This window comes from Burkholderia sp. Ac-20353 (genome assembly GCF_017104785.1).
GTDB lineage: Bacteria > Pseudomonadota > Gammaproteobacteria > Burkholderiales > Burkholderiaceae > Burkholderia.
Genome location: NZ_JAAGPL010000004.1, coordinates 1 through 57,165 on the forward strand (window position 1 = coordinate 1; position 57,165 = coordinate 57,165).

At 60.8% G+C, this 57,165-nt stretch carries 54 protein-coding genes and 2 pseudogenes (1 of these 56 only partly in view); 27 read left to right on the forward strand and 29 right to left on the reverse strand.

The window, feature by feature from the left end; genetic code table 11:
- From G3N94_RS01285 to G3N94_RS01305, 5 genes are all read left to right on the forward strand, one after another.
- Positions 1–1,592 (forward strand): carboxyl transferase domain-containing protein (locus tag G3N94_RS01285; RefSeq protein ID WP_205790175.1); only part of this gene is annotated, 1,592 nt, incomplete at its 5' end.
- Between the two features lie 45 nt (positions 1,593–1,637).
- On the forward strand, positions 1,638–2,426 hold the full coding sequence (locus G3N94_RS01290) for an enoyl-CoA hydratase/isomerase family protein (protein WP_205790177.1): 789 nt from the start codon (positions 1,638–1,640) through the stop codon (positions 2,424–2,426).
- Between the two features lie 119 nt (positions 2,427–2,545).
- Positions 2,546–4,570: an acetyl/propionyl/methylcrotonyl-CoA carboxylase subunit alpha gene (locus G3N94_RS01295; protein ID WP_205790179.1), complete on the forward strand. Its 2,025-nt coding sequence runs from the start codon at positions 2,546–2,548 to the stop codon at positions 4,568–4,570.
- A 1-nt stretch (position 4,571) separates the two neighbouring features.
- Complete coding sequence (locus G3N94_RS01300) at positions 4,572–5,516, forward strand: hydroxymethylglutaryl-CoA lyase (protein WP_205790181.1); 945 nt, start codon at positions 4,572–4,574, stop codon at positions 5,514–5,516.
- Between the two features lie 96 nt (positions 5,517–5,612).
- Complete coding sequence (locus G3N94_RS01305) at positions 5,613–6,401, forward strand: enoyl-CoA hydratase (RefSeq protein WP_205790183.1); 789 nt, start codon at positions 5,613–5,615, stop codon at positions 6,399–6,401.
- Positions 6,402–6,724: 323 nt separating this feature from the next.
- Here the strand turns inward: G3N94_RS01305 and G3N94_RS01310 are convergent, their stop codons facing one another.
- The 12 genes and pseudogenes from G3N94_RS01310 to G3N94_RS01370 form a co-directional block, all read right to left on the reverse strand.
- Positions 6,725–7,405 carry a MarR family transcriptional regulator gene (locus G3N94_RS01310; protein ID WP_241021490.1) on the reverse strand — a complete coding sequence of 227 codons (681 nt, stop codon included), beginning with the start codon at positions 7,403–7,405 and terminating at the stop codon, positions 6,725–6,727.
- 654 nt (positions 7,406–8,059) lie between these two features.
- Positions 8,060–9,016, reverse strand: coding sequence for an alpha/beta hydrolase (locus G3N94_RS01315; RefSeq protein ID WP_241021491.1), 957 nt, complete (start codon positions 9,014–9,016; stop codon positions 8,060–8,062).
- Positions 9,013–9,837, reverse strand: a complete 825-nt coding sequence (locus tag G3N94_RS01320) for an SDR family oxidoreductase (RefSeq protein ID WP_205790185.1) — start codon at positions 9,835–9,837, stop codon at positions 9,013–9,015. The genes G3N94_RS01315 and G3N94_RS01320 overlap by 4 nt, the downstream gene beginning before the upstream one ends.
- 10 nt (positions 9,838–9,847) lie before the next feature.
- On the reverse strand, positions 9,848–11,116 hold the full coding sequence (locus tag G3N94_RS01325) for a Rieske 2Fe-2S domain-containing protein (RefSeq protein WP_205790192.1): 1,269 nt from the start codon (positions 11,114–11,116) through the stop codon (positions 9,848–9,850).
- Positions 11,117–11,153: 37 nt separating this feature from the next.
- On the reverse strand, positions 11,154–12,443 hold the full coding sequence (locus G3N94_RS01330) for a Rieske 2Fe-2S domain-containing protein (RefSeq protein WP_205790198.1): 1,290 nt from the start codon (positions 12,441–12,443) through the stop codon (positions 11,154–11,156).
- A 48-nt stretch (positions 12,444–12,491) separates the two neighbouring features.
- Positions 12,492–13,454: a PDR/VanB family oxidoreductase gene (locus tag G3N94_RS01335; RefSeq protein WP_205790200.1), complete on the reverse strand. Its 963-nt coding sequence runs from the start codon at positions 13,452–13,454 to the stop codon at positions 12,492–12,494.
- Between the two features lie 46 nt (positions 13,455–13,500).
- A complete protein-coding gene (locus G3N94_RS01340) occupies positions 13,501–13,947 on the reverse strand; it encodes a hemerythrin domain-containing protein (protein ID WP_205790206.1) in 447 nt (148 codons plus the stop codon).
- Between the two features lie 509 nt (positions 13,948–14,456).
- Positions 14,457–15,151: pseudogene (locus G3N94_RS42105) on the reverse strand (IS3 family transposase); the annotation flags it as partial.
- Between the two features lie 152 nt (positions 15,152–15,303).
- The gene (locus tag G3N94_RS01355; RefSeq protein ID WP_205790212.1) at positions 15,304–17,124 is read right to left on the reverse strand and encodes a TniQ family protein; all 1,821 of its coding nucleotides are present in this window, start codon (positions 17,122–17,124) and stop codon (positions 15,304–15,306) included.
- A 111-nt stretch (positions 17,125–17,235) separates the two neighbouring features.
- On the reverse strand, positions 17,236–18,684 hold the full coding sequence (locus G3N94_RS01360; RefSeq protein WP_205790214.1) for an ATP-binding protein: 1,449 nt from the start codon (positions 18,682–18,684) through the stop codon (positions 17,236–17,238).
- A gap of 17 nt (positions 18,685–18,701) precedes the next feature.
- Complete coding sequence (locus G3N94_RS01365) at positions 18,702–20,885, reverse strand: hypothetical protein (RefSeq protein ID WP_205790216.1); 2,184 nt, start codon at positions 20,883–20,885, stop codon at positions 18,702–18,704.
- On the reverse strand, positions 20,882–21,661 hold the full coding sequence (locus tag G3N94_RS01370; RefSeq protein ID WP_205790221.1) for a TnsA endonuclease N-terminal domain-containing protein: 780 nt from the start codon (positions 21,659–21,661) through the stop codon (positions 20,882–20,884). The genes G3N94_RS01365 and G3N94_RS01370 overlap by 4 nt, the downstream gene beginning before the upstream one ends.
- A 216-nt stretch (positions 21,662–21,877) precedes the next feature.
- Here G3N94_RS01370 and G3N94_RS01375 point away from each other — a divergent pair, with 216 nt between their 5' ends.
- The 10 genes from G3N94_RS01375 (at position 21,878) to G3N94_RS01420 (ending at position 29,278) form a co-directional block, all read left to right on the forward strand.
- Positions 21,878–22,369, forward strand: a complete 492-nt coding sequence (locus tag G3N94_RS01375) for a hypothetical protein (RefSeq protein WP_205790222.1) — start codon at positions 21,878–21,880, stop codon at positions 22,367–22,369.
- Positions 22,370–22,380: 11 nt separating this feature from the next.
- Positions 22,381–23,085 carry a hypothetical protein gene (locus G3N94_RS01380; RefSeq protein ID WP_205790223.1) on the forward strand — a complete coding sequence of 235 codons (705 nt, stop codon included), beginning with the start codon at positions 22,381–22,383 and terminating at the stop codon, positions 23,083–23,085.
- Between the two features lie 342 nt (positions 23,086–23,427).
- Positions 23,428–23,661, forward strand: coding sequence for a hypothetical protein (locus tag G3N94_RS01385; protein WP_205790224.1), 234 nt, complete (start codon positions 23,428–23,430; stop codon positions 23,659–23,661).
- Positions 23,662–23,678: 17 nt separating this feature from the next.
- On the forward strand, positions 23,679–24,152 hold the full coding sequence (locus tag G3N94_RS01390) for a hypothetical protein (protein ID WP_205790226.1): 474 nt from the start codon (positions 23,679–23,681) through the stop codon (positions 24,150–24,152).
- Positions 24,153–24,201: 49 nt separating this feature from the next.
- Complete coding sequence (locus G3N94_RS01395; RefSeq protein WP_205790228.1) at positions 24,202–24,516, forward strand: H-NS histone family protein; 315 nt, start codon at positions 24,202–24,204, stop codon at positions 24,514–24,516.
- Positions 24,517–24,564: 48 nt separating this feature from the next.
- On the forward strand, positions 24,565–24,786 hold the full coding sequence (locus tag G3N94_RS01400; protein ID WP_205790230.1) for a ClpX C4-type zinc finger protein: 222 nt from the start codon (positions 24,565–24,567) through the stop codon (positions 24,784–24,786).
- A gap of 56 nt (positions 24,787–24,842) precedes the next feature.
- A complete protein-coding gene (locus G3N94_RS01405; RefSeq protein WP_205790231.1) occupies positions 24,843–25,295 on the forward strand; it encodes a hypothetical protein in 453 nt (150 codons plus the stop codon).
- Positions 25,296–25,305: 10 nt separating this feature from the next.
- A complete protein-coding gene (locus G3N94_RS01410) occupies positions 25,306–25,743 on the forward strand; it encodes a hypothetical protein (RefSeq protein ID WP_205790233.1) in 438 nt (145 codons plus the stop codon).
- A 348-nt stretch (positions 25,744–26,091) separates the two neighbouring features.
- On the forward strand, positions 26,092–27,558 hold the full coding sequence (locus G3N94_RS01415; RefSeq protein ID WP_205790239.1) for a diguanylate cyclase: 1,467 nt from the start codon (positions 26,092–26,094) through the stop codon (positions 27,556–27,558).
- A gap of 697 nt (positions 27,559–28,255) precedes the next feature.
- The gene (locus G3N94_RS01420) at positions 28,256–29,278 is read left to right on the forward strand and encodes an HNH endonuclease signature motif containing protein (protein ID WP_205790241.1); all 1,023 of its coding nucleotides are present in this window, start codon (positions 28,256–28,258) and stop codon (positions 29,276–29,278) included.
- A 270-nt stretch (positions 29,279–29,548) separates the two neighbouring features.
- Here G3N94_RS01420 and G3N94_RS01425 read toward each other — a convergent pair.
- The 7 genes and pseudogenes from G3N94_RS01425 to G3N94_RS01455 form a co-directional block, all read right to left on the reverse strand.
- Positions 29,549–29,821: pseudogene (locus G3N94_RS01425) on the reverse strand (LysR family transcriptional regulator); the annotation flags it as partial.
- 365 nt (positions 29,822–30,186) lie between these two features.
- Positions 30,187–31,167 carry a tyrosine-type recombinase/integrase gene (locus G3N94_RS01430; protein WP_205790247.1) on the reverse strand — a complete coding sequence of 327 codons (981 nt, stop codon included), beginning with the start codon at positions 31,165–31,167 and terminating at the stop codon, positions 30,187–30,189.
- A 7-nt stretch (positions 31,168–31,174) separates the two neighbouring features.
- Positions 31,175–31,366, reverse strand: coding sequence for a hypothetical protein (locus tag G3N94_RS01435; RefSeq protein ID WP_205790254.1), 192 nt, complete (start codon positions 31,364–31,366; stop codon positions 31,175–31,177).
- Between the two features lie 292 nt (positions 31,367–31,658).
- A complete protein-coding gene (locus G3N94_RS01440; protein ID WP_205790256.1) occupies positions 31,659–31,940 on the reverse strand; it encodes a hypothetical protein in 282 nt (93 codons plus the stop codon).
- A 78-nt stretch (positions 31,941–32,018) separates the two neighbouring features.
- Positions 32,019–32,297 carry an XRE family transcriptional regulator gene (locus tag G3N94_RS01445; protein ID WP_205790258.1) on the reverse strand — a complete coding sequence of 93 codons (279 nt, stop codon included), beginning with the start codon at positions 32,295–32,297 and terminating at the stop codon, positions 32,019–32,021.
- 4 nt (positions 32,298–32,301) lie between these two features.
- Complete coding sequence (locus G3N94_RS01450; protein ID WP_205790260.1) at positions 32,302–32,535, reverse strand: hypothetical protein; 234 nt, start codon at positions 32,533–32,535, stop codon at positions 32,302–32,304.
- A gap of 651 nt (positions 32,536–33,186) precedes the next feature.
- Positions 33,187–33,600, reverse strand: coding sequence for an antirestriction protein (locus tag G3N94_RS01455; RefSeq protein WP_346778625.1), 414 nt, complete (start codon positions 33,598–33,600; stop codon positions 33,187–33,189).
- Positions 33,601–33,762: 162 nt separating this feature from the next.
- Between G3N94_RS01455 and G3N94_RS01460 the strand changes: the two genes are divergently transcribed.
- The gene (locus G3N94_RS01460) at positions 33,763–35,748 is read left to right on the forward strand and encodes a ParB/RepB/Spo0J family partition protein (protein WP_205790261.1); all 1,986 of its coding nucleotides are present in this window, start codon (positions 33,763–33,765) and stop codon (positions 35,746–35,748) included.
- Positions 35,749–35,781: 33 nt separating this feature from the next.
- Here the strand turns inward: G3N94_RS01460 and G3N94_RS01465 are convergent, their stop codons facing one another.
- From G3N94_RS01465 to G3N94_RS01510, 10 genes are all read right to left on the reverse strand, one after another.
- The gene (locus G3N94_RS01465) at positions 35,782–36,336 is read right to left on the reverse strand and encodes a hypothetical protein (RefSeq protein WP_205790262.1); all 555 of its coding nucleotides are present in this window, start codon (positions 36,334–36,336) and stop codon (positions 35,782–35,784) included.
- 784 nt (positions 36,337–37,120) lie between these two features.
- A complete protein-coding gene (locus tag G3N94_RS01470) occupies positions 37,121–38,434 on the reverse strand; it encodes an FAD-binding oxidoreductase (protein ID WP_205790263.1) in 1,314 nt (437 codons plus the stop codon).
- A 24-nt stretch (positions 38,435–38,458) separates the two neighbouring features.
- Positions 38,459–39,823, reverse strand: coding sequence for a glutamine synthetase family protein (locus G3N94_RS01475; protein ID WP_205790264.1), 1,365 nt, complete (start codon positions 39,821–39,823; stop codon positions 38,459–38,461).
- 97 nt (positions 39,824–39,920) lie between these two features.
- Positions 39,921–40,103 (reverse strand): hypothetical protein, encoded by a 183-nt coding sequence (locus tag G3N94_RS01480; RefSeq protein WP_205790265.1) that lies wholly within the window; start codon positions 40,101–40,103, stop codon positions 39,921–39,923.
- 161 nt (positions 40,104–40,264) lie between these two features.
- A complete protein-coding gene (locus G3N94_RS01485) occupies positions 40,265–40,984 on the reverse strand; it encodes an IS6 family transposase (RefSeq protein ID WP_241021494.1) in 720 nt (239 codons plus the stop codon).
- Between the two features lie 132 nt (positions 40,985–41,116).
- Positions 41,117–41,794, reverse strand: coding sequence for a carbohydrate-binding family 9-like protein (locus tag G3N94_RS01490; RefSeq protein ID WP_205790267.1), 678 nt, complete (start codon positions 41,792–41,794; stop codon positions 41,117–41,119).
- A gap of 225 nt (positions 41,795–42,019) precedes the next feature.
- The gene (locus tag G3N94_RS01495) at positions 42,020–42,382 is read right to left on the reverse strand and encodes a cupin domain-containing protein (RefSeq protein WP_205790269.1); all 363 of its coding nucleotides are present in this window, start codon (positions 42,380–42,382) and stop codon (positions 42,020–42,022) included.
- A 31-nt stretch (positions 42,383–42,413) separates the two neighbouring features.
- Positions 42,414–43,808: an FAD-dependent oxidoreductase gene (locus tag G3N94_RS01500; protein ID WP_205790275.1), complete on the reverse strand. Its 1,395-nt coding sequence runs from the start codon at positions 43,806–43,808 to the stop codon at positions 42,414–42,416.
- A 24-nt stretch (positions 43,809–43,832) separates the two neighbouring features.
- Positions 43,833–45,266: a glycosyltransferase gene (locus G3N94_RS01505; protein ID WP_205790277.1), complete on the reverse strand. Its 1,434-nt coding sequence runs from the start codon at positions 45,264–45,266 to the stop codon at positions 43,833–43,835.
- A gap of 43 nt (positions 45,267–45,309) precedes the next feature.
- Positions 45,310–46,239, reverse strand: a complete 930-nt coding sequence (locus G3N94_RS01510) for a GntR family transcriptional regulator (RefSeq protein WP_205790279.1) — start codon at positions 46,237–46,239, stop codon at positions 45,310–45,312.
- 172 nt (positions 46,240–46,411) lie between these two features.
- On the opposite strand from G3N94_RS01510, the gene G3N94_RS01515 reads away from it, so the two are divergent.
- From G3N94_RS01515 to G3N94_RS01565, 11 genes are all read left to right on the forward strand, one after another.
- Positions 46,412–46,570: a hypothetical protein gene (locus G3N94_RS01515; RefSeq protein WP_205790281.1), complete on the forward strand. Its 159-nt coding sequence runs from the start codon at positions 46,412–46,414 to the stop codon at positions 46,568–46,570.
- Between the two features lie 30 nt (positions 46,571–46,600).
- Complete coding sequence (locus G3N94_RS01520) at positions 46,601–47,887, forward strand: glycosyltransferase (protein WP_205790283.1); 1,287 nt, start codon at positions 46,601–46,603, stop codon at positions 47,885–47,887.
- Complete coding sequence (locus G3N94_RS01525; protein WP_205790285.1) at positions 47,880–48,245, forward strand: cupin domain-containing protein; 366 nt, start codon at positions 47,880–47,882, stop codon at positions 48,243–48,245. The genes G3N94_RS01520 and G3N94_RS01525 overlap by 8 nt, the downstream gene beginning before the upstream one ends.
- 58 nt (positions 48,246–48,303) lie before the next feature.
- Positions 48,304–48,648, forward strand: coding sequence for a cupin domain-containing protein (locus G3N94_RS01530; RefSeq protein WP_205790287.1), 345 nt, complete (start codon positions 48,304–48,306; stop codon positions 48,646–48,648).
- A 4-nt stretch (positions 48,649–48,652) separates the two neighbouring features.
- Positions 48,653–49,693 (forward strand): phosphotransferase, encoded by a 1,041-nt coding sequence (locus G3N94_RS01535; RefSeq protein WP_205790296.1) that lies wholly within the window; start codon positions 48,653–48,655, stop codon positions 49,691–49,693.
- A gap of 16 nt (positions 49,694–49,709) precedes the next feature.
- The gene (locus G3N94_RS01540) at positions 49,710–51,212 is read left to right on the forward strand and encodes an aldehyde dehydrogenase family protein (protein WP_205790298.1); all 1,503 of its coding nucleotides are present in this window, start codon (positions 49,710–49,712) and stop codon (positions 51,210–51,212) included.
- 9 nt (positions 51,213–51,221) lie between these two features.
- On the forward strand, positions 51,222–52,184 hold the full coding sequence (locus G3N94_RS01545; RefSeq protein ID WP_205790305.1) for an NTP transferase domain-containing protein: 963 nt from the start codon (positions 51,222–51,224) through the stop codon (positions 52,182–52,184).
- A complete protein-coding gene (locus tag G3N94_RS01550; RefSeq protein ID WP_205790307.1) occupies positions 52,184–53,665 on the forward strand; it encodes an aldehyde dehydrogenase family protein in 1,482 nt (493 codons plus the stop codon). Before G3N94_RS01545 ends, G3N94_RS01550 begins: the two co-directional genes overlap by 1 nt.
- 133 nt (positions 53,666–53,798) lie before the next feature.
- On the forward strand, positions 53,799–54,920 hold the full coding sequence (locus G3N94_RS01555) for a polyamine ABC transporter substrate-binding protein (protein WP_205790309.1): 1,122 nt from the start codon (positions 53,799–53,801) through the stop codon (positions 54,918–54,920).
- A 220-nt stretch (positions 54,921–55,140) separates the two neighbouring features.
- Positions 55,141–56,304, forward strand: a complete 1,164-nt coding sequence (gene potA, locus G3N94_RS01560; RefSeq protein ID WP_205790311.1) for a polyamine ABC transporter ATP-binding protein — start codon at positions 55,141–55,143, stop codon at positions 56,302–56,304.
- A protein-coding gene (locus tag G3N94_RS01565; RefSeq protein WP_205790317.1) for an ABC transporter permease subunit crosses the window boundary here: on the forward strand, positions 56,301–57,165 show its 5' portion. The gene runs 107 nt beyond the window's last position; only the first 865 of its 972 coding nucleotides appear in the window; the start codon lies at positions 56,301–56,303; its stop codon lies off the right edge, out of view. The genes potA and G3N94_RS01565 overlap by 4 nt, the downstream gene beginning before the upstream one ends.

A 57,165-nucleotide genomic window follows, 5' to 3' on the forward strand; every position in this document is an offset into this window, starting at 1 on the left:
GAAAAAAAAAACCTCGTTCTGAGGCGTTCAAGGCCAACGCCGATGCCATGCGCACCCTCGTCGCCGACCTTCGCGACAAGGTCGCCCGCATCGCCCAGGGCGGCGGTGGCGACGCCCGCGCCAAGCACCTCGCGCGCGGCAAGCTGCTACCGCGCGACCGCGTGCAGCAACTGCTCGACCCCGGCACACCGTTCCTGGAGTTCTCGCAACTGGCGGCGTATGGCATGTACGACGACGCGGCGCCGGGCGCCGGCATCATTACCGGCATCGGCCGCATCTCGGGGCAGGAGTGCGTGATCGTCTGCAACGACGCCACGGTCAAGGGCGGCACGTATTACCCGATGACTGTGAAGAAGCACATCCGCGCGCAGGAGATCGCCGAGCAGAACAACCTGCCCTGCGTCTACCTGGTCGACTCGGGCGGCGCCAACCTGCCGAACCAGGATGACGTGTTCCCCGACCGTGACCACTTCGGCCGCATCTTCTACAACCAGGCCAACCTGTCGTCCAAGGGCATTCCGCAGATCGCGGTGGTGATGGGTTCGTGCACGGCCGGCGGTGCATATGTGCCGGCCATGAGCGACGAGTCGATCATCGTCAAGGAGCAGGGCACGATCTTCCTGGCCGGCCCGCCGCTGGTAAAGGCTGCCACGGGTGAAGTGGTGAGCGCCGAAGACTTGGGCGGTGCCGATGTGCACACGCGCCTGTCGGGTGTGGCGGACTACTTCGCCAACAACGATTCGCACGCGTTGGCGCAGGCCCGCAACATCGTCGCGCACCTGAACCGCCGCAAGCCGGACCAGGTGCAGATCCATGCGCCGGTCGAACCGCGCTTTCCGGCGGAAGAGCTGTACGGCGTGATCCCGGCAGACACGCGCAAACCGTTCGACGTGCGCGAGGTCATCGCCCGCATCGTTGACGACTCGGGTTTCGATGAATTCAAGGCACGCTACGGCACCACGCTGGTGTGCGGCTTCGCCCGCATCTGGGGTTACCCGGTCGGCATCATCGCCAACAACGGCATCCTGTTCTCGGAAGCCGCGCTCAAGGGCGCGCACTTCATCGAGCTGTGCTGCCAGCGCAAGATCCCGCTGGTGTTCCTGCAGAACATCACGGGCTTCATGGTCGGCCGCAAATACGAGAACGAAGGCATCGCCAAAAACGGCGCGAAGATGGTGACGGCGGTGGCCACCGCGCAGGTGCCCAAGTTAACGGTCATCATCGGCGGCTCGTTTGGCGCGGGCAATTACGGCATGTGCGGGCGCGCGTATTCGCCGCGCTTCCTGTGGATGTGGCCGAACGCGCGCATCTCGGTGATGGGCGGTGAGCAGGCAGCCAGCGTGCTCGCCACCGTGCGCCGTGACGGCATCGAAGCCAAGGGCGGCCAGTGGAGCGCGGATGAGGAAGCCGCCTTCAAGGCGCCGATCCGCGAGCAGTACGAACGCCAGGGCCACCCGTACTACGCCAGCGCCCGCCTGTGGGACGACGGCGTGATCGACCCGGCTGACACGCGCAGCGTGCTGGGCCTGGGCCTGTCGGCCAGCCTGAATGCGCCGATTGGCGACATGAACTTCGGAGTGTTCCGCATGTAAGGCGGCTCGCGGTATTGGAACCCTCAGCACACAAGTAGCACTGCCATGGACTTCACTACGCTTACCGTCACCCTCGCCCAGCATATCGCTACGGTCACGCTGAATCACCCAGAGGTGCGCAATGCCTTCAACGAGACCGTGATTGCCGAGTTGACAGAGGCTTTCGGTTCGCTTGGCTCGACCGACACGGTGCGCGTGATCGTGCTCGCCGGCAATGGGCCCGCATTCTGTGCGGGTGCCGACCTGAACTGGATGAAGAAGATGGCAGGCTATTCCGATGACGAAAACCGCGCCGATGCCCTGCGCCTGGCTGAGATGCTGCGCGTCATCTATGCGTGCCCGAAGCCTGTGGTGGCACGCGTGCACGGTGATACGTATGCCGGTGGCGTTGGGCTTGTTGCTGCCTGCGATGTGGTGGTTGCAGCGGAGGCAGCTAACTTTTGCTTGTCGGAGGCCAAGCTTGGTCTGATCCCGGCGACCATTAGCCCATATGTGGTCAGAGCCCTGGGCGAGCAGGCGTCCCGTCGCTATTTCGTCACAGCCGAGCGCTTCAATGCCGCCGAAGCACACCGGCTGGGCCTCGCGCATGAGTCTGTCGCTGCTGACGCGCTGGACGCCAAGGTTGAGTCGATCGTGGCGGCACTTGTGGCAAACAGTCCAAACGCCGTGCGCGAGAGCAAGCGGCTCGTCGCAGAGGTGGTGGGGCAGCCCATCAAGGACGAACTCTTGACTGATACCGCTGAGCGGATCGCCCGAATTCGAGCGTCCGACGAAGGGCGCGAAGGCGTGCGCGCTTTCTTGGAGAAGCGCTCGCCGGGCTGGAAACCGACATAAACGGCCATACGAGGCATATAGCGAATCGCAGATCAACTGCATGCCGGTCTTGCCAGGATGACCTGCGGTGCCGGAATGCGATCGCGCCTCATCCGTTCGACACAATCCACGGAGAGACAATGTTCAACAAGATTCTGATCGCCAACCGCGGTGAAATTGCATGCCGCGTGGCGGCCACCTGCCGTCGGCTGGGTATCCACACCGTCGCTGTCTATTCGGATGCCGATGCAGGCGCGCGCCACGTTGCCCTCTGCGATGAGGCGGTACACATCGGCGGCGCTGCTGCACGTGAAAGCTACCTGCGTGCGGATCGCATCATCGAGGTAGCCAAGGCTACTGGAGCACAGGCCGTCCACCCCGGCTACGGCTTCCTTTCCGAGAACGAGGAGTTTGCCCAGGCTTGTGCTGACGCGGGGCTGGTCTTCATCGGGCCGCCGGCTTCGGCTATCCACGCCATGGGGAGCAAGAGCGCGGCAAAGCAGCTAATGGAGAAGGCATCGGTGCCGCTCGTCCCGGGCTATCACGGCGAAGACCAGGATCCGGCACTGCTGCGTCGAGAGGCCGAACGCATTGGCTATCCGGTGCTGCTCAAAGCCAGCGCAGGCGGGGGGGGCAAGGGCATGCGCGTCGTGGACTCTGGCGAAGTATTCGATGCCGCGCTGATTTCGGTCAAGCGCGAGGCGTCGGCCAGCTTTGGCGACGACAAAGTGCTGGTAGAGAAATACCTGACGCGTCCGCGCCATATCGAGATCCAGGTGTTTGCGGACACGTTTGGTAACTGCGTCTATCTGTTCGAGCGCGATTGCTCGGTGCAGCGTCGTCACCAGAAGGTGTTGGAAGAGGCACCAGCCCCCGGCATGACGGAGGAGCGTCGCCGTGCGATGGGTGAGGCAGCAGTCAATGCCGCACGCGCGGTCGGTTACGTCGGTGCGGGCACCGTGGAGTTCATTGCCAATCAGGACGGCTCGTTCTACTTCATGGAGATGAACACGCGCCTACAGGTGGAGCACCCGGTGACCGAAATGATCACGGGGCAAGACCTGGTTGAATGGCAATTGCGCGTGGCGGTCGGCGAGTCGCTGCCTCTGACGCAGGCACAGTTGCGTATCAACGGCCACGCGCTGGAGGCGCGCATCTACGCTGAGAACCCCGATAAGCAGTTCCTTCCGTCCACCGGCACGCTGCGCTACCTGCGTACGCCAGCTGCCGTGCAGTTCATGCGTGGTGGCGACGCCGATGGTCCTGCTGGGGTGCGTATCGACGGTGGCGTGCGTGAAGGCGACACCATCAGCCCGTTCTATGACCCGATGATCTCTAAGCTGATTGTCTGGGGTAAAGACCGTGACGAGGCACTGGCCCGTATGCGCCAGGCATTGGACGCGTATCACGTAGTGGGGTTGTCCACCAACGTTGCCTTCCTGCAGCGGCTGGTGGGGTCGCAGGCTTTCCGCACGGCAGACCTCGATACCGGTCTGATCGAGCGCAACGAGCGGGAGCTTTTCCCTTCGCCCGAACCTGTTGGCATCGACACCATTGCGTTGGCCGTAGCGGCGCTGCTCGAACGTGATGCGCGCCAGCGTCGCATCAGCAAGGTGGATCGACACTCACCTTGGGCACACGTTGGTGCCTGGCGGCTGAACGGCGCTGGCCGGACGGTCTATCGGCTGCGCACCCCGGATGGCGAAATCGAAGTCAGCATACGAAATGAAGCGGACCGTCAGTGGCTAGATTTCATGGGCCAGACGTTGCCGATTTGCGCATCTTTCCGCGACGAGGCGTACGCGGTGGATTTGGGTGACCATACAGTGAAGGGGGCCTGCCATATCGATGGCAACACGCTGCATATCTTTGGCAGCGAAGGACGGTGGACGCTGGAGTGGGTGGACCCGCTCTCCCATGCTGGTGACGCTGAAGCCGAGGGAGGCAAGCTGGCCGCCCCGATGCCGGGACGCATTATCGCCGTTATGGTCGACGCCGGGGCGACCATCAGCAAGGGCGACGCACTGATCGTCATGGAAGCCATGAAGATGGAACATACCCTGACGGCTCCTACTAACGGGATCGTGGAAGAGGTGTTGTACGCGGTGGGCGATCAGGTCCAGGACGGGGCGCAACTCGTGGCCCTCAAACAGGAGGGCATCTGACATGAGCCTCCATGCCGCGCAGGCTTTTCCGATTTCTGGAAAGGTAAAGATCGTAGAAGTGGGCCCACGTGACGGTCTGCAGAACGAGGTCAGTCCCGTTCCGACAGCAATCAAAGTCGCCTTGGTCGATCGACTGAGTGCCGCAGGTTTCGCCAACGTTGAGGCCGCTTCTTTCGTGTCGCCCAGGTGGGTGCCACAGATGGCGGACGGTGCCGAGGTCATGGGGGCAATCCAGCGCTGGCCTAGTACTCTCTATTCGGCGCTGACGCCTAACATGAAGGGCTTCGAAGCTGCCTTGGCGGCAGGTGCCGGTGAGGCCGTGATATTTGGTGCAGCAAGCGAGGCGTTCTCCCAGCGCAACATCAATTGCTCGGTGGCCGAGTCGATCGAGCGTTTCGTGCCGGTGGCAGCCGCAGCTAAGGCGGCAGGCATGCGACTGCGTGCGAGTATCTCGTGTGCACTCGGTTGCCCTTATGAGGGCGAGATTCCGCTCGAAAAAGTTGTCGATGTGGTCCGCCGCATGCGAGATCTCGGTTGCGACGAAATTGACATCGCGGACACCATTGGCGTGGGCACGCCCGTGCGTACGCAAGCCGTGATGGAGGCCGCGGCACAGGTTTTTCCGCATGAACGCCTGGCCGGCCATTTCCACGATACGTATGGCCAAGCGCTGGCGAACATCTTGGCCAGCCTGCAAGTGGGTGTGCGCATCTTCCATGGATCGGTTGCAGGCTTGGGCGGCTGCCCATACGCCAAAGGTGCGACGGGCAATGTGGCCACCGAGGATCTGCTGTACATGCTTCACGGTATGGGCATCGAAACCGGTATCGATCTCGCCCAAGTGGTGCAAGCCGGCGCTTTTGTCTCTGAGGCGATCGGGCGCCCATATGCATCCCGGGCTGGTAAGGCGCTGTTCCTACGTCAGGCAGCCCGAGAGAAATCCTGAGCTTGTGACGCAGGTATGGCGAGCCAAGAAAACCGGCGTCGGAAAGACTGCAATTGTCTAAGTCGCCCATGTTCGACTTACGAAAGGGAGGTATAGATGGTCGAGTTGGAATATCGTGATCACGCTGGGGAACGATCAATCGCATTAATCACACTGAAGCGGCCACCTGCGAATGCCTTTACCCCTGAGGGTCTTTCGCAATTGCAGGACATGATCGGTGCCTTGAATGCTCAAGCTACGGTGCGAGCGATAGTGATCTGTGGCGACGGACAAAAATTCTTCAGTGCTGGCGCCGACTTGAACATGTTCGCCGATGGTAATCGCGAGGTCGCCCGGATGGCTGTGGCGCGCTTCGGCGCGGCGTTCGAGGCGCTGCAGAACGCGCGCCCAGTGGTCATCGCCGCGATTAACGGATATGCGATGGGTGGCGGACTGGAATGTGCACTCTCTTGCGATATTCGCATTGCCGAGAAGCATGCTGTTTTGGCGCTGCCTGAAACGGCGGTCGGTGTATTGCCGGCAGGTTGTGGAACGCAGACCTTGCCATGGCTGGTTGGTGAGGGCTGGGCAAAGCGAATGATTCTGACTGGCGAGCGAGTCAGTGCTGAAACGGCCCTTCGGATCGGTCTGGTGGAAGAAGTCGTTGAATCGGGCACGGCAAGCGAGGCGGCTATCGAAATGGCAATTCGCGTAACGAAGCTGAGTCCGACGGCAGTTTCGTACAGCAAACAACTGATTCATCAAGCGCGCAATGGGGTCCCGAGAGCTGCAGCGTTATCGGTTGAGCGCGAGCGGTTTGTGGATCTTTTTGATGATCCCAACCAGCGCGAAGGTGTGAACGCGTTCCTTGAAAAAAGGGCGCCGCGCTGGCACACGACGGAGTGAAGGGAAGGAGGGCGATCGTCGCTTTCACCAGTTGCTCGCGTAGCGGGGGCTTGTTTCATAACCGCCTGCTACGCGGTGATGCCGTTCAGTCAAGCGTCACTTGGCTGGCTCGCCACAACGCGAACTGAGTCAACAACATGTAAAAAGGCCGCCCCTGACGTCGATCGATGCGGCCTTTTTTGCCTTAACTGAACGGTATTACCCGCTACGCGGTGCTTTTGTTGATGGTGTTCTGATGCCGTGCAAATGCAGCCTGAGCCGGAATTGCATCTATACAGCTATGACTGCTGTGCCGTGACACCACACAATTCCGCTGGAACCGTTTAGCGGCTTTGTCGCGAGCGCCGAATGGTCTTCGCCCGGGTTTTTGGCGACTCAGTTTCGGTCTCTTCCAACGAGGGAAGCACCAATTCCTCCATCAAGGCCAACGTACGAAGGCAAAATTCGGCGCCGGAGGCACGTTCGGCGTCGGAAAAGTGTGCCATTGCAGGCCCGATGGAGGACTCTTCGGCAAGCTTTACGACAGCGTGTTCGACAACCTCCAGTCCTTTCTTTGTCAGGTGGACGATAAAACCGCCCGCGTGGCCTGGGTCGACCATGCGCTCTACCATGCCATGCGTCGCAAGGCGGTCGATTTTTTTGGTAATCGCCCCCGAAGTCACGATCAAGGCACGGTATAGGTCTGTTGGGCGTTTTGCATATGGGGGGCCACCCCGACGGAGTGCGAGCAGCACGCGCATATCTGAGCCGCTGATTCCCCACATGCGTTGACACATCCGATCGAACGACTGTTCAACCATCGTACCCAGCCGCATGAAATAGATGGCGAGCAGGAAGTTGGATAGATCGAGATCGCTTCGTTCGCGCTGCCATTGCAGCGTGACAAGCTCAATGTGACTGCTTCCGAGCACGCGTGGCTTACGACTCGTGTCCAATTCAGCAGCTGCGGCAGACTTCTTGTGGATACGGGTGGGTGAGGAATCCTTCGCGGCCGAGGTGCTCATGTGTCCTGCTTCCTTGGAAGGTCAGCGCAATTGCGTTTGTTAGTTGCAGCGGTACCAGCCCGCTGACCTCCGCCATTGTACGTAAATTGTGTTCATCTACAAATAAGGCTTGTCCGACACGGGCTTGCCGTGTCAGGAAATTCCGACACCGGCCGGGCCATGCACTGACAGACGATCGCGATCGGCGTCCCGGAATCCGATAGCGCACGCGGGCCGTGCCCGCCACGCGGCCGACCTGAATCAATCGCGCCCCGTTTTGCGCGAGATAGCGTGAGCTGTATCTTCGTATCGATCGGCAGCCCGCCAGCGCACCAAAGAAGGACTCCACGCGCCACGACGGGCCAGACAGCAACCCTTTGATTTAGTGAGATAATGTTTTAGGGGCGGAATGCTATGCCTTGTCGGATCGAGATCGACCTATCCTTGTAAACCGCTGCAAAATAAAGGGGACCCCAAACAGCACTACATCCCCCAAATTGTCTTTTCTCAGGATTGAGTCACCCCCAATGCAAAGCGCTCGACAAGATCGCCCAAGGATTTTCCTGACGTCCAAAGCGGCTCCTTTTATTCACGAGACTCCCAATGATTCAGGCGGCCGGCCAGTGAAGGTTTGCTTTTGACCGGCCGCCCACGGGGGGCTGGTGATGAAGGCACCTAAACAGCGCTGATCGCTGAGCGCAGCATGCCGGCGACTTGCTGCTGAGCAACAGCTGCCGCATCGACCTGGCCGCGCATGCTATAAAAGGTATGCAACATGCCCTGATAACGCACGCATGTCGTGGGCACACCGGCGTCCGCCAGTTTCACGGCGTACGCTTCACCATCGTCGCGGACTGCGTCACACTCCGCTGTGATGACTAGTGCAGGGGGCAGGTCGGCATGGCTGTCTGCCAGAAGCGGTGAGAGCTTCCACGTGGACGGCGATACACCGTGGTTGAGCGCATATGTGTGAAACGCGTACTCGACGTCGGCTTTGCGCTGCATGAATCCTTCGGCATAGGCCGACAGGGATTCGGCCTGCAGACGGGCATCCGTGGCGGGATATACCAGGGCTTGGGCTAGAAGGCGCGGGCCCTCATGGCTTCGTGCGAGTAGGCAGACCACTGCGGCAAGGTTGCCACCGGCTGATTCGCCGAACACTGCCATGCGTGCAGCCGGCAGTCCATGTTCAGGACCGTGGGCCGCGACCCAGCAGGTTGCCGCCCATGCGTCCTCGAGCGCGGCGGGGAAGGGATGCTCGGGGGCCAGGCGATAGTCCACGTTGACGACCGCAAGTCCGGAATCGTTGGCAAGGTTTCGGCATACCGCGTCGAAGCTGTCAATGTTGCCCATCAGCCATCCGCCGCCATGGAATGCCATCACCACACCGGTCGCGTCCTTCGGGTGGTAGATGCGGACAGGGATATCGCCCGCGGGCCCAGGGACGCAGAGATCCAATACCCTGTCGACATGGGGGCCGGGCGCGCGGGCGGCAGTGCGCGCCGCAATGGCGGCTCTGGCTTCCTTGGGGCTCACTCCAGCCATGCTTGGTTTGGATGCAGCTTCCGCCGCCATGGCGCGCAGAGAGGGGTGGATTTGGTCTTCTGGGACAGGAGATTTCATCGTTTTCATGGAGTCGGAGTCGCCGAGGGAGCGAAAGTGATTTTCGGAACCGCGGCTATGACACCCAGACCTCCGTCAACATTGACAATCTCTCCGACCATATGGGCGCTCAGGTCCGAAGCGAGGAACAGCAGGTGGCTGGCGATCTCCGCCGGCGTCGCGGCGCGGCCGATCGGAATTGCCTGGCCGACGTTGTTCCAGGTCGCTTCATTGAGGCGCTGGTTCAGCCGCGGTGTGCGTACGAAGCCGGGAGATACGGCGTTGATGCGGATGTTGTAGCGTGCGTACTCGATCGCTGCGGCACGGACAAAATGGTGCAACGCTGCCTTCGATGCCGCGTAGACGACCTCGTTCGGTACCACGAGGTCACCAGCGAGCGATCCGACAAACGCAAAAACGCCACCGCCGTCAGCCTTCATGATTTCGCCACCGATCTGAACTGCCAGATAGGCGTGGCGTACGACGATGTCGAACTGCTGGTTCCAAGCAGTATCGTCAAACTCCGCTAGAGGCTTGAGGCCCGCAACCCCGATGATGTCGACCACGCCATGGATGTGGCCAAAGTGTTGGCGTGCGGTGTCAAAGACGCGCTGCATGTCGGCGCGCGATGTCGCGTCAGCAGCACACGGTACGCCGCCCACCTTTTCCGCAATGTTTCGGGCGAGCTGTTCGTCCACATCGACACACAATACGCGTGCACCCGCTTGGGCGAGCGCGTAGACCGTCTGTTCGCCGATCCCTTGACCAGCCCCAAGCACAATAAACCCTTTGCCGTCGAGTCGAAGGAGGGACAGGTAGTCGGGAGTGACGTTGTTGCAATGAGTCGTCACGGTGTTCTCCTTATGCACTCTCGGTTTGGCGATGAGAGGGCACCAGGTCTTGCCAAGCGATGCCATCTTCGACCTGCGTGTCGCAAGCGCTTACACCGGTCAGGTCTAGCCCGAGGGCGGCCGGTTGCTGGTTCTGCGAGGCGCGCTTGACCGATTCCAAAAGAACCCGGCGCACGCGCACAACTGCCTGATCGGCGGGGACCAGATGCTCGCGTGAACGGTCGTACAGAGGGCCTTGAGAAAGACCGATCGTCGCGTCCTCCACCTCGACACCGCGCAAGCCGGTCCAACTTTCCTGCATGAGTGCGCGGCTCTGGCCAAAGTTGTTGGCCCAGCTTGCCGTGAAGGTGCAGTTCTTGCGGTCGTAGTAGTCCGGGTTGTCGAGGCCCAGCAGTTCGATGATCTTGTCTTCGGTAATTGGCGAGTCGCCGTGGACAATCAGGAACGTGCTCGTGTGCGTGTCGTCCGCGGGGACTTCGAGCACGGTAAAGAGGAACGCCGGCGCGGGAATGATGCGGCCATATGGCACGATGAACGGCACCACGCGTGCGTTCCGCACCTTCGGGTCATCGGTCTTGCGCAATGCGGCGTAGTGGAAGCCGAATGCCGTTTCTTCGATCTTCAGCGCAGGCTCCAAGTCGTTTGAGGCCAGGGCGGCAGGGTTGACGACGTCGGGGTTGGGCGTGAATTCGTTTTCCTTCCAGCCTGGCCGTGCCATGTTGGTGTGCAGCACGCCAACGTGAGAACTGTCCTCGCCGCCCTCCACCAGTTGCAGGTAATTGCAGGCAACGTTGATGCGTAGGACAACGCGGTGGTCCGGCTTCGCATCCATGAACGCGTAGCGCGAGAACGCCGGTTGCAATTCCTTCGGGCCAACATAAGCCCAAACGATGCCGCCTTCCTCGTGCACAGGGAAAGCCGGTGCCTTCATGCGCGCGGTGTACTTCGGATCAGCATGGTTCGGTGTTTCCATCACGTCGCCGAACGCGCTGAACTTCCAGCCATGGTAGAGGCAGCGGATGCCACCTTCTTCAACGCGGCCGAGCGCTAGCGACGCGCCGCGGTGCATACACAGCTCCTCCAGGAAGCCTACCTGACCTTGCGAGTCGCGGAACGCGACATAGTCTTCACCGAGCAGCCGCACGCGCAGCGGTGTGCAATCAGGTTGCGACAACTGGGCAGACGTGCATACAGGGTGCCAAAAGCGCCGCATCAGGGTGCCGCCGGGCGTACCGGGGCCGACACGGCAAAGCAGGTCGTTGTCTTCGTGACTCAACATATCTGAACTCCTATCTCAAATTCGGTGGTTGAACGGGCTAGGCGCGCACGCCTGCCGATGAAACGATCTGGTGATGCGGAACCAGTTGCCGCCAGTCTTCGTTCACGTTGATCTCTCCGGATACGCCGACGGCACGGCCAACGTCCGCTTGGAGCGCCGGAATATCCTTTTGATCGCGAGTTGCACGCGCGCACGTCAGCAAGGTGCGTTGAAGTCGGCTGATGGCGAGATCAGCTGTGGACAACATCTCATGAGAGCGGTCACGGATCGTGCCGCTGGAAACGCTGCACGCCGCGTCCTCTTGCGTGATGCCGTCAAGGCCCGTGAAGTGGCCGGCGCGCTGCCGTGCACGGTCCTGGCCAAAGCCGTTCGTGAGGGACATCGCTGCAGGCGAGTCGCAGGTGTCGATCGTCATGCCGTATTTGCGCAGCGTCGCGTCATCGAGGCCGACGAACTCGAGTTGCTGCGTTCGTAGTGGCTCTTCACCAACGCGCTTTTTTGCGTCCCACCAGACATGGAAGAAGCTGCAGCGCTCATCGTTGATCGGTACGATTGCAAGCCAGACGTCCCCGTTCGCATTGGCGATAAAGCATGGTGTGATGAACGAGGTGACGCGTGCGATACGCTTGTCGCCCGCCTCTCGGATGGCAGCATAGTGGAAGCCGAAGTCCGTTTCGTCCGCTTCGATGGTGGGCGACGCGTCGAACTGCATGTGTGAAATCTTGCCCGCGTAGTCGAGGTCGGAATTGGTGGTTTGAGCAAGCGCGGAACCATGAAGAACGGTCAGGTGCGACGAGTCCACGAGCCCTTCCATGACCTGCACAAAATTGCAATTGACGATCGCACGCGCGTTGATGCGGTGAGAACTTGACTCGTCCATGAACGGCCAATGAGGGAAGGGAGGTTCTTCCGTTGCAGGCCCTAGATAGGCCCACAGGAGGCCTCCTGCCTCGCGCACTGGGTAGGTTCGGCCTTTGACGCGATCTTTGAACTTCGGGTCGGGAACATTGGGCGTTTCCAGTACTGCCCCGTTCACGGCGAACTTCCAGCCGTGATAGATGCAGCGCAGGCCGTCGCCTTCCGCGCGGGCCAACTGCATGGAGGCGCCGCGATGCAGGCAGCCTTCTGCGTAGAGCCCCGGGCGACCTTCCTGGTCGCGCCAGACCACAAAGCGTTCGCTCAGTACCTCGATGGTCTGCGGGTCGCCATTGGGCTCAGGCAAGTCTGCGGATTGCATAACGGGCAACCAAAAACGGCGCATGGCTTTGCCCATGGCCGTATCTGGGCCGGTTTGACACATCAGTTCGTTGTCTTGCTTTGTCAGCACGTTCGTCTCCTTGTTTCAGCGTTCTTCAGGCTTGAGGGAATAACAGCGTCAAAGATCAAGCACCAGCCGCCGTGTCTTGGCGCGCGAGCAGCAGGGTGTAAAGCAGTCGTTACGTGTGTGTTCGTCGTCCGTGAGGTAAAGATCGCGATGGTCCGGCTCACCGGAAAGCACCTTGGTTATGCAGCTGCCGCAGACGCCTTGCTCGCAGGAGAGTGACACGTCGTATCCCGCGTCCAACAGCGCATGCGCAGCGCTTTGTTCAGCGGCGACGGGAATGATCTTGCCGCTGCTCTTGATCTCCAGCTCGAACGGGCCATCGCTTGTGTGATCGATCGGTGCGGCCGCGAAGTATTCGCGATGCAGATGCTGTTCATCCCAGCCGAGTTCGCGGGCCGTTCCGAGGATGTAATCCATGAAACCGGCCGGGCCGCATACGTACAAGTGCTTGTCGCTAGACGGCGAACCAATCGCCGAGCATGCGTCGAGTTTCTGATCTGGGGCCTCTTCATTCGCATATACGCGGACCTGATCTCGAAAGCTCTCAGTTTTCAGACGGTCAACGAACGCCATGCGGGATAGCGTGCGACCGCAATAGTGCATTTCAAAGGGTTGACCTTCGCGCGCGAGCTGCTGCGCCATGCAAAGAATGGGCGTGATCCCAATGCCTCCAGCGAAGAGCACGGAACTGGCGCGGCCACTATGCAGAGGAAAGTGGTTGCGTGGGGCGCTGATGGCGAGCGTGTCCCCTTCCTGAATGTCATCCACGAGCTTGGTAGAGCCGCCGCGCGACTGTGGCTCGCGTAGCACGCCAATTCGATAGCGCGAGCGTTCCGTCGGCAAGTCGTACAAGGAGTATTGCCTAACCAGCCCGCCAGGAACGTGTACGTCGATGTGGGCGCCGGCCTCGAAAGTCGGTAGGGAATCATCGGAAAGGGGGGCGAGGTCATAACCAGCGATGCCTTCGCTCAACATCGTCTTGGCGATGACTTTTACTTGCAGCAAGGTGTTCATTTTCGTCTAAATATCTTCCGGGGAATATATATGTGTAAAAAAAGATTCAGACTGGGAGGGGGGTGCGTGAACGCTGGATGACCACTGGAGAGCCGCCGAGTTTGCGCTGGTTCAGCCAACGTGCGAGGCCCTGGTCCATGACGCGCACATGCTCGGGAAACCAATCCATCAAGGCATAAGCAAATGAGCGGACAACTTCCGTATGCCCTTTAGCTAACATATCGCGCACGTCATCAATCGACTTGAACACCGCGGCATGCTCATCGATATGGCACCCGGCTGAGCCATAGGAGGTTTCCTGCATGGCGGCATCCTCTTCGTCGAAATGTCGGCGAGCGTGCTCGGAAAATGCAACAAGCGCTTGGCCAAGGTCGCTGTCCGCTACTGTCAACAGCGCGTCCACACATGCGACAAACTCATGGTGCATCTCGTCCATGGTGTGGTGCCCGAGCTTGAGGTCATCATGCCAAGCGAAACGGGAGAAATGCTTCATTGCAACCTCTTGAATAAATTCGTGCGCGGCGTCTCCAGGTATTCGATCGCTGGGATGCCCTCGCCTTGCTGCAAGTTAGTGAACCCAAGCAGTCGAACTGCTTGCGGACATGTGCAGATCCACGCGGCCCACGAAGAGAGTTTTTGCCACTATTGCCTACGACTTTGCCAGCCTTCTGTCGAACGCTTTGCCGCGAATCAATGATTTGTCCCCGAGAGAGACAAGTCTCTGACCTGCGCAACTTTGTGGTTCCAATGGCAGGTCCACCTGAATTGGCTCCTCAAATTTTGTCTTCCATGGAAGATTAGTACTTGAGGAAGAGGGTGTCGAGGTAGGGATAACACCGATGCTTGTTGGCGACGGCCAAGGGGGGGGCTTGATGACGAGGGGGGAGCCTGTTTGTGATGCCTTCGGTCTCGACTAAGGCGAGCTATTGCGGTCTGATCAAGTGGATCGAGCTTGCGATTTTGCGGACCGTGAGGCGATCGATGCTAGCGGCGGCAGGTAAAGAGGTACACGAAGCCTCGCGCCATCGGGATATAGCTCGTGTCGAGTGCCCATACCTGATTGGCGCGGTTGATCGTCATTCCTCGCAGCAGGTATGGCCAGACCTTGTGCTGCTTGTCGCGACGGCTCGTGTTCGGCTTGCAGTACAGCGCCGCAATGCCCATGCGCTTCATCAGCGTGCCCACGTGCCGTCGGCCCACCTTGAAGCCTTCGCGGCGCAGCAGACGCGCCAGCATGCGCGCTCCCGCAAACGGGAACTCAAGATGCAGCTCGTCGATGCGGCGCATCAGTTTCAGTTCCGTCTCGCTGACCGGTTGAGGCTGGTAGTAGACGCTTGATCGGGCGATGCCCAAAAGTCGCGCCTGTTGCGCAATCGGCAGCGCGTGTGCACGGTCGATCATCGCTTTCCGCTCAGCAACCCCGCCTTGCCGAGCGCTCCGCTTAAAAAATCGTTCTCCAGCGTCAACTGGCCAATCTTCGCGTGGAGCACCGTGACGTCCACTGGTGGCTCACCCGTCGTCGCCTTGCCCGTCTCGATCACTTCCGACACGCGCTCCTGCAACTGCTTCTTCCAGTCCGTAATCTGGTTCGGATGAACGTCGTACTGCTGCGCCAGCTCTGCCAGCGTCTTGTCGCCCTTCAGGGCTGCCAGCGCGACCGGGGTCAATTCTGGGCGTGCGATAACATGCCTGAGCAGCCGATCCCCGGCCTTCGAGAGCACCGAGTGGTCCCGAACGGTCTCCTCGATGGCGAGGTCGACGAACAAGCGGAACAGCGGTTTGTAGAAATCTATTTAATCAGCATGCGCTCGTTGCTCTCAAAAATTTATCGAGTGCGATCGAGGCTAACTCAGGCCTGCTTTCGCGTGGCCGGTACAGGGGGTGAGGCTGAACTATCGATAGATTCAGAGCAAACGTCGTACTGCGGCGCCGAGGACGTGGCACCGATCAGCTGAAGCCCTCGTTTTACGTAGGCACGCCCGGATTTCATGAAGGTCTTGTCCGGGCACGGGCCTTCCCATTTGAGGTCGATGCCATATTCGCATAACAGAGCGACAATCTGGCCATCGCGAAGGCGGCCGACGGGTGCGAGCGCACGCTTGCGGAAGTAGGCGTCGAGTTCGATGAACTTGTAGTACCAGACACCGGCATCTTCCAAGAGGCGCGACGTGGAGACGTCCGTGGTGGAGGAATTCGCGAGCGCCCACACATATCGACGCGCATAGAAGTGCCATTGACTTTCGACGAATTCGTCGAGCACGCGAGTACTGCGCGGATAGGCCGAGTTTGCATAAGCGATGTGCGCGAGCTTCGCAGCTCGTCCAATGGTACTCTTCGAGATTTTCGTCGGCCGTTCCGTACTTGCGTAGAGCTTGAGTGCCGCTTGCCGCAGACGCTCGGCGAATTCCTCATCGCGCGGATGCGGTGAGACGACGCGTGTTGAAGCGTGCGGCAGATCGCGGGGCTTCTGCGCCAGTGCTCTGACTTGCTCGAACGCGCTGGCATCCCACTTCAGCAAGCGCGAGAGCGTGCCACGATAGCGGGCCCAGAGGTCTTCCAATGTATAGCGCGGATTCTCCTGCATGATCCGGCGCAGATCATCAATGGTGCGGGCGACCTTATCATTCGCTTTTCGCGCTGAACTGCTCGAATTCGGGCCGGCCGGGCTGATCACCTTCGATGTGCCTGGGCCACTATCCGCCGCGGCCGCGTCGAGTACTTGGACAAACTGAGTCGCGTCAGTAAAGAGAAAATGGGCAGTCAGCAACTGCCGCCCGAGCGGCACATCGCGCGCGCCGCTTTTGCTGCTCATGCGGAACCACTGCCCGCGCTTGCCTGCCGCGTACGCCGGATCTGCTTTCCGCAAGAACTCTTCGCCGTAGTAGTCTTCCAGTGCCGCGGTAGCCGCATGCCGATCGATGCCCCGTTGTCCCCGGCCGAGTCCAAGCTCGCGGAGTTTCCGTGTGCATGCGCTGACGAGTATGGAGAGGGAATAGGCGCTGGGGGCGGCGAGCAACAGGTCTTTCACGAACACGGCATAACTGTGTACGGCGTCCAAGTTCGACGACGCGGCAGAATTGGCCGGCAGATCACTGCCGAGGCGGTACCCGCACACACAGGGCTTCCACGGTACCTCCAGCAGTTCGCGCGGCTGTTCGAAGGGACAACCGCAATGTGGGCATCGCTCGAGCAACTCGGCGCGATGGTGCCAGCAGTGGGCGACGCCAGGCACCTGATGGGCGCGGTGCACATACGGCGAGCCCAGCGATTCGAAGTCGTCTCGTACACATTGCTCGCACAGGTTCGTCTTCCCGGCAAGGCCCAGCGTGCGCCGGCGAATGGACACAGCTTTTGCCCCACTGCTGAGCCAATTATCCGGCACTCGCCAAACGCCGAACAGCGTCACGAAAGGATAAAGTGTGTTTTCCCTGAGCAACTGTTCGAGATTGGCGCGACCATCACCCGGCAGACGCGAAGCCAACGCCGGCAGATCCGGCGGCACGATATCGGTGAGCGCCGCACGCGGCTTGCCGACAAGCTGTTGAAAGCTCTCGCGCGTGGTGCGATTGCGGGTGATGATGTGATAGCGGCCTGCGCGCGAGGCAAGTGTTTCGTCAGGCAATGAGGCGGGAAAGAGAAGCAGATCTGAAATGGGATTTACGAGGTGCATGATCCTGCGACGGGGTGGCGGCCCAGCGACCACTGTTAGCGTCAACGGACGCGAGAAATTCGACGTCAGATGCGGCCGGTTCAGAGCCGGTTCGACAAGCGCGCATTGTAGCTATTCCTGCTCGGCATCTTTGCCCATCGCGAACACATTGACGGGCGTGAGCCCCCGCTCGCGCAACTGTTCGTGCAGACTGCGCGTCAGTTCGAGATTGCGTAGATCGCGCGGATCATCGGAGGGACGGGATTGACCCTTTCGGATCGCCGCCTTCTTCGCAGGCTTCGCCGAGAGCTTGCTTGGTCGCTGTCGGGCCGCGAAATCCATAACCGCACGATCGAGGTTTTCGACAGCCTCGGCCCATGCTTTGTCTGTCGCAAGGTCGTCGAACTCCTGCATGCCGTCGGTGCTGCCTGAGCGCAGTACACGCAAAGCCGCTTGCAGTGGGGCGAGTTCGGCAACCGACACGCTTTCGAGCGTTTCGGTCGTCAACTGTTCGCCCGCGGCCAAACAGCGAAATTGCGCGAGGATGAACAGCGCGATGACAATCGACGTGATTCCCTGTGTATGGTAGTAGAGTGCGGCCCGGAACGTCGGGTCGTCGGGAATTGGATACTCGGTCCAGTTGTAGTGCGTGACCGTGCTGACGAAATCGTCCCACGCGTCCTCGTCGGCAGCAAAGCGTTGAAACTCGTAGTAGCCCATTGCCGCCGCGCGTCGCGCGTCCTGCAGCGTCTTGCGAAACACCTTGGTGACGCCCGGGGTGCCGATGCCAATGATCGGAACGCCGATTTGCTCGACCATACTGCTCAGAAACGTCAAAAAACCCTCATCTCCTTGTGTCTTGGCACGGCTCAAGTTCTGCAGCTCATCGATAATCAACATGCCGAGGAAGTGATTCGCCGCCACAGCTGCCATTTCCTCGAGCAGCACGGCAAGCTTCGGCGATCGTCCGCTTGGCGGGAAATTCGCGCGCGCGTATGAGGTACCTAACGCTTTGTCGACGGCCGCGAAGAACCGCAGCGCCAGGCCTGACAGGGAGCCGTTGTGCGGGCAGTCGATCTTGATCCACACCAGTTGAGGGTGAATAAACTGATGGTCGCCGTAGCGCGTATGTTGTATCACTTGAGGATAGAACTGCAGCAACCGATTGACGAACGTCGACTTGCCTGTGCCGCTGAGTCCTGAAAACAGAATCCCGGACGAGCGATGCGCGGAAGGCTCGGGCACGCCGTACGCGTGCTGCCCGCCATTGTTCACGTAGTGAAGGTGCTGCCAGGTTTCGGCGCGCATTGGATTGCGCGTCGTGTAGCCCTCTCGCAGCACGACCGAAAAGATCGAGCTGTACAACCCGTACTCCGGCAGGAGATAGATCAGTTTACGAATCGACGGCAGTGCATGGATACGGAGTTCGGCGGGCGTAGCGCGATCGCTCTCCTGTGGTGCCGGCGGTAGCCACTCGATCATTGAGGCGATCTCGGCTGTCGAGCGGATTGGCGGCAGCGCCTCAATCAAAGGATTACCGTCATATGCCGCAACACCGGTGGGCCGGTAGATGGCTTGCATGAGAGGCGGGCGTGGCATCAGCTCTTCTCCGGTTTGGAGATCGAGCGTCGCATCGCAACGATGTTGTTGCGCCGGGTTCGCATCTGGCTGCGGTGTTTCGCGGCCGCCTCACGTTCGAGCACTGCCAAACTCTCCTGTGGAGATGGCGCTTGCGCCTGGAGTGCGTTCTGCATTGCGACTTCGCGCTGACGGTTCGCCTTGGTCGAATTCAAGTATTCCCGGTTGGTTGCGGGCTTTGGCGCGGCGCGCTTAGCGGATGTCGCGCCGGACACGACGCGTTGCTGCCGCTGCTTCCTGACGGACTTCTGTGCGTTTTCGTAATCGGTCGCGTCATGAGCGGCGAACTGCAATGAGGCCCGCAACTCGAGCATATCCTCGAACCGCAAGCGGGTGTATCGGGCCGATGCGGACAGATTGAGTTGCCAGCGCGACCAGTGGCCGGATTCAGGATCGGCGACATATACGTAGTCCACGCAATTCTCGTCGTAATGGACGATGAAGGACCGACGGGCCCGTCGCGCCCGTGCGAGCAGGAGCTCGTGGTCGCCTCGCTCTGGCAGGTAGTACAAGTCGTCGACCTTCAAACCGCTCTCGGTCAGTGGACATCGTCGCGAGGGGAGCAAGCAGCGGTAGAGCGTGGCTGGGTCGGCATGCCGTGCGCGTTCGCCCGACTCGTGTTCCAAGCCCCACAGGTAGATGTCACGGCGGTACGGTTTAACACCAGCTTGAATCATGTCTTTAGTGAGAAGATCCGGGATGGCAACAGCGTTGTTGTGAAAGAGCACTTCGTCGATGAGCACCTGAGTAAATTCCCGCAGCGTCAGAGCTGCATCCCAGCGCAGATCGAGGTCTTTCCGCGCATCGTGCTCGAGCGCCCGAGCTTTCCATGCCCCAGGCACCCAGCCGACAGATTCGTTGACCGTTGCAAATTTGTTCTCGACCGTTCCCTTGGCAACCGGCAGGCCGACCGGATTGATGTTGCAATCGATCTGCAGCAGATGTTGCAGGGATCGCTCGGCGTGACGGCTCAAGAGTTCGGCATTGTCGGCGACAACCAGATTGCACAGCTCCTGCGCCGGCCAGTCTTCGGCACAAATGGTGATGCCGTATTGGGCGCAGAAGTTCACTTTGTCGCTGAACGCGCAATAGAGGGCCATGCGAGCCGCGTTCCACGACGGCCCGATCAGGCCCACGTGCAGTCCAACAATCATGGTCGATCGACGGTCGACCACAAAGTAGATCACAGGCCGTCCGATCAAATGGTTGCGATGAAATTCCGAGACCAGATAGAAATTACCGACTGTGGCGTCGATTTCGAAGATGTCGGCGGGGCCGATTGTCGTGTCGCGGGCGCGGCCTGCTCGACCGCGCAGGCGCTTGCGCCACAGAAGGTCGTTCAGCACTTCCTTCTGGAGGTTCATGTCCTCCATGAGTCTCGCGGCCCAGTAGCGGTACGCGTGCAATTGGATCAGGCGGTTCGAAGGGTAAGGGATCTTGCGCACTTCGCCGTCGACGAGTTCCGGCATCGAGTAGTGGTGCATGATCATCTCGTCGTAACTTTCCTTGAGCGTCATGCCGCGTCGCAGGTGATAGAGCTTGATCGAGAGTGCGATGAATTTCAGGTCGTCGGCGGTGACGTTCACGCCGACGGCGCTGGGATCGTGCCCGGCCGCGAGGACTTTGCGCGGGCGGCCACGTTTCCGGCCCTCGATCACTCGGCGCGTTTTGTGGGCGCCGCCGCTGTTGGGATAGCCGGGGAGCAGCGCATTAGGAATCTGCCCGTAGCGCCAGTAGCGCTGCAGCACCCGGTACAGGTAGGCGACCGTGAAGCCGACTTCGGCGGCTCGCTGCGTGAGCAGCCGCCAGCGATCGCCCTCTTCGAGGATCAGGTCGGCATTCTCCCGGGTGACAAGCGGGTGTATCGCGCTCCAGAGTGCGTCGCGCTTGGCCTTGTGAGTGGCTGGCATCTCACTTTCCGCATGTCGTATGTAGTCCGGCAACGGATCGGGACCGAGCGACACAAGATGCTCGCTGACCCATCTGTCGGCCATGTCGCGCGGGACAGCGAAAGGCTTGCCGTGCGGTGGCTCCAGTTTGAAGAGGACAAGGTGGTCGCCCCGCCGGGCGAGGATGCGGTGTGCGGACGAGAGGGGTGAATCGCCGTTCGGCACCAGCACGGCGTTGATCTTCAATCGGGTCATGCGGTGGTGGCTCGGAAGTTGGCCGCCAGCGCCGGATGGGGCTTCGTCAAGTGCAGCGGCGTGTACAGATCGACTTCGAGCAGGCGATGCCAGGCCAGATACCGGAAGACATGGATGGCCATCAGCCGCGCGACGCGTAGCTGCTCTGCTACACGATCAATGATCTTGCCCAAAGGCCGCAAAAATGATTGTTCCGCAAGTAACTCGAGGTAATACCCCTGCAGGTCTGCTGACGGTGCACCCCGGCCATCTTTGTCCCAGGCGCGCAGCCATCGCAGATTCTGGCCCAGCACTTCGGGCAGATCGTGCTCGGTAAGTAGCTCCCACGGCGTGCCACGTATAAGCCACGCCTGACGCTCGAGCTCGAGATTTTCGCGCGCCCGGGCATCAACAAGGTCTCGGGTGTACTTGAGGCTGCGAGCCAGCTGCCACCGGGTGCGGCCGTCGTCGATCGTTAGCAGCGCGTCGGTGGTAAGGGAGCGTGCATGGCCGCCGAATTCCGGGTGTGCAATGCCAAGCTCGTGTGCGAGCGCCAGGGTTTCCGTGATGGGATGGATCGGATACTGCTCACGAATGTCGATGGCGTTCCCCAGATACTCGCACAGCAGATGGTGCCGATACTCCAGGTTGGAGAGATAGTGATGTGTGCGGCCGGTTAGCTGCGATTGCACACGAAACGAATTGCCCCGATTGGGGAATTCGCCGATGCGGATCCACGGCTGATAGGCGGCACCGTGTCCCTGCCCGCGTCCCTGACGGATCAAGCGTTCGCGCACCGCTTGTGTCTCGGTTGCTCGGTATCGACCCACTGCCCGGATACCCCAAAAAAGACGCCACTATACAACTTTATTGTTGCTACTATACAACTTTATTTTGTCTCGCCACACCACGGTACATTCGTTGGCCCAGACACTTTACTTCGATTTGCAGCCGACATTGGGCTGGAGTCAGTTGCTAGCAACCGCTTCTCGCTTCTCGTCCCCTTTCAGATCATGTTGTATGCCGACGTGTTTGGAATCGATCCGCAGGATGTCATGCGTGAGATTTGCGCGCTGGAAGGTATCAGTGAAAGTCGCACTAAGCCAGGTACACCATTCAAAGTAGGCGGCTCATTGGAGGGACTGCATCACAAGCATTTCACGACTAGTTCGATCAGCATGGTGGCTTCCAACATGCTCGCAGTAAACGGGCGCCGTGCACTGCGGAAACTCGCCGAAGAGAAATTTGCCGATGGTTTTTCGGCGGAAGCAATCGCTAGTTTCTTACACGCGGTCGCAATTGAGAGTTATGAACGCCGCGTAGAATCTTCGACTCTCACCGGCGAATGGATCGTCTACGCGGAACACCAAGAGCGGAAGTATTACCTTTGTCTGGCGACACACCAAGGTGGGAACGATGAAGTCTTGGGATACGTGCGGAACGTTGCGCGCTTGGAGTTCGCGTTCTTGCAGGATCAACTTCCTCATCTGTTCGACGGCGCATAGGAAAACGGGAAATGAGCGAAACCCTGTCCGCCTTGATTGGGGATGTTTTTAGCTTGGCTGGTTGGCCTGGCGGGAACGTTGCTGGTCTTGCACTCAAGAGGCTGCTCGACGCTCGTCTTATCCGAGCGCGGGATATCTTGTTCGCTGAACTCGCTGCCGGGGAGATAAGTCCGGCAGCGGCCGCGTCCGATGAAAGCGTCGCGATCGTCTATCGCTATCTGCGCTCCGCTCAAGAGGGAGCCGCACGACTAAACCTGCGCCTTCTCGCTGGGGTGTTCGCGGGGCAGATAAAGGGTGCCGCGATAGCCGCAGACGAATTTCTCTATTACGCTGATATCCTAGCTTCGCTCAAGCGCGACGAGGTCATCTTGCTCGGCGTTATGCATCGCGTCTGGGCGCAGCGTCCGGACGACGGCAACGAACTAACCGTCCCGATTGTGAAGGATCTGCAGCAGGCGATCATCAACGAGGTAGTGCCTTCGGTATTCGCAACGGCGGAAGATGTGTCTGCGACCGCCGGCGCACTGCAGCGTACCGGACTCGTGGCGCCGATGCTTCCGGGATTCAGTTTCGGTAAGCAACCCGGCGTGAACTATCAACCGACCAATCTGCTGAGCAAATTGAACGACCTGGTAGAGATGGAGGGTGTGGTCGCAAGAAGCGAGAATCACGAAAACGATCGTGAGGCCGGGAGCGATTCTCAATCCGGACGGTAGGAAAACAGGAAAAGCGAATGCGCACTGAGGTGCGTGTGGCCGCGCCAGTAACCCGGCGCCACGCGAGCCCCTTCCGCTAACTGCTTGCATTTTGCCCTATGCCAGATACTGATACTACGTCTGCTGACGCTTTGATTGGTGCGTTGTCCACGTCCTTGTACTCGGACATCGATGCGAGCAAGCACCTCCCGCAGAGACGGCCACTGCTCGCTCATTACACGTCGGTAGACAATCTCCGCAACATCTTGACTGGCGAGGAACTGTGGCTCTCCAACCCGCTCAGCATGAACGACCATGAGGAGCTGTACTACGGGTTGCACCACGGAATGCAGGTAGATTGCTATGGAACCCATCGAAGTGGCGCGACGTTGGCGGGAAGAGCGCGGTTACGTCGGACGTGGTGGAGTCGTCGTGATATTCGACGGCGAAGTGCAGAGCTGGGTGAATGAGTTGCGGAACCCCGATCACTGGCAACCGGGCTGCATCGCGATCGCCGAAGACGGCCGGACGTGGACTGCGATCGCCGGCACTGAGCGCGACGGCGCGCTCATGTGGTTGCCCAATGAACCGGTTTAGAAAAAGCGGGCGAAACTATGGACTACTATCAGGGCGTCGTGACCGACTATTTGCGCGCCGACCGGGCGACATTCATAAACACGGAATGTTGCATTCAGTTGAATCCGGGCGCGAATCCTGATCGGACTGGTCCGCACTGGTATTGCGATGCGGTTGCAGTCAATCTGCGTGAAGAGCATGTCTTTCTATGTGAGATTTCGTACGCCACCGGGCTGTCGGACCTCGCTAACCGGTTGTTGGAGTGGAAATCCCATTGGCCCGCGCTTCGGGCAGCTTTGGTCCGGGACCTGTGTGTAAATCCACGCTGGCCGGTAACTCCGTGGGCGTTCATGCCGCAGGAACGCACGGCGATCCTTGAGCGCAAGATTGCGGCAGCATACAGCGTGACCGGGACGTACGAAGCAGATATGCCGTATCCAAAGATCACGGCGCTTGAAGATGTGGTCCCATGGAAGTACCGGTCATGGAACCGCGTGACCGAGCGAGGGTAACAACAAGGAAAACGCCGGCCGGCGCCGGCAACAAGGAAATAGCGAAAACATGAACTCCAAACCGACAGGTTACCTAGCCCTAATTGCGCAACGAAAGGCACTGGATGCGCAAATCAACGCCGCTCGCGAAGCCGAACGTGAAGCGGCGATCGGACAGATCAAGGAACTGATGAAGGAGTTCGATCTCAGCGTTCTGGATCTGCAAGAGAAAGTGCATAAGCGCAACTCAAGGCGCATGTCGACGGCTCCGAAGTACCGCGACCCGACGACAGGTAGAACCTGGTCTGGCCGTGGTCGGCAACCAGCGTGGCTCGGTAACGATCCTGCAGCGTTCCTAATCCAGCCAGACCTGCCCGCCATCTGAGTAGGGCAGCCGCTCGTCGACTATTGATAGGAAAACGCAAGGTACACGATGAAAAGCGCCAACAACGTTTTGCTTTGCGACTTTTGCGGGAAGAGCCAGCATGTTGCCGCTTTGCTCGTCCGAGGCATCGCGGATGCGGCGATTTGCGATGAATGCATCGATACCTGTACCGAGATCGTCACTGAGCGTCGCGAGGAGAAAGCGGAGCGTAAGTCGACGATCGTCGGCGTTGCCAAAGCTTGGGCGGTCAAGGCCATCGGGAAGCGGTAAGGGAATAGCCGAGACCGGTACTGCTAATCAAGGAAAACAGAAAAGGATTGGACACCATGATAGACCTCGGCGCAGTGCTACCCTCGATTCTGCCCGGAGCGATTGCTTGGGCGGAACAGCAATCGAATCTTGTTCTTCGGAACGGCGCATCTCTTCCGCCACAATGTATCTCGGACGCACAAGCGGTCGGTGTACAGTTGCCTGAACTGATCCGGGTCGCCGTTGTACCCAGCTTGCCGCTACCCGTCGATCCAATGCTCCGCAGCGTTGCATTGGACACGGGGCTGCTGGGGCCAAACATGGTGGGCCTGACATTGGGCCACGCGGTCTTTGTTGTTCACGGCCATGATACTCGGCGATTGCTCACCCATGAATTCCGGCACGTACATCAGTACGAAGTCGCGGGATCAATCGCGGCGTTCCTACATACGTATTTACAGCAGATAGCAGAATTCGGATACGAGCAGGCGCCGCTCGAGATCGACGCGCGTCAACACGAAATTCACTAGGAAAACACAAATGAAATTGGACGACATGAGCGCTCGCGTCTCGCATACGCACCCGATCGGAAACGAGCATCTGGCCGTCGCACTCATCGATGGCCTTGCTGCTGCACGGCGGGCACGCACGATTCAACACGTGCGGCCCGTAGTGACACCACGGCCGAACTGTCACGATGCCGTCGACGCATGGATTGCCACACATACGGGAGCGCAGGCCGTGCGCGGGTGGCTCGCCCTCGAGCTGGACGGCGCGCCGGTGCGCTTCATCGCGCATTCACTCGTACGCAACTCCGACGGCACCTTAATTGACCCCACGTTCGCGGAAGGTGAGCCCGCTCTCGCGTTCGTGCCGCACCCGCGAGCGACCGGTGGCTTCTTCTCGCTGTTGTGTCGGCCAGGAGCACCTCATGAGCTGGTCGTGTTCACACAGAATGATGATGTCCCGCCAAACTAGGGAAACAGGAAAGACCAGATATGACGTGTTGCTGCCGACGCCAGAATGAACCGGTTGCCGAGGAGCCGATGATCCGATCGGTCAGGTCGCAAATGCCGACCATTCCAGGATGACGCCGACATCCGGCCGGTTCAGGTAAATCACGGCATCTGGATCAAAACGGAGTCGGCGTCCACAGATATGGGTCAAGTACCTCCGCCGCAGAAGCATCCGCTTCGGGCAACTCGCGATTGCATGCGGATAGTTCCCTTTTTAGTATCCGGAATCCAGATCCATTATGATTTTCACGGCGCCTCAGGCGCCGGGAAACATGTGTATTTCGAATTAATTCAGTCAGCGAGGAGTCCCATGCAACACCGGTCGGTGGCACCTTACTACGTCGTGGTGATCGGCATCGTGATCGCCGGCGCGCTGATGGGCCTGTGCGTGTTGCAACTATTCCAGAGTAGGCAGGACGCGCTCGACCGCGCGCGCGAAACCTCGCGCAATCTCGGGCTGATGGCCGAGCGCGACATCGCGCGCAATTTCGAGCTCTACGATCTGTCGTTGCAGGCAGTGATTCAGGGTATGCAACGCCCCGACGTGATGGCCGCCCCGCCGTCCTTGCGGCGCGGTGTACTGTTCGACCATGCGATGACCGCCCAATTCCTCGGCTCGATGCTAGTGATCGACGCCGCAGGCAACATCATCCTTGATTCGGCAAATGACATGCCGCGCCAGGGCAACTTTGCGGATCGGACGTATTTCACGCTCCACCGCGACCACCGGGACTTGGGACTCTACATCAGCGATCCGTACTCGTCCCGCCTGCGCGGTGGCGCCCCCAGCATTGCACTGTCGCGCCGGCTCTCAAATCCGGACGGCTCATTTGCGGGCATCGTGGTGATCGCGATCAACCTCGAGTATTTCCACAAGCTATTCGCCGGCCTGGCGCTCGGCCCGCATGGCTCGATGTCACTGATCGGCAAGGACGGCATCATGGTCATGCGCCAGCCGTACGACGTGCGCACGATCGGCCGCGACATCAGCAAAGCGAGTACGTTCCGGCGCTTTGTGTCCGCGCCAGAAGGGAGTTTTTCGGAAACGGCGTCGATCGATGGTGTGCGCCGTCTCTACTACTTCAAGAACCTGCCGGGTCTGCCGCTGATCATCATGGTTGCGGAAGCCGAGCAGGATATTTATGCAGCGTGGCGGCGCCGCGCGGTGACGATCGGCGCACTGGTCGTGGCGTTCGGCGCAGGCTTCATTGCGCTGTCGATCGTGCTGAGTGCGCAGTTGCGGCGGCGGATGCGGGCGGAATCGGAGCTCTTGATGCTTGCGCGCACCGACGGCCTCACCGGGCTCAACAATCGCCGGACCTTCGGAGAGATCCTGGACAAGGAGTGGCGCCGGGCGCGCCGGGCACGTTCCGTGTTCTCCCTGCTGTTTGTCGATGTCGACCGCTTCAAGGCCTACAACGACACCTATGGCCACCAGGCCGGCGACGATGCGCTGGCCGCCGTCGCGCGCTGCATTGGCGAGAACATCCGTCGCCCCGGCGACTGTGCAGCTCGCTATGGTGGGGAGGAGTTCGTCGTGTTGCTGCCGAATACGCCGATGACGGGGGCCGCGACGATTGCCGAGCAAATCCGTGCCGCCATCAACGAATTGGCAATCGAGCACGCGGGCAGCGAATTCGGGCGCGTGACCGCCAGCATCGGCCTCGCGAGCTGGACGCCGGATCAGGATGGTGAGGCGGGCGCGATAATCAAGGCGGCGGACGAGGCGTTGTACAACGCGAAGGCAACCGGCCGGAACAAGATCGCCGCAATTTGACCTCTCTACTAACAGCCATCGGCCCCGTTGCGGGGGCGATCGGGCGTGTCCTAGTTCAGAGCGCCCGCTCATGACCGAGGCGCACGGCATCGCGCTCGTACTGATCGTCAACGCCGTCAACCGCAACACCCACACTCAACTGCTACCCCGATCGTACGATCGTCGCCTCGCCTAATCGATCGCTGTGGGTAATCGTGAAATTTTCGCCAAAAAATGTTTAACGCATTGATCAGGAGGAGAAATTTTGTGTCGGCGAGTGCCGGTGTCGAATACGGTGTCTCGCAAAATCGAACCCGAGGACGGTAGCGCTAAGCGCCCGCAATCGACTGAGCTGTCCGTCAGCCTAGCGCGCGGTCTGTGTCGACATGCGAGCGTATAACGGCCGCTCACCGACTCAAGCAGGAAAGGAAGCGCCCTTCGCCGACGATCGGCGGTTGACCGGGAGACGGCCATACGACCAGCAGTCCGGGGCGGGGAGAGCGTGCTCCACCGATCGGATGACGTCGTTGTCTCGATACGCTATGAACCGACGGGGACTCAACAGTTTACAGCGTCTCCGCGAAAAGCTTGAAGCGCAACGTCCAGCAACGTCGCTGCCTGCCCCAGTCATTGGCGAATCCACTGGCTTGGCTTCGTATGAGTAATTCGTTACTCTGCAAAGCATCGTAATTCCCGGTCGTCATGACCGAACCGAATCATGAACTTGCGGGAATGGGCAGCGACGAAGGAGTTCGTGGAACTGTGGAAGGGAACCTTCAAGGATTCCCCTGATCTTCTGGCCGCGTTCGGAAAGCTATCGCAAAAACCCAGGGCCTACCCGGAGACGCGTTCTCATTGGCTGGAGTTGCGGGAGCCTTGCGACGGCATTCGGCTCATCGCCATAGAATTCCCTTTCACCGTCGGTCCCGAGGCGCGACTTTACCTGCGGGCGTGGGCGTATTGTCCAGAGGGCAACGTTGCCTACGATGCGATGCTAGCCCAGCCGTTCGAGTATGCCGGCAAGGCGGGAAAGGCCGGTACCTGGTACCCCAACGAGAGCCCACGAGGCAACTGGCGTTCGCAGCTTGCGGAAAAGGACACTACGCTGCGCGGCATTCGACACGTGATCTACCTCGATGATTTGGAGGAATTGCCCCCGGCCGCTTTGGGGCCCGCGCTGTGCAAGATAGTCAAGGCGTTCTGTGACTACGTTGCCCAGACTGTTTCGCAGCCACCCGCGCCCGCACCTGTCGAGCCTGCTTCTGTTCCCCCTGAGCCGTCATCCGATCCGCCCGAGGCGCCAGCAACGCTCATCGCGGATATTGCTGCCATCCACCGGGACCCTCGATTCCAAGACTTGCCGCCTCCTGTGCTCGTGGCGCTTGGCAATGCCCGGATCGGACAGGGCGGCTATCGGAAGCGGATGCTGCGCTTGTGGGACGCTCGGTGCGCCCTGACGGGATGCGCTATCGAGGAGGTCCTAATTGCCTCGCACGCGCGCCCGTTTGCCCTGTGCGACACCGTGACCGAGTGCCTGGACGAATACAACGGGCTGCTGCTGTCGGCCAACATCGACCGCCTTTTCGACAGTGGGTTGATCGCCTTTCAGAATGACGGAACGGTGCTGTTCAAGGCCGGGGCTGGGCTCGCTGAACTTGTTCAAGCGGATCGATTGCGATCTGTACACCCCCGGAACGCACCTTACCTGGCCTGGCACCGCAAACACTTCGGGTTCGAGTAGGACTTGGCGGTTTGACCAGTGGTGGATGGCGGTTTCGGCGTTTGGAGATAAGTTTTCTGCCAAGGCGATCCGCTCAAATCCATTCGCAGCGTTCGCGTTTGGGGCCTTGCTCGGTTGGGCTGAGAAGTTGCTTCCGCAGCGATTTGCCATCGCGGAAACTGTTCATTTATTCCCGATTCGGGTGATCGAGTGCGGTGAGAATCTCGTAGCCGAGCAAGTAGACTGAGCGCCTCGGCACCTGTTGGCGTCCGACTCAACCTAGCTACGGAGCCCTTCGAGCTTGCCACGCGACAGGCTGAACTGCTGGCGCAGCGTCTGCGCCTCCCGCACCACGTTCCGGACGTACGGCCATAGACGTTCACCGGCTGCAGTCAACACGACCGGCTGCCGGTCACGCATAAGCAGCTTGACCTACGTGATGTCCTCCAGTTCGGTCAAGGCATGACTGATTGCAGACTGACTGCGACTGAGCCGGTCGGCGGCTGCCGTAAGCGAGCCGAGCTCGACCACAGCGGCAAGTGCCTGCAACTGGGCAAGCGTCATCTAAACTCCTTGTACGGATACATGCATATCGCGCATGAAATGTCGAAACATCATGAATTATATTGAATGGACGCGACGGGAAGCCGCGCCGCGTCCGGGACGATTGGCGTCGTGCATGCGCCCTGAAAGGCAGCGCGCATGGGAATTTTAGGTCCGCTATCGCGAAGGCTGACTGGCTGCTGTGGGTTGTCTACTGCCCCTCATCGCCTCGGTCCGCGGCTTGGCACCCGGATTCGGTGCAGTTCCTGGATCGGCGTGACTCGATCGCAAGCCCGATCAAGTCACTTCGGCTCGCCGCGCATCTCGACTAGCGCGACTTTACGTCGCACGCGAACGAAAAAATCCGTTGCTTGACGGCACCCCGTCTAGTACGCGACCTTGAAGGTCGGCGAGTCCTCGGGGCGGCTCCGGCGCCGGTCATAGAGGCGGGTGGTGGCGATGTTCGCGTGACCGAGCCATTCCTGCACCTTCGCGATGTCGGCCTCGTGATCGAGCGCGTTGGTGGCCGCCGTCGCGCGCAGGCCGTGCACGCCGAGTCCCTCGACCGCGATCTTCGCTTGCGTCGCATACGCGCACACGACCTTGTAGATGCCGTCGGGGGTGATCGCTGCGCCGGCGGGCTGGCCATGACGGCGCTTCGCCGGCTGGAACAACGGCGCGGCTGGCGTGCCGCCATGGCCGGCCGCTTCCAGATACGCGTGAATCCGTTCGGCGGTACCCGGATGCAGCGGCAGGTCACGGAGCTTGTTCCCTTTGCCGTGCACGCGCAGGTGCAGCACGCCGCGGCGCGCGTGCACGTCGCGCACCAACAGCCGGCAGACCTCCTCACGGCGCAGGCCGTGATAGAGCAGCACCGACAGCAGCGCGCGATCGCGCCGGCCTTTCAGCGTGGTGGCATCGGGTGCGTCGAGCAGCGCGCGGGCCTGATGGTCGCCGAGCGCCGGCGTCTTGCCCTCGTGGCTATCGAGCTTCGGGCGCTTCGCGCCCTTCACCGGATTGGTGTCGACCGCGTTCTGCTCGCACAGGTAGTTGAACAGCGACGACAGCGCGGCGAGCTTGCGGCGGATCGTGGCGCCGGTGAGCGCGCGGCCCTCGAGCGTGGCGCGCCACGCGAGCACGTGCGCGCGCGTGACGGTGCGGAATTCCGCGGGCCGCACAATGCCGGTGAAGGCCATGAACTCGTGCAGGTCGGCGCGGTATGCGCGCCGCGTGTGTGGGTTGTCGAGATTGGCGAACCACTCGGCCTCGGGCGGCACGGCCGCGAGGGCGTGGAACTGCGCGGCGGTCAGGCGGCGTTCGCCGTCGGGCGTCGCGGGCAGCGAGGGCGTCGGCGGAGTCGGCAGCATGGCGGGCTCACAGCAGCCGCAGGTGGCGGATCCGGCCAATGTCCGGCGAACGCTCGCAAATCAGGGCCGCAATGAACTCAGGCAGCAGCGCGCGCGGCACGGTGGCCGGCACGCCGGTGACGAGCTGCGAGGCGACCTGCGCGACGAACGCGTCGGGCGAGGTCCTGAAGCTATGTTCGTCGCTGACGCGATAGTCCATGGGACGCTCCGGATCACGTCCCGACGATACTCTTGATAACAGCGGGTTATCAAGAGCAACGGACCGCTCCGGCGCAGCCCGCCCACGGCCGCTGCCCGGTCGTCCGTGCTCCATCACTGGCGCAGTCGACGTCGCCTGTTCGACCAGGGCCTCGGCGAAACGGGCCTGGCAGGTCTGGCGTGCGATTAGGCGTTCGCGCAGGTCCGCGCATAGTCGGCGCAGCCCTTCAACGCGCGCGCCGATGCGGGCCTGTTCGGCAACGGGTGGTAAAGGACTCGACAAGCGTTCCACGTCACCAACGCGAAGAGGCTTCACTGTCGATTTGATAGCCGACGGCGTCACCTCGGAACTCGAGGTCGCTGAACGGCAAGGCGGTACGGAGGAATTCCGAACCGTACCGCGGGCCGTAGGCGCCGTCGTGGAAAGCGCGTGTCAGGCGGCGGCCGGCCGGGCCGCTCCGGGCAAGCTCGTCGACCAGATATTTCGCGTCGACGAGCTTGCGGATCTCGTCGCGTCGCTCGGAGGAAATGCCATCATCAACCGGATCGAGGAAGGGGGCGGTGCTTGCACTCATCTTGTTGCTCCTTTGTCGGGCGGCTCTCAGACGGCTGATCGATTAGTAGGTCGGCGCGAAGCAGACGCGACTACCTCGTCAGAGCGCGTCACTGTTGATCCGCCAAATCTGGCCGAGGCCCGCGGCGTCGCAAAGCAACGCCCACGCGGCATACGGGATCAAGCTTTCCTGGCTGATCCATTTGCGAATCTGCCGGCCATCGCTTTTGCCAGAGAGTCCTAGGTACGCCTCGGCCTTGCGGCCGCTCATGCCGGCGCGCCGTACGATCTCTTGAATTTCGGCACCTGTCGGGCGGCTCCAGTACAGCGCAGGCTGCAGGCACTCGCGTCGAATTTCGAGATGGGTGGTGGGACTCATGGTTTCACTTGTACGTCGTTAAAAAAAACATGCCGATGATGATGCCCGTGTCCAGCGTAGCGACGCTGAATCCGGAACGCAGTTGCTCGGTTTCCCGCAGCTTGCGCCGGAGTTCGCGGCCACGATCGCACGTGGCTTTATTCCGTGCCCGGCGCTCCGCTTCGGCGCGGGCGGCCTGCACTTCGTCGCAATACGGATCGAGGCCGACTGCGTAGATCCGGGCGGCGGCGCTGCGCATGCCTGCACGAGGAGGCCGAGAAGCCGCCGCACGAAAATTCCGAACAAGGAGTAGATTCCCTTCCGGAGCCACGCCTGCGTCGCCACGTAGAGATTGGCGAGCCGGGGTTCGTCTGAATCAGCGTGACGCCGAGTGCCTGTTCAATGGCTGTCGCCAGCGGCATGGCGAAATGCTGGATGACCTGGTCGACGATCGGCGCGCCGATCGTGCCCTGGCAGAAGCGAATGGCCTGATAGGCGACGGCCAGGCCGAGCCCGGTACCTGCCAGTTCGCTCGCCGCGGCGAGGTATTTCTTGCTCACATGCCCCCCTTTTACAGCCCCGGTCTTGCGACCGGGACCTGCCAATCCAGCCCCCACGGCTGACGCCGTGGGGGAAACACGCTCGCCCCGCGATCACTTCGCGATCGCGGGGCGAGCTTGACGACCCCGGGTGGGCCGCCCAGGCCTCACCGAATCGTCCCTGCGCTTCGCTTCGGGCCGGGCCTCTCCCCACGCTACGCGTGGGTCCCCGTGTCCCTCGATTCGGGCGCGACGGCGCGCGCGAACCCGCGGCGATCCGTTGCCCCCGGGCTTGCAGGAACGAGTGTCGATGGATGCGACGCCAGCGCACTGCGGACGCCCGGTCGCGAGACCGGGCGCTCTATTATCGGTTAATCGATCGCCCGGAAAATCTCCCGGTGTTCCGGATGGTGTGCCGCGAACTCGCGCAGCAAATGGTAACGCTCGATATGGACTTCCTCTCCGAAGGTTTCCGCCATATGGCACAGCGCGAACAGCGTGACGACGATCCCGAACGCTTCGATGCCCATCTCGCCCGCGTAGCTGTTCAGGTGCCAGCATACCGACACCGGTGCGGCGATCTCCGGCGCGAGATAGAAGCCGCCGTTGGACAGGCGGAAGAACTGCCAGTGTCCGCCGTTGTACGTGCGGCAGAGCCGACGCGCCCACTCGAACACGTAGCTCTCGCCATGCAGGTAGCGCATGCCGAAGTAATGCGGCAGAAAGTGCATGCGCTGTTCCTCGACGACCAGTTCCGAGTGGATTTCCACAACATTTTGTTCCACGGTATTTCTCCGGTAAGCGGCCAGGGCAGGAGGCTCGGCCTAATTAAAATAATAGGCCAAAAAGGCCTAACGTGCAAATATATATGTTGAATTAAAGGCCTATAAGGCCTAATATTGAAGCTAGGCCATGCACTTCGCAGCGGCCATTTACCGGAGAAAACCGTGATTGAAATCGCAACGAACGCAGTTCCCGCGCTCGAGGCCTTCGCGCCGATCCAGTACGTGCCGCTCGGCACGCTACGCGTGTCGCCGCGCAACGTCCGCAAGAAGCCACCCACCCGCATTCGCGAACTGGCCGAGGACATCGCAGTCAGCGGCCTGTTGCAAAACCTTGTCGTGCATGTCATCGACGGCGAACGGGAGCATCACGGCGTCTGTGCCGGCCAGCGCCGACTGGCTGCGCTGGACTTGCTCAAGAGCGAAGGCCGCGCGAAGGACGGCGACTTGATCCCGGTTCGCATCGTGTCGGAGGGCGAAGCGTTGGCGACGTCGCTGATCGAGAACGCGGAACGCGAGGATATGCACGTGGCCGATCAGTGCGACGCATTCAGGCAACTGGTCGCGGAGGGGCGCTCCATCGGGGATATCGCAGCGCGCTTCAGCGTCGCAGAGCGGGACGTGCGACGCGCGCTGAAGCTGGCGAACGTGTCACCGAAGCTGATCGACGTGTTCCGCGATGACGGCATGACCTACGAACAGGTGTGCGCGCTCGCGTTGAGCGACAACCATGAACAGCAGGGGCGCATCTGGTTCGACGCGAAGCAGTCGTGGCAGCGCACGCCGTCGCAGATTCGCGCCGTCATCACACAGGAGGAAACGAGCGCCAACGACAACCCACTCGTCGCTTTCGTCGGGCTGGATGGTTACGAGGCCGCCGGCGGCTATGTGCGTCGCGATCTGTTCAGCGACGCGAAGAACAACGGTTATATCAACGACCTCGAATTGCTGAATCGACTGGCGCTCGAAAAGCTCAGTGCGATCGCGGTCGACATCGGCGCGGAGGGCTGGTCATGGCTCGAAATCAACGTGCAACGCGATTCACTGCAACTGGCGAAATATGGCCGTTTGCGTCCCGAGCATCGGGAATTCACGCGCAAGGAAAAGGCCGAGTTCCGCAAGCTCGAAAAGGTGCGCGACGAAGCGCAGGCGGCGCTCGACGCCTACTACGACGCGGAGGACGAGCAAGAGGACGACGCGAAGCGCGAAGCGCTGGAGGCGGCCGCGCAGGACGCCGATGCGGCGGTTGACGCCTACGTAGAACGGCGCAACGCGTGGACGGACGAACAGAAGGCACGCGCGGGCGCGTATCTGTGGCTCGACTACGCGGGCGGGCTGCAGATTGAGCGCGGTCTCGTCAAGCCGCAGGAAAAAGCTGCCGCGAAAGAGGCGGGTGTCGTCGGGGCCGAAGCGTTCACGCCGGAGAAAGTTAAACCGCTGCACGGCGAGACGCTGTGCGAACGGCTGACGGCGCATCGCACGGCGGCGGTGCAGGCCGAACTGATGAAGCAGCCGACCGTCGCGCTGGCCTACCTGATGTTCGCGATGGCGCCGCGCGTGTTTCCGGAGCAGTTCGAGGCCCGCGCGACGGACGCCCTTGAGGCCCAGTTCACATCGATGCACGAGCGGCTGCTGCGCGTGGCCGACGACATGACCGACAGTCCGGCGTGGCAGTTCATCGACGGCGAGCGCGAAAAGTGGCGCGCCATGCTGCCGACGAAGGTTCGCGACCTGCTGCCGTGGCTGCTGTCGTGTTCCGAGGACGTGCTCGCGAACCTGTTCGCGTTCTGCGTGGCCACGACAGTCAACGGCTTGAGCCGATGGGACACCGAGCACCACGTGAACACGCTGGCCGACACGCTCGGGCTGGACATGACGGGGTACTGGAAGCCGACCCGCGCCAGCTACCTGAACCACGTCTCAAAGCAGCGCATCATCGACGTGGTGACGCAGGCTGTCTCGGCCGAGGCAGCCGCGCCGCTGGCGAGCCTGAAGAAGGGCGACGCGGCAGCCGCCGCCGAATTGCGGCTCGCGGACAGCGGCTGGCTGCCCGAAGTGCTGACCAATCGCGACACGCCAACGACGTGGGAGGGTGACGACGCCGAGGACGGCGACGACGAAGCGGCCGAGGCGATGCAGGACGCCGCCTGACGCCTTACTTGCGTTGCATCACGACGACCCCGCTCAGGCGGGGTTGTCCTTTTGGGGCGGCACCGGATCGAAGGGGTTGGGCCACAGGCTTTTAACCACGGCTTCTGCGCGCGCACTCCGTTGTTCAGGCGTCAACAGGCGCTTTTGTTCGCGTGTGAGTTGTGCGGTGAGCCAGTCGTCAGGGAGCTTCGCGCCGACGGGCGCAATCGAGCGGCGCTCGCGCGCGGCGGGAGGCGTGGTCGCCGCGTCTGGGGCGGTGTTGCTGGCGGGCGCTGGTGCGCGGGCCGCTGCCGGGTTCGGCGCTTCCTCCGCCTGGCTGACTGCCGGGTCAGTTTCCGGGCGCGGCGCGGCCGAGCGGCGCACGAGGCCGCGTTCTTTGCGAATGCGGGCCAAGGTTCGCACGAAGGTTTTGAAGGTCATGACGAGGCCGTTCCGGGCGAGGATTTCCAGCACGTCAACGCGCCGGACACCAGAGGCGATGGCGGCCTGCACGTCGTCGAAATGATCGCGCAGGCGAGCGGCGGCCGGGCGGCGGTCGCTGGCGGCGATGGCCCGGAGTTCGGCGGAAATGCTGGCGGGAGCGTACATGGACGGTCGTCAAATCGGTGATCGTGAGCCGATTATGACCGATGCAGCCGCCACCGTCATCCATACGTCGCTGTCCGGCCATCGGTAGATCATCACTTCGACACTGATTGACCACCCTTTGGTCAGCTATCGACACCTTGTTAGCATCGACTTGTCACCTACGCGTCATCTCCATTTGTTCGGCCCGGTGCGTCGAGGCACGACAGATATGTAAACGGAAATGCTGACGCATTCCCGTTTCCCTATCCGGTGCTCCAAGGGGATGCCCCTTGGAGAACCCGGCCGGCTCCGCCGGCGGCGCATCACCGCGCCATGCGTGGTGATGCGTGCGCGCAACGCGCGCACCGCTTCGCTCGTGGCGAAGAGATGCGGAAGCGGCGGTACGTTGGAATGGTGTCGACTCCGCGTCAGGGCGTGCGGAATACACAGCAGACTTCATGAAGCGGAACTGCACGAGCAATGCCGATAAGCTGACGCGGTCTCGCGTCTCGAAGGCTACGACCCGAGCGAATTCGAGCAGCAGCGGAAGGTCACCAACCGCGCCGATCCGGCTATGTCCGCAAATGAAGGGTCCGATAGTAAGCGCTATGTTACCCTTCATTTCGGCGCGGATCGGGGCAGGGCATGTGGATCGCTCACACAACTAATCTATGGTCCGCCCCGTTCTGTAACCCTGATGCTTGATGTCAGGTTGGTTTGCCGTCTCGATAGGAGTCGGGCTGTCGTCCCGCGTGAACTGCACAGCCCTTCCGGCGCGGTAATCTACAGTCTGCGCTACGTCGAACTAGCGCAGTTGTTCCAGCATCTGGTAGTACCACATCCCCGCCGCCAGCAGCGGATTGCCGATCAGATGCCCCATCGGTACGCGGATATGCCGGCATGCGGCAAAGGTGTCGAACCGTTCGATTGTGCCGGTGATCGCTTCGGCCATCATTTCGCCCATGATGTGGCTTGTCGCCACCCCGTGGCCCGAGTAACCCTGGCAGTACCAGACGTTATCCGACAGCTTGCCGAGCTGTGGAATCCTGTTCACGACAATCCCCATCGCGCAGGTCCACTCGAAGTCAATTTTCACGCCTGTCAGCTTCGGGAAGGTCCGTTCGATGCAAGGCCGTAATTCAGCCGCCACATCGCGCGATTCACGCCCTGAGTAATTCGCTCCGCCGCCGAACAGCAGGCGGCCGTCGGCGGTCATCCGGTAGTAGTCGAGTACGAAGCGGCAGTCGTACACGGCCAGATCCTGCGGGTTGATCTCGCGCGCCAGCTCGCCGAGCGGCTCGGTGGCGACGATGCCGCCCATCGCCGGAAAAATCTTGCCTTCGAGCTGTTTCTTTTCGAGCTTGTGATGGACGTCGCCCGCGAGCAGGATCTGCGTCGCGTGGATGCGCCCGCGCGAGGTGACGACCGCGGGCTTAGCGCCATGCACGATGTCGACGACCTCGGAATGCTCGTAAATCAGCGCCCCGAGACTTTCTGCCGCGCGTGCCTCGCCGATGCACAGGTCGAGCGGATGCGCGTGCATGTTGCGCGTGTTTTTCAGTGCGGCCAGATACAGATCGCTGTCCAGATGCGCCTGCACGCCCGCGCGATCGAGCAGTTCGACCGACGCGCCCATGCCGCGTCGCTGCGCTTCGTCGAAGCTGTCCTGCAACTCGCGCAGATGGGCCGGCTTCATCGCCGCGTGCAAATGGCCGTGCTTCAGATCGCATTCGATGCCGTACTTGCGCACCCGCGATTCGATGATCTCGTGGCCACGCCAGCGCAAATGCCAGATGAAGTCGTCGACCTCGTTGCCGAGCGTCGCGCGCATCTGCTTGCGCATGGCGGTGTCGCCCGACAGGCTGCCGGTGATCTGCCCGCCGTTGCGCCCGCTCGCACCCCAGCCGATCTTGTTGTTCTCGACGATCGCGACTTTCAGCCCGCGCTCGGCGAGTTCGACCGCACTCGCCACGCCGGTAAAGCCGCCGCCGATGATCGCGACATCGACGCTCTGTTCGCCTTCGAGCGCCGGATAGTCGGTCTCGTGCCGGATCGTCGCGGCGTAGTAGGAAGGGCTGCGCTCGGGCGCAGCCGCATTCAGGCGGAGTGCAGTATTCATGAGGGATTCCCGATTAGGTTTCGATCAAGCCTGGTTCAGATACCAGCGCCAGTCCTGTTCACCGACTTCGCCCATGAACTGCCGGTACTCGGCGCGTTTGATCGCGAGGAACACCTTGAGGAATTTCGCGCCGAATACATCCTTCGCCCAGTCCGAGCGTTCGAGCGCGTTCAGGGCGCTGAGCCAGTCGGTCGGCAGCAGCGTGATGGCTTGCGCGTAACCGTCGCCTTCGACCGGTGCGCCCGGATCGAGCCGTTCGCGAATGCCGTGATGCGAAGCCGCAAGAATCGCCGCCGCCGCGAGATAGGGATTCGCGTCGGCGCCGCAGACGCGATGCTCGACATGCCGGCTCGGCGCGGGGCCGCCCGGCACGCGCAGGCTGACCGTGCGGTTATCCACGCCCCAGGTCGGTGTGAACGGCGCGTAGCTGTTCGCCTGGAAGCGGCGATACGAGTTCGCGTTCGGGCAGAACATCAGCATCGAATCGAGCAGGCCGTGCAGCATGCCGCCAACCGCCTGACGCAGCAGCGGCGTGCCGGCTTTGTCTTCGGACGCGAACAGGTTGTCGCCTGCCGCATTGGCGAGGCTGACGTGCATGTGCATGCCGGACCCGGCAATGTCCGCGAACGGCTTCGCCATGAAGCACGCGTTCATGCCGTGCGCGTTGGCGACGCCCTTGACGATGCGCTTGTAGCGCACCGCCTGATCCATCGCTTCGAGTGCCGGGCCGTGTTCAAGCGTGATTTCGACCTGGCTGGGCGCGTATTCGGAAATCGCGGTGCGCACCGGAATCTGCTGATCGCGGCAAGCGCCGTACAGGTCCTTGAGGAACGGCTCGATCTGTTCGAGTTCGCGCAGGCCATACACCTGGGTCGTTCGCGGACGGTCGCCGTCTGTATCGAGCGCTGGTTGCGGACGGCCTTGCGCATCGCGCTTCGCATCGAGCAGATAGAACTCGAGTTCGCACGCCATCACCGGATGGAAATCGTCGGCTTGCAGATCGTCGACGATGCGCGCGAGCAGTTGCCGGGGATCGGCGACGCCCGCGGGCAGCCCTTCCACAGGATGCATCTGCACCTGGACGGCGGCGGTCGGCATCTTGCGCCACGGCAGACGCACGAGGCTGCCCGGCAGCGGATACGCCCGGCAATCGATGTCGCCGACGTCCCACACGAGACCGCTGTCTTCGGTGTCGTCGCCGTTGATGGTCAGGTTCATGATCGCGCTCGGCAGGGGCCGGCCGCTGCGGTACACTGCGAGCAGTTCCTCGCGATGCAGCAGCTTGCCGCGCGGCACACCGGCGGCGTCGACGATAAACAGTTCGATCAGATCGATGTCGGGATTGTTGGCGAGGAAAGTCAGGGCTTCCTGTTCGTGGGCGAATGGCATGTCGGTCTCTCTTTGCGCATGAGCGCGTGCGAGGTCCTCCGCGATCGGCGCGGAAGAACAAAAGTAGGGTGTGCCGCGCGAAGGCGCAGCGCGGGGTTCAGCTCGAACGAGCCGGGACAGGGCGGCGCAGCGGAGGCCGCGCGTGGCGGCAGTGCCAGATCGCCCAGAACGCGAGGATCACGTTCAGCAGCGGGTTGAGCCGCGCCGCGTCGACGCGCGTACGCGCGCACGCCTGATCGGCGTGACGGTGGCGGCGTAATGACGGATAGGCTGGCTTCATGGCGGTTGGGTTTGGCCTTCGGGCTGCGTGTGCTGTGGGCTAGCGCAGGCACCTCCGGTAGTTCATCATTTGCGCAATGCGTGAGCCGGAACAGACAATGTTGCGCAGGCTCTGGTGCAAATAGGTGAGCGGATTGATGAGTGTCCTATAGGCAGGATACCTTATCGAGCGGACAGGACCGCATTCCATACGACAGGCGCAGCGGCGTCCTTGAGACCGAACTTCGCGAGATCGAGCTGGCCCTTGCGAATGCGATGCGTCAACTCGATGCCTGAATCGTGGTCGCGGCGCTCCTGAACCGTTTGAATCCAAGCATCACCTTCGTTCTGGATTTGATGTGACGGTGGTTGCACTTCGATCAGGTTATTCAGATATTTTGAGGACCGGACCTTCGTGACTTCGGGTAGCAGACCATCGGCCTTCATTTCGCGCACCGCGCGGTGCGCGGCCGCATAGCCGACGAGCGTGATGGTCTCCGGCGACTGGCCCTGATGCCTGATGGCTTTGTTGAAAAAAGCTTTGGCCGCAGCCACGTCGCGCCGCGCCCTGAGCATGAAGTCCACCGTCTGGCCAGCCTGATCCACCGCCCGGTACAGATAGACCCATCTGCCGCGAATCTTCAGATAGGTCTCATCGACATGCCACGAGCGGCCCGCAGGTGCGGCAAAGCGGTTCCAGCGTTTGACGAACTCGGGCGTATAACGCCTCACCCAGCGCAAAATCGTCGTGTGAGCCAGCGCCAAACCCCGTTCGGCCATCATCTCCACCAGATCGCGCAGGCTGAGCTTGTAGCGCAGGTACCACCGAACACACAGAATGATGATCTCCCGATCAAAATGGCGTCCTTCGAACAACTCCTCCAGACTTTTCAGCTTGCTCATCGCGGGTCATCAGTTCGTTTTGCTCCGACAACTCTAACCGATTCGCCGACCCATTTGCACCAGAGCCGTCTTTTTCATCACGACATGTTACGCGACCCGCTCAGCAACGTGACAACGCCCTTCGCGCTCTGCTCAGGCGAAGCGAATCACGCCGAAGGCTTCCGGCATATGGAAGTTGAGTTCCGGCACCGGCTGCCATGAGGCCCAATGAGGGTGTGAGCTCTCATCGGCACATTTGAACAGATTGCAGCGCCAGGCCTGCCCGGCCGGCAAGCCCAACGGCCCGACGTACTCTTCGAGTAAGCTGAAGGGCAAAAAGAACTGCAATGACCACTCGGTAGGTTCGCTCAGTTCAGGTTCTACAACAGGGGGCAAGGTTGTACGAATAGCCACTTGCTTCCCTTGCTCTGGAGTCAGCTTAACGAACTCCTTGAAGCCGGTCGGCACCCGCTCGGCGTTGGTAATGTAGTAGCTGAGCAGGGTGCCATTACCACTTATCTCCAGACTCAAGTAGCCATTGCGTTCTCGCTGCCCGGCTTTGGGGTGAAAGTAAACTTCAACGCAACTGTCCTTGCACACCCGGTCCTGAAACTGGGTGTGTACGCAGCGTACATAGCGATCCTGGACGCGAAAGATGCCGTGAATGCCGGCAGCGCTATAGAGCAGCTTGGCCTCGGTAATAGGCCGGTGATGGGTGCTTTCCTGGCGAAACTGGTCGATAGTGATCACTTTGGCCTGTTGCCACGTCGGGGACCACCAATCCGCAGTTAAGGCGGCTGGTTCAGCCAGATAGTTCACTCGATATTCCATGTACTGATTCCTGTTGTGTTTTATCGGCCTGGCCCAATGCAAGAGCGCAACGTGGTCGGGTCGCGCGTAAACCCATAAATGTGCAGCGCTAGAAGCTTTTCACTGCCGGCAATATGGAAGCTAACGCATCGGCTTGGGCAGTCGTGAGGCTGAGAGGCTGCGTGAATAGCTGGCTTCTCCTGAGTGGCGATAAGGAGCAGGAAGGGGCTCCTTATCGTGCAAGGCTCACGCACCCAGGATCACGTATACCTTTCGTACTTCCGAAAGATTCTCCCAGGTGCCCTTGAATCCGGCCGCCACCACGAAGGTGCTTCCAGGTCCAAAGTCTCTGCTCACTCCTTCGGCATCAGTCAGTCGAACGTTGCCTTCGAGAATGTGGCAGAGTTCGTCGTAGTCGCAATCGCAAAGCTCTTTGTGGGAGCCGGCCTCCCAGACTCCGGCAGTGAAATTCTTCTGCGGGTTGGTGAAATGGCGCCAAGTTTGGCTGCGGTAAGGAGCCTCGACGATTGCTGGGTCAGTGATGTCGCGAACCACGGCTTCAACCGGACCTGCGGCAAAGTCGGTGACATGGGCTGGCATCTTGTTCATGAGTATTCCTTATTGTTGGATGTGAGTTTGATCAGGAGTCGAAGCCCACGCCAAAGGCGTCCATGGTTCGCAGTAGCAGATTGCGTTGCCCGGTCTGATCCTCCCGCTCCAGGCCGCGTTGGGCGAGGCTTACGGCGATGTAACGGATGGGCTCAGGAGGAAAGCGCACAGGTGCGCGATTCAGCATTTTCAAGGCTGTGCGTTCGGTCTTCTGGCCAGCGAGCAGATCGAGCATTGTCGCGGCAGCGAAACGGCTGGCAGACACGCCTTGGCCCGTGAATCCCAGTGCGTAGGCGATTCTCCCATCAGCATCGCTGCCAGTGAACAGGGTTGTGCGCGCGGAAGAATCGATGATGCCGCCCCAGGCGTGACTGAACTGAATGTCCTCGAGTTGCGGGAGGGTTTGAAGGAACTGCTCCGCCAGCCGAACGAAAGTTTCCGGTCGGTGAGTCAGGCCTTCATCAAGCTTGCTCGCAAAGGGGTAAATGGCGTCGTATCCGCCCCAAAGAATGCGGTTGTCCTTCGTCTTCCGCCAGTAATGGAACTGGTTGCCCGAATCGGCAATGCCGTAGCGGCCTTGCCAACCGATGAGTTTCAGTTGTTCGTCGCTCAGCGGCTGGGTGGTCAGGGCGTAGTCATAGATCGGGATAACCTTGGACTTCAGGCCCGGTAGCAGCGACGTGAAGATATTGGTCGCCAGTGCTACCTTGTCCGCCTGAACGACACCGTAGGAGGTCTCCAGCAGGAGGTCATCAGTGCGTTGAACGAGCTTCGTAACTGGAGAGTGCTCGTACAACTCGATGTCTTGTTCCCGACAGGCTCGACGTAGTTCCCGCACCATTTTCGCCGGGTTCAGCAGCGCGTAATTGGGCTCGAACAAGCCTGCCGCATAGGCGGGGGAGTCCAGGTACGCTTTTAGTGCTTTCCCTTCCAGGTACTGGCAATCAATTCCAAAGCGCTGATACTTCTTCTGCAAGGCTTGAAGGCCCTCAATCTGCCAAGAAGTTGTGGCGACGCTGAGCTTGCCCTCACGTTCAAACTCGGCGGCCAGCCCGAGTCTCTCGATGTCCTGCTGCAGCTCATTGAGGTTTTGTCGCCCCAATCGGATGAGCGTCTCGGCTTCATTCGGCCAGCGCTTGAGCGCGTTAGACACCCCGTGAGAAATGCTCGGTGCGCAGAAGCCACCATTGCGACCGCTCGCCGCGCCACCGCACACCTGCGCCTCGATCAGCACAATCCGCTTGTGCGGATAGCGCTGGCGTGCCAGCAAAGCCGTCCACAAACCAGTGAATCCACCTCCCACAATGGCAAGATTGCAGCGCACCTCACCAACCTGTCGTGTGAAGGTGTGCGGTGGACCTTCGGCATCCAGCCAATAAGGCCGGGGAATGGCATGCTTGAGGCTGGCAAGTGCGCGTTGGGTCATATCGACGTTTTCATGTTGGAGTGGCTATAGGCTCGGTAATCGGAGGATGGCGCGTGCAGCGACCTCGGTACCGTGTGAAGACTGCATGGTGGAGCTTGACTGCTGCAGGCGCCGGTGCATGGCTTTGTCCTCCAGCAGTTGCTCGATGGCGCCCGGCAGGGCGGAAAGAGGATTTTCGAAGCGCGGCAGATATCGACCGACACCAGTCTCTTCGGCGCGCCGGGCATTATCGTGACCGTCCCAGCAATACGGGATGATTATCGAGGGCAGGCCGAAATAGAGAGCCTCGCAGAAGCTGTTGTTGCCGCCGTGATGAACGAACAACTGACATTCGCGAAGGGTTGCGGGCTGTGGGAACCAGCTGTCCAGATAGACGTTGTCAGGCACTGACTCATACTGGTCACGATAGGCGCCAACGTTGATCAGGAAGCGATATGGGAGGGATGCAACCACGGAGATCAGTCGCTTCATCATACCCACGTCTGCGGCACCAAGACTGCCGAAACTGATGTAAATCAGCGGTGCATCGTTGCACTGCGGAAACGGCGGCACTACGTAGGGGGCTTCGCGGCGCACGCAGCCCTCAAGATAGACAAAGCGCGTCGGGTCGAGCGGATGTTGCCTCGTGTAACGGACAGGCGTGGGCGACAGCAGCAGGTTGAGCCAGGGCGACTCTTCAAGAAATATTCCGGGCGGGCATGGGCTATGCCCTTGGCTTTCGACAAACCGAGAGAGTCGGGCGTGAGCCGGGGCGACCGCTTTGATATAGCGCTGCCAGTAAGTGGCGCAGCCCATCGCATCGGACGCGCTGGCACCTGAGAGGTAGGGGGGCACAGCCGGATCGGGCAGTTCGGTCTCGGCGCACGAAATCACCCGCACCCAGGGACATCCGGCCTTCGCGATAGCTGGAAACATCACCACGTTGTCGAGCACGATAGCATCCGGTTTGAGTCGAGAAAGCAACTGCTGAAGCGGCCTTTCGGCTTCGACCACGGTATCGATGATCGCTTCCCAGGCCGGGGCGACGTAGCTGTCGATCTGGTCCAGTGGCGTCTGATCGAAGTAAGGGATGTTGCGCTTGATAAATCGTTCCCAGTAATGCTGGTGCTCTTCTGCCGACAGAGGGCTATCGACCAGCAGTGGGTACTCGGTAAAGCCGTACTCGGCAAACAATCCCTGGAAATGTTCGTGGCAGATGAATACAGGGCGAGCACCCTGCTCGCGCAATGCCTGAGCGATGCCAATGCAGTTCAGCGCGGCGCCGAAACTGGCTTCGGGGAATAGGGCAATGAGTCGTTCTCTGGGCATGATCGCAAATTTTCCCTGGTCGGGGAGCGTGAGGCTCCGGCCGGCCTGTCTGTTAATTGTACTTTTTTTTTCAAAAAAACATAGCGATTTGATGGGGCTCTGCTTCGCTGCCTCCGCCCAAATGCCGGACGCAATGGCGTCGGCGAGCATGGCATGCTCGTCAGAACACGGCCATCGGGGGATGTTACAAGGCTCAACGGCGTTGGTGGAAGGCCTGGGGGATGCCGCGATTGGCGGTCTGTGGGCGCTGCGCGACTGAAAGGCGCAGGTGCAGGCGCAGCAGGTCGGCGGCAATCTCAAGCTGGCCGCGTTCGATGTGCTCGATGATTCGCAGGTGCTCGCGTAGAGACTCTTGCAGCCGATGCGCGCTTACCATTGGCAGCAGGTTCGGCAGGCGTCGCAGTCGTTGATGATGCAGCAGTGCGTCACCAACGAATCGATTGCCGCAACAGGTGGCAATCATTTCGTGGAAGCTGATGTCCAGCTCGCGAAACTGCCCGATATCAAACTCCTCTATGGTGGCTCGCAGCAGCTGCTCGGCCCCGTCGCGGAGCAGCGACAGACGCTGGCGGTCTACCTCAAATCCCGGTGCAAGAAGGGCTTCGGGCTCCAGCACCATTCGGTAGCGCAGGCTTTCATCTAAGGCGGCGAGGTTGTCCAGCAGTGGCCGGAACTGCCACGACTGGCCTGGGCCTCGCTCAACGACTTGGTCCTCGCTTAGCTGGGCAAGAACCCTCTGGGCCGCGGGGCGGCCAATGCCATAGCGACGCATGATTTCGCTGATGCTGACGCTGTTGCTTAGGCGCCCGGCCATGCGATCCCGCAGCACTGAAGCAACGAGCTCCTCTTCCTCAGCCTGCGGCAGCGTCGGACTCAGTGCTAGGCCCGCCGGGTCGGCCAGGAGAGCGTAGCCGCGTCCGGCCTGGTGGTCGGCCATGCCTTGCTCGACCAGGACGTTTAAGCCAGCGCGGATCAGTGTCCGGGAAACCTGGAAGGTGCGAGCGAGCTGCTGTTCTGACAGGGCGTCGCCTGCCCCCATGCCGTTTTCCTGGATGAGCTCGATGATCCGCCTGGCTAGCTCCAGGTGGTTCGTCCGGGGCTTTTTCTCTGTGGTCTTGCTCAATGCGTGGGTTCTCAGTTGGGGCGCGAAGTACTTTATGCCACAGCATTGCGCGGCCAACAACGAGCAGAAAACAGTTGACACGCCATTTTGGGTTTTTTATCGTAAAAAAAGACATGCAGCTGATGCGATTTTTGCTGCCTTCAAAACAACAGGCAATCGTTAGGTGCGCCTCATGAACAGAAGCAGAGCCCTGCTGTACGCAGTCCTTACCCTGACCACCGCCCTGGCCACTCCTTTGGTGCAGGCCAAGGACTTGGCGATATCCATCTGGGCCAATTGCATGGCCCCGCATGCGCTGGAGAAATTCCAGAAAGCCATCCTGTCCCGTTAAGCCACAACACGAACAATTGGAGCTCAGATCATGAGTGAACAGAAAGTAATCGCGTTCTTCCCCGAGGCGGCCTACGGTCCGGCACTAAACTCCGTGGGCATCGCCCAGGCGTGCCAAGCGCTGGGGCACAAGGCCGTATTCCTGACCGATCCGGGCATGACCGGCGTGTACTCCGCATACGGCTTCGAGGAGCACTACGCGAACCTCTCCGAACCGATGCCGGCGGAGGAAATGGCACGCTATTGGAGTGATTTCGTCAACGGCCACATTCCCAACTTTCGCAAGGAACCGATCGACCAGATCGACAACTACGTGAAGGAGTGTTGGGCAGCGATCGTCGAGACCAGTAAGTGGGCGCAGAGGGAGCTTCCGGCAATTCTCGACAAGATCAAACCGGATCTGATCTGCGTCGACAACGTCATTCTCTTCCCTGCCATCAAGCAGTACGGCAAACCCTGGGTGCGGATCATTTCCTGCTCGGAGAACGAGGTGGAAGATCCGGACATTCCGCCGTACCTCTCCGGGATGAGCATCGATGACAAGGAAGGTCATGCGCGCTTCCGTGCCCGTTTCGAGGAAGTGATCAAGCCAATCCACGAAGAGTTCAATGCGTTCCTCGAGTCTTGTGGGGAGAAGCCGTATCCACTGGGCACCTTCTTCGAAGAATCACCCTATATGAACCTGCTGTTGTATCCGGATCCGGTGAAATTCGAGCGTCGGCACCCGCTGCCTACCGAGCGCTTCCACTACCTGCAGGGCTGCGTGCGCCAGGACAAACCCTACGAGATCCCGAAGTTCGGTGCCAACAACGACAAGCCACTGCTGTATGTCAGTTTCGGCAGCCTCGGCTCAGGAGACGTCGACCTGCTCAAGCGCCTGATTTCGGCCATTGGAAAGCTGCCTTATCGGGCACTGTTCAATGTTGGCGAGCACGTAGCTGAGTACACCGATCTGCCGGAGAACGTAATCGTTTCCAATTGGTATCCGCAGCCCTCGGTGATCTCGCAGGTCGATGCGGTTATTCACCACGGTGGGAATAACAGTTTCACCGAATGCCTGTACTTCGGCAAACCCGCCATCGTCATGCCCTACGTCTGGGACGGCCATGACAACGCCATGCGCGCCCAGGAAAGCGGTCACGGTTTCCGCATGCAGCGCTATGACTGGGGCGAAGCCGAACTGGCAGAAAAACTCGCGCTGTGTGTCGGGGATAAGGCCATGGCCGAACGACTGAAAAACACCAGCACCTACATGCGTTCGCGCAACGGCCAGCAGGACGCCGCGCGCATTCTCGATGGAGTTCTGAAAAATGCCTGAAGCTTGTCTCGATTCAAGTGCCCCGCATATCTACGGCGCCCGTGGCTACTCCGACTTGGTTGACTGGGGATACCAGTCCGACCCCGTCGACGGACGCTCCCATTCCAGCGGCCGGCTCCTGTTCAAGGGGCCTAACAACAGTCCGGAAACGGGCCTCTGGGTCTGCACCCCCGGTACCTGGCGTCTGTCGATCCCGCGGGATGAGATGTGTCACTTCCTGGCCGGTCGCGCGATCTATCGCAGCGACGACGGGGATGTGATCCATGTCAGTCCCAACACCCTGGTGATGTTTCCGGCCGGCTGGACCGGCGAGTGCGAGGTCCAGGAGATCTTGCGCAACGTCTACATGCTGGTCTGAACCAGCGTTTTTGTTCCGCCCACGGGGCGGGACTATTGAAGAGAGCGAGTGTTCGACTATGAAATCCCCCATCATCCACAACCCTCTGCAAGTCACCGAACTGAAGGACTGGGGCGTGATCCCGACCATGATCGAAGGCGAGTCGCGTGTTAGCGGTGTGGTCATGCACAAAGGCCCGGACGGCCAGTCCGAATGTGGTATCTGGCACTGCACCCCCGGTAGGTGGAATTGCCACGTGACGAGCGACGAGTTCTGTCATTTCCTCGAGGGGCGCTGCACCTACGTTCACGAGTCGGGTGAAGTTATTGAGATCACCCCCGATACCGCGGCCTTTTTCCCCAAGGACTGGAAAGGCGTGTGCACCGTTCATGAGACGGTGAAAAAAGTTTACATGATTCGGTGATGTCATGAGTCAAACTCTGAATTGCCCGCCGGTGCAGCAGGATGAGCGCGAAGTCGAGCGCGGGGCCTTCGTTGCTCGCCATTTGAGATTGCAGGCTTTGCCAGCCGATGCCTCGGCGCGACGTTACTTCCGTCTGGAAGGTGCTGGCATGCTGTTGATGGATTCGCCGCCGGCACGAGAACCGCTAACGCCTTATCTGCGGGTAGCCAAGTTGCTGCATCATCTCGGCCTTTCGGCGCCTACCGTGTTGGCCGCCGACGAGGCTGCGGGGTTAGCCCTGATCGAGGACTTCGGCCACAACACGTATACCCGCCTGATAGCGGCCGGCTGTGCCGAAGCGCCTCTTTATGAACTGGCCGTGGATTGTCTGGCCGAGCTGCATCGCGCACCAGCTGAGTACGGTGCGCTGCTGCCGGCCTACGATGCTGAGCACCTGTTGGAAGAATGTGCCCTGTTCATCGACTGGTATGTCCCACAGTTACTCAATGGGGCACCGTCTCCAGAATTGCGTGAGAGTTACCTTTCACTGTTCACTGGCCTGTGCAAGGACGTTGCGGGACGTCGAGAGGCCATAGTGCTGCGGGACTTCCACGTTGACAACCTCATGCTGCTTCATGGTCGGGATGGCGTGGCGGCCTGTGGCCTGCTCGACTTCCAAGACGCTTTGCATGGTGCGGCCGCGTATGACCTGATGTCGCTGCTAGAGGACGCTCGTCGCGATGTGCCGCAGGAGCTCCAGAACGCACTGATGCAACGCTACCTGGCGCAGCGCCCCGACCTGGATGAGAAGACGTTCTTGGCCGACTACGCGGTCCTCGCCGCACAGCGTCATGCCAAGGTCCTGGGCATCTTTGTTCGTCTTGCCCAGCGCGACGGCAAGCTCGGCTATCTCGACCACCTACCACGTGTGCTACGCCTTTTCAGTGAAGCGTTGGACCGACCAACCCTGCACCCACTGCGCGATTTTCTCGACGAGCGCCTGCCGGCCTGGCGACATGATATTCCCATTGTCGCTCTGAATACCCCGCATGATCGAACTCTTTGACTGCCTAGGAGATGCCATGAGCAACTTCAATTGCGACACCCCTCTGCGGTTTATCAACCCTGACTTCCAGGCCCCGGCTACCCGTCGCGTGCGAAGCATCATCGACCCCGCCTCCCTGCAGCAAGTCGGAACGATCGGGCTGTGCGAGGGCGACGACGTGCAGGTCGTCATCGAAGCCGCCAACGCCGCCTACCTTGGCTGGCGTAAAGTCGACGCCAAGAGTCGCGCCGCACTGTTGCACCGATTGGCCAACGCCATCGAGCAGGACGACGCACATAGGCGCGAAGTAGCGCAACTGATGGTTCTGGAAATGGGTAAGCCGTTTCCCGAGGCCATGGGCGAACTGGCCAACTGTGCCCCGATTTTCCGTTACTACGCCGAAATGGCCCGTGACGAGGCCGGTAAGGTCGCCGGTACCACTCAACTCGGTTCATTCCAGCATGTGCGCTATGAACCATACGGTGTCAGCGTGCACATCATGCCGTTCAATTTCCCGATCCTGTTGATGTGCTGGACGGTGGCCGCATCGCTGGCGGCTGGTAACGCCTGCATCGTCAAGCCGGCAGAAAGCACCACGCTGTGCACCCTGAAGTTCATGGAGCATTTCCGCGCACTGCCTGCCGGCCTTGTCTCCTGCGTACCGGGAGACGCCCAAACTGCCCAACTGCTGGTGCAGTCTGACCGGACGCACGCGGTCGCTTTCACCGGTAGCGTTGGTGCCGGTAAGGCGGTCGCTGTGGCTTGCGCCGAGCGGATGAAGCCGGCGGTTATCGAGGCTGGTGGGAGTGATCCGATGATCATCAGCGCTCACGCGCCGGTTGAGATCGCTGCCGCTGGCGCTGTGACCGCTGCTTTCCACTTGAGCGGTCAGATCTGCACTTCGGCCGAGCGTTTCTTCGTGGTCGAGGAAGTCCACGACGAATTCGTTGAGCGCTTTGCCGAGCGTACTCGCAAGCTGCGGATTGGCCATGGCCTGGAGCACAGCGAGATTGGCCCGCTCGTGAGCCAGGCGGCGCGTGAAAAGATTATTCGCCTTGTTGACGACGCTGTCGCCAAAGGCGCGACCGTTGTCTGTGGCGCGCGAATTCCTCCGAATTGCCCGGTGGGCTGGTTCTACGAACCGACCATTCTCGCTGGTGTCACCCCTGAGATGGCGATCTTCCACGAGGAGTGCTTCGGCCCGGTGGCGGCCATCTGCAAGGTCAAAGACTTCGATGAAGCCGTGCGCCTGGCGAATGACTCTCCGTTCGGACTCGGAGCCTCGCTGTTCTCCACTGACCTGGCGGAGGCCATGGAGGCCGCTGATCGACTGGAAGCCGGCATGGTCTGGGTCAACAACCCGCTGATCGACAACGACGCTCTGCCTTTCGGCGGCTGGAAGATGTCAGGTCTCGGCCGCGAGTTGGGGCGTCAGGGATTGGATGCCTTCCGACGCTCGAAGATGGTGATCATTGACCACCGGCCGCAGCTTCAGGACTGGTGGTACCCCTACAGCCACGATGTGTTCTATCGCGCCTGAGGAGCACAGATGAATCGGCAAACCAACTTTCCCACGCTGGCGGTGATCCTCGCCGCAGGCCAGGGCACCCGCATGTGCTCGCCCATGCCCAAAGTGATGCACCAGGTTGGCAACCGGCCTCTGCTTGGCCACGTTCTGGCGGCAGCAGAAACTGCTGGACTTGAGCAGCTTGCTGTAGTTGTTGGTCCGGATGTGCCCGATGTGGCCGAGTATGTTCGACAGCAAACGCCGCGGGCGCAGATATTCGTCCAGCGTGAGCGGCTTGGCACTGCGCACGCGGTGCTGGCTGCGAGGCCAGCGCTTCAAGCCCATGAGCAGGGTTGTGTGCTGGTGCTGTTCGGCGACTCTCCGTTGATCGGTGCAGAGACGCTTGACCGACTCCGGCAAGCACTCATTGATGGCGCTGCGCTGGCGGTGGCTGGATTCAGGACCGAGCAGCCCGGCCCATATGGGCGGCTGCTAATGGAAGACGGCCGCCTGAGGGCGATTCGCGAGGCCAAGGATGCAAGTCCAGAGGAACTGGCTATCACCTTGTGCAACGGCGGAGTGATGGGCTTTCGCGCGGACCACTGTCTATGGCTCCTCGAACGAGTCGGAAACGCAAACGCCCAGAAGGAGTACTACCTTACCGATGCGGTGGAGCAGGCCAATGCAGCAGGGTTGTCAGTGATAGCCGTGGAAGTCGCCGAGGAAGAAATCCTGGGGGTTAACGATCGGGAGCAGTTGCATGCGGCCGAGCAGATATTCCAGCGCCGCCGACGCACCCGGGCAATGCAGAGCGGGGTGACACTGGCTGCGGCTGAGACAGTGTACTTCAGTGCTGACACCGAGCTTGAAACTGATGTTCATGTCGATCCCTGCGTCGTGTTCGGCCCGGGGGTTCAGGTCGCTCGTGGTGTGCATATCAGTGCTTTCAGCCATCTAGAAAATGTTCGCATCGAACCGGCTGGGGCTGTCCTGGAGGGGACGTGATGGAAATTTATCAACACCTCTACATCGATGGGCAATGGACGCTTCCGGTCAAGGGTGGAAGTTTTCTCACCCTGGATCCGAGTGATGAGGGTGTGCTTGCGCAAGTCCCAGCGGCGACCGCTGAGGACGTGGACTTGGCCGTCCATGCCGCACGGCGCGCTTTCGATGAGGGCCCGTGGCCTCGCTTCACCGGTAAGCAGCGCGCAGAAATGCTGCGCGCTATTGCCGAAGGCATTCGCCGACGCCTGCCGCAACTGGCGGAACTGGAGGTGCGTGACAATGGCAAGCCGCTTCCAGAGGCGCAGTGGGATCTCGCAGACGCTGCCGGTTGTTTCGATTTTTATGCTGGTCTGGCAGAGAAGGCCGATCAGGAAGCACGGCAGCACATTGAGCTCGCCGACGAGCGTTTCAGCTCGTGGGTCGAGCGTGAGCCGGTCGGCGTTGTTGGGGCGATCATCCCGTGGAACTTCCCGCTTTTGATGGCCGCCTGGAAGGTGGCGCCGGCCTTGGCCGCAGGCTGCACCATTGTGCTGAAGCCCTCCGAACTTACTCCGCTGACGGCCCTGGAGCTGGCCGCCATCGTTCACGAGGTGGGGGTGCCGAACGGGGTGTTCAACCTGGTTACCGGCCTCGGCCCCGATGCCGGTGCGCCACTTGCCAAGCACCCACTGGTGGACAAGCTGGCGTTCACGGGCAGTGTGTCGACTGGGCGGAGGATCATGCAGGCCGCCTCGCAGGACATCAAAAACATCAGCTTGGAGCTGGGTGGCAAGTCGCCGTTCATTGTTTTCGCCGATGCCGATCTCGAGTCAGCCGTCGAGTGGATCATGTTCGGCATCTTCTGGAACCAGGGCCAGGTATGCTCGGCTACCTCCAGAGTGTTGGTGGAGCGTTCGCTCTATCCCGCGCTGCTTGAACGGTTGGTTGAGGAGGCGGGCAAGATACGTATAGGTCCAGGAATGCAGGACGGCGTACAACTTGGCCCGCTGGTGAGTCGAGGCCAGCTGGACAAGGTTACGTCAGCGATCGAGTCGGGTCGCAGAAGCGCTGCGCGCCTGATCTTCGGCGGCGAACGTCCCGCGCACCTCAGTGCCGGTTACTACCTCGCTCCCACGATCTTCGCCGACGTACCGACTGACTGCGACATCTGGCGTGAGGAAATCTTTGGGCCCGTCGTCTGCCTTCGCGCGTTCGACGACGAAGCGGAAGCTCTGCTTTTGGCCAATGATTCACCGTTCGGCTTGGGTGCTGCGGTGATGTCCAATGATCTCCCGCGGACCGAGCGAGTCGCCAGGCGTCTTCGGGCCGGAATCGTCTGGATCAACTGTTCGCAGCCCACTTTCACCGAGGCGCCATGGGGGGGGTACAAGCAGAGTGGCATTGGCCGTGAGCTTGGACAATGGGGCTTCGATAGCTATCGCGAGGTAAAGCAACTGACGCGTTACGACAGCCAACAGCCTTGGGGCTGGTACATCAAGTAAGTGATCCGCCGGGGCGCCGACGTCCCGGCTATGTTGTCTGAAACCACTCGAACTTTCATCTTCGCAGTCCTTATCGGCGTGAGCGCCGCGCACCACACGCTCACGCCGGACCTTATCTCTAGGGGAAAACAGCATGAGCTTCAATCATCTTCGTCACGCGGTCGCGGGGACCGCGCTTCTCGCCGTCACCGGTTTTGCGGCACTCTCAGTCACGCCGGCCCTTGCGGCCGACACGGTACTGAACGTCTATAACTGGTCGGACTACATCGCCAAGGACACGATTTCTAACTTCGAGAAGCAGACCGGCATCCACGTGAAGTATGACAACTTCGACAGCGACGACACGCTGCAGGCCAAGCTGCTCGCCGGTAGCTCGGGCTACGACATCGTAGTGCCGACCTCGAACTACATGGCCAAGCAGGCGCAGGCCGGCGTCTACCAGAAGCTCGACAAATCGAAGCTACCTAACCTGGCGAATCTCGACCCGGTGCTGATGAAGATCATCAGCGAGGCGGATCCGGGCAACCAGTATGGTGCGCCATATGCCTACGGCACCGATGGTGTCGGCTACAACGTGCAGGCGGTCGAAAAGGCACTGGGGACGAGCGCGCCGGTCGACAGCTGGGCGCTGGTTCTTGATCCGCAATACGTGTCGAAGCTCAAGAGCTGCGGCGTGTCGTTCATCGACCAGCCTGTCGATGTGTTTGCCGCCACGCTGCAATTCATGCACAAGGATCCGAATAGCACGAATCCGGCGGATTACATGGTCGCCTTTGAAGTGTTGAAGAAGGTTCGTCCGTACATCTCGCAGTTCAATTCGTCGGGTTACATCAACGACCTGGCAAACAACGACATCTGTGTGACGCTCGGCTGGTCCGGCGACGTAGGCATTGCTCACCGTCGCGCGCAGGAAGCGAAGCGCTCATACGAGATCCGGTTCGACAACCCAAAGGAAGGCGGGCTCGTGTGGTTCGACGTGATGACGATTCCGAAGGATGCGCCTCACCCGGAAGCCGCGCTCGCGTGGATCAACTACATCGAAGACCCGAAAGTCAACGCCGCGATTACCAACGAGGTGTTCTATCCGACGGCCAACGTTCCCGCGCGCCAGTTCGTGACGCCGGCAGTCCTGCACGACAAGGGCGTTTATCCGCCGGAGGACGTGCTGAAGAAGATGACGCTGTTGAAGCCGCTGCCGACCGACATCCTCCGACTCGAGAACCGCCTCTGGGCGCAACTGAAATCCGGGCACTGATCGGGTACTAACCCATCTTAACGACTTTGACCTCTCCGGTGCAGGGGGTGCTTGATCCCTGCACCGATTGAAGCACGCTGTACGGCAGTCAGCCTGCGCGCTTTCAGGATCCCACTTGCGCGCAGTCCCATGTTTTCCGATCGCAGAGCATCTTGCGAGCCGCTTCCCGCGCCTCGTACGGAGATACTTGCGCCCGCGATCCGCAAGGAACAGTTACATCATGAACTCGACGACCTCAATAAGCGCAGCCGGCGCCACCCAGATGGCCCGCCCCGCAGTGACGACAAAATCGAAATCGGACGAATTTGTCCGCATCGAAAACGTCGTAAAGAAATTCGGCGACAGCACCGCTGTCGACAACGTCAGCCTGAACATCGCCAAGAACGAACTGTTCGCGCTGCTCGGCAGCTCCGGCTGCGGCAAGTCCACGCTGCTGCGCATGCTCGCAGGGCTGGAGACAGTCACCTCCGGGCGGATTTTCGTCGACGGCGAGGACCTCGCCGCGATGCCGCCGTACAAGCGGCCTGTCAACATGATGTTCCAGTCGTATGCGCTGTTCCCGCACATGAGCGTGGAAGCGAACATCGCCTTCGGCCTGAAGCAGGAAGGCACGCCGAAGAACGAGATCAGGGAACGCGTGGCCGATGCGCTCAATCTCGTGCAGATGAGCAAATACGCGCAGCGCAAGCCGCATCAGCTCTCCGGCGGCCAGCAGCAGCGTGTGGCGCTGGCCCGCTCGCTGGTGAAGCGCCCCAAGCTGCTGCTGCTCGACGAGCCGATGTCGGCGCTCGACAAGAAGATCCGCCAGAAGACCCAGCTCGAACTGGTGAACATCATCGAGAAGGTGGATGTGACCTGCGTGATGGTCACGCACGATCAGGAAGAGGCGATGACCATGGCCGGGCGCCTCGCAGTGATGAGCGAAGGCCGCATCGTGCAGATCGGCTCGCCGAGCCAGGTCTACGAGTTTCCCAACAGCCGCTTCTCGGCCGAATTCATCGGCTCGACCAACCTGTTCGAAGGCAAGGTGGTCGAGGACGAACCGGATCACATCTTCGTCGAGAGCGAGGACCTCGAGACGCGCATGTACGTGAGCCACGGCGTGACCGGGCCGCTCGGCATGCCGGTGGGCATCTCGGTGCGCCCGGAACGGGTGAAGGTGTCGCTCGAGAAACCGTCGTCGCCGCACAACTGGGCGCGCGGCGTGGTCTCGGATGTGGCGTACATGGGCAGCTATTCGCTGTATCACGTGCGTCTGCCGAGCGGCAAGACGGTGGTGTCGAATCTGTCCAGCTCGCACCTGATGAGCGAAGGTGCGCCCGCCTATAACGACGACGTGTTCGTCTCCTGGTCGCCCGCTAGCGGCGTGGTGCTGACGCAATGAGAACGCCTGCTCCCACTCCCCTGGGCGCCGCCAGCGGCGCACCCGCGTCCTGGTTCGCGCCACTGCGCGCGCTCTTTGCACGCGTGCTGCCGTCCGGCCGCTCGACGGTGATCAGTGTGCCGTTTCTCTGGCTCACGGTGTTCTTCGCGGTGCCGTTCGTGCTGGTGCTGAAGATCAGCTTCGCTGATCTGCGTCTGGGCGTCCCGCCGTACAACGATCTCGTCAGCACTAAGGAAGGCGTTATCCACTTTGCGATGCAGCTCAGTCACTACGCGTTCCTGCTGCAGGACGACCTGTATGTCACCACGTATATCAGCTCGCTGAAGATGGCCGCCGTCTCGACCATCTGCTGCCTCTTGATCGGCTATCCGGTGGCGTACTACATCGCCCGCTCGGAGCCCGCCAGGCGCAACCTGCTGATGTTGGGTGTGATGCTGCCGTTCTGGACCTCGTTCCTGATCCGCGTTTACGCATGGATCGGCATCCTGAAGGATGACGGCCTGCTCAATCACACGCTGATGGCGATCGGCATGATCCACTCGCCGTTGCGTCTCTATCACACCGACATCGGCGTCTACATCGGCATGGTCTATTCATATCTGCCGTTCATGGTGATGCCGCTGTACGCGCACCTGGTCAAGATGGACCTGACGCTGCTCGAAGCCGCCTACGACCTCGGCTGCAAACCGTGGACCGCGTTCACGCGTATCACGTTGCCGCTGTCGAAGAACGGCATCATCGCGGGCAGCCTGCTCGTGTTCATTCCGGCGGTCGGCGAGTATGTGATTCCTGAACTGCTCGGTGGCGCCGACACGCTGATGATCGGCCGCGTGATGTGGAGTGAATTTTTCAACGACATGG

What these genes read in the sequence shown, in the direction of transcription:
- G3N94_RS01290 (WP_205790177.1), top strand. Translation starts at nt 1,638, where the DNA reads ATGGACTTCACTACGCTTACCGTCACCCTCGCCCAGCATATCGCTACG.
- G3N94_RS01295 (WP_205790179.1), top strand. Translation starts at nt 2,546, where the DNA reads ATGTTCAACAAGATTCTGATCGCCAACCGCGGTGAAATTGCATGCCGC.
- G3N94_RS01300 (WP_205790181.1), top strand. Translation starts at nt 4,572, where the DNA reads ATGAGCCTCCATGCCGCGCAGGCTTTTCCGATTTCTGGAAAGGTAAAG.
- G3N94_RS01305 (WP_205790183.1), top strand. Translation starts at nt 5,613, where the DNA reads ATGGTCGAGTTGGAATATCGTGATCACGCTGGGGAACGATCAATCGCA.
- G3N94_RS01310 (WP_241021490.1), bottom strand. Translation starts at nt 7,405, where the DNA reads ATGAGCACCTCGGCCGCGAAGGATTCCTCACCCACCCGTATCCACAAG.
- G3N94_RS01315 (WP_241021491.1), bottom strand. Translation starts at nt 9,016, where the DNA reads ATGAAAACGATGAAATCTCCTGTCCCAGAAGACCAAATCCACCCCTCT.
- G3N94_RS01325 (WP_205790192.1), bottom strand. Translation starts at nt 11,116, where the DNA reads ATGTTGAGTCACGAAGACAACGACCTGCTTTGCCGTGTCGGCCCCGGT.
- G3N94_RS01335 (WP_205790200.1), bottom strand. Translation starts at nt 13,454, where the DNA reads ATGAACACCTTGCTGCAAGTAAAAGTCATCGCCAAGACGATGTTGAGC.
- G3N94_RS01340 (WP_205790206.1), bottom strand. Translation starts at nt 13,947, where the DNA reads ATGAAGCATTTCTCCCGTTTCGCTTGGCATGATGACCTCAAGCTCGGG.
- G3N94_RS01355 (WP_205790212.1), bottom strand. Translation starts at nt 17,124, where the DNA reads ATGCACCTCGTAAATCCCATTTCAGATCTGCTTCTCTTTCCCGCCTCA.
- G3N94_RS01360 (WP_205790214.1), bottom strand. Translation starts at nt 18,684, where the DNA reads ATGCAAGCCATCTACCGGCCCACCGGTGTTGCGGCATATGACGGTAAT.
- G3N94_RS01365 (WP_205790216.1), bottom strand. Translation starts at nt 20,885, where the DNA reads ATGACCCGATTGAAGATCAACGCCGTGCTGGTGCCGAACGGCGATTCA.
- G3N94_RS01375 (WP_205790222.1), top strand. Translation starts at nt 21,878, where the DNA reads ATGTTGTATGCCGACGTGTTTGGAATCGATCCGCAGGATGTCATGCGT.
- G3N94_RS01380 (WP_205790223.1), top strand. Translation starts at nt 22,381, where the DNA reads ATGAGCGAAACCCTGTCCGCCTTGATTGGGGATGTTTTTAGCTTGGCT.
- G3N94_RS01385 (WP_205790224.1), top strand. Translation starts at nt 23,428, where the DNA reads ATGGAACCCATCGAAGTGGCGCGACGTTGGCGGGAAGAGCGCGGTTAC.
- G3N94_RS01390 (WP_205790226.1), top strand. Translation starts at nt 23,679, where the DNA reads ATGGACTACTATCAGGGCGTCGTGACCGACTATTTGCGCGCCGACCGG.
- G3N94_RS01395 (WP_205790228.1), top strand. Translation starts at nt 24,202, where the DNA reads ATGAACTCCAAACCGACAGGTTACCTAGCCCTAATTGCGCAACGAAAG.
- G3N94_RS01400 (WP_205790230.1), top strand. Translation starts at nt 24,565, where the DNA reads ATGAAAAGCGCCAACAACGTTTTGCTTTGCGACTTTTGCGGGAAGAGC.
- G3N94_RS01405 (WP_205790231.1), top strand. Translation starts at nt 24,843, where the DNA reads ATGATAGACCTCGGCGCAGTGCTACCCTCGATTCTGCCCGGAGCGATT.
- G3N94_RS01410 (WP_205790233.1), top strand. Translation starts at nt 25,306, where the DNA reads ATGAAATTGGACGACATGAGCGCTCGCGTCTCGCATACGCACCCGATC.
- G3N94_RS01415 (WP_205790239.1), top strand. Translation starts at nt 26,092, where the DNA reads ATGCAACACCGGTCGGTGGCACCTTACTACGTCGTGGTGATCGGCATC.
- G3N94_RS01420 (WP_205790241.1), top strand. Translation starts at nt 28,256, where the DNA reads ATGAACTTGCGGGAATGGGCAGCGACGAAGGAGTTCGTGGAACTGTGG.
- G3N94_RS01430 (WP_205790247.1), bottom strand. Translation starts at nt 31,167, where the DNA reads ATGCTGCCGACTCCGCCGACGCCCTCGCTGCCCGCGACGCCCGACGGC.
- G3N94_RS01435 (WP_205790254.1), bottom strand. Translation starts at nt 31,366, where the DNA reads ATGGACTATCGCGTCAGCGACGAACATAGCTTCAGGACCTCGCCCGAC.
- G3N94_RS01440 (WP_205790256.1), bottom strand. Translation starts at nt 31,940, where the DNA reads ATGAGTGCAAGCACCGCCCCCTTCCTCGATCCGGTTGATGATGGCATT.
- G3N94_RS01445 (WP_205790258.1), bottom strand. Translation starts at nt 32,297, where the DNA reads ATGAGTCCCACCACCCATCTCGAAATTCGACGCGAGTGCCTGCAGCCT.
- G3N94_RS01450 (WP_205790260.1), bottom strand. Translation starts at nt 32,535, where the DNA reads ATGCGCAGCGCCGCCGCCCGGATCTACGCAGTCGGCCTCGATCCGTAT.
- G3N94_RS01465 (WP_205790262.1), bottom strand. Translation starts at nt 36,336, where the DNA reads ATGTACGCTCCCGCCAGCATTTCCGCCGAACTCCGGGCCATCGCCGCC.
- G3N94_RS01470 (WP_205790263.1), bottom strand. Translation starts at nt 38,434, where the DNA reads ATGAATACTGCACTCCGCCTGAATGCGGCTGCGCCCGAGCGCAGCCCT.
- G3N94_RS01475 (WP_205790264.1), bottom strand. Translation starts at nt 39,823, where the DNA reads ATGCCATTCGCCCACGAACAGGAAGCCCTGACTTTCCTCGCCAACAAT.
- G3N94_RS01480 (WP_205790265.1), bottom strand. Translation starts at nt 40,103, where the DNA reads ATGAAGCCAGCCTATCCGTCATTACGCCGCCACCGTCACGCCGATCAG.
- G3N94_RS01485 (WP_241021494.1), bottom strand. Translation starts at nt 40,984, where the DNA reads ATGAGCAAGCTGAAAAGTCTGGAGGAGTTGTTCGAAGGACGCCATTTT.
- G3N94_RS01490 (WP_205790267.1), bottom strand. Translation starts at nt 41,794, where the DNA reads ATGGAATATCGAGTGAACTATCTGGCTGAACCAGCCGCCTTAACTGCG.
- G3N94_RS01495 (WP_205790269.1), bottom strand. Translation starts at nt 42,382, where the DNA reads ATGAACAAGATGCCAGCCCATGTCACCGACTTTGCCGCAGGTCCGGTT.
- G3N94_RS01500 (WP_205790275.1), bottom strand. Translation starts at nt 43,808, where the DNA reads ATGACCCAACGCGCACTTGCCAGCCTCAAGCATGCCATTCCCCGGCCT.
- G3N94_RS01505 (WP_205790277.1), bottom strand. Translation starts at nt 45,266, where the DNA reads ATGCTCGCCGACGCCATTGCGTCCGGCATTTGGGCGGAGGCAGCGAAG.
- G3N94_RS01515 (WP_205790281.1), top strand. Translation starts at nt 46,412, where the DNA reads ATGAACAGAAGCAGAGCCCTGCTGTACGCAGTCCTTACCCTGACCACC.
- G3N94_RS01520 (WP_205790283.1), top strand. Translation starts at nt 46,601, where the DNA reads ATGAGTGAACAGAAAGTAATCGCGTTCTTCCCCGAGGCGGCCTACGGT.
- G3N94_RS01525 (WP_205790285.1), top strand. Translation starts at nt 47,880, where the DNA reads ATGCCTGAAGCTTGTCTCGATTCAAGTGCCCCGCATATCTACGGCGCC.
- G3N94_RS01530 (WP_205790287.1), top strand. Translation starts at nt 48,304, where the DNA reads ATGAAATCCCCCATCATCCACAACCCTCTGCAAGTCACCGAACTGAAG.
- G3N94_RS01535 (WP_205790296.1), top strand. Translation starts at nt 48,653, where the DNA reads ATGAGTCAAACTCTGAATTGCCCGCCGGTGCAGCAGGATGAGCGCGAA.
- G3N94_RS01540 (WP_205790298.1), top strand. Translation starts at nt 49,710, where the DNA reads ATGAGCAACTTCAATTGCGACACCCCTCTGCGGTTTATCAACCCTGAC.
- G3N94_RS01545 (WP_205790305.1), top strand. Translation starts at nt 51,222, where the DNA reads ATGAATCGGCAAACCAACTTTCCCACGCTGGCGGTGATCCTCGCCGCA.
- G3N94_RS01550 (WP_205790307.1), top strand. Translation starts at nt 52,184, where the DNA reads ATGGAAATTTATCAACACCTCTACATCGATGGGCAATGGACGCTTCCG.
- G3N94_RS01555 (WP_205790309.1), top strand. Translation starts at nt 53,799, where the DNA reads ATGAGCTTCAATCATCTTCGTCACGCGGTCGCGGGGACCGCGCTTCTC.
- potA (WP_205790311.1), top strand. Translation starts at nt 55,141, where the DNA reads ATGAACTCGACGACCTCAATAAGCGCAGCCGGCGCCACCCAGATGGCC.